The organism is Bradyrhizobium jicamae (assembly GCF_001440395.1).
Classification (GTDB): domain Bacteria; phylum Pseudomonadota; class Alphaproteobacteria; order Rhizobiales; family Xanthobacteraceae; genus Bradyrhizobium; species Bradyrhizobium jicamae.
The window spans coordinates 57672-108265 of record NZ_LLXZ01000022.1 but is presented as its reverse complement, the minus strand read 5'-3'; the positions used below and the strand labels follow the sequence as shown (position 1 = coordinate 108265).

Below are 50594 nucleotides of genomic sequence, written 5' to 3'. Positions count from 1 at the left end.
ACCCTATGGCACTTCGATGCCGCAGAGTGGGCGCCGTCCACAGCATCAAAAGGCGACGTAGCGAGTTCGCAGGGTACTGTCCGCGACACATAGGAAAGCGGACATGCTGTCGCTGCCCCGCAGCCTTCTGCCGGGCATCCGCGTCTTTGCTTCAACAACGCAAGAAAGACGTGGATCGCCGGGACAAGCCCGGCCATGACGAAAAAACGCGGAAGCGTGCCCACCCTACGATTCTACGACGTCCTTCCAGGCGCCCCCCCCACATACGCGCTGGCGGTCGCCCGCGCGCGGATCTCCGCGATCTTGCGCTTGAGCGCGGACTGCCGCGGGTCGGGCACGGCGGCGGCGCGCGCCTCGGTCACCGCGCCGCCGAGATCCGATAGAGCCAGCACGCCGTCGAAGGTCGGCTTGGCGAGACCGTCGATGATTGCGTTCCAGTCCGCCATGCCCTGGCGATAGACGTCGCCATAACCCTCGATCATGGTCGCGGTCTGGATGATCGCCGGCGCCGCCTGCGGCTGCTTGGTCAGGCTGCGGTCGATCATGTGCAGCCAGCGCTCGACCCAGACCCGCTCCTTGGCATAGCGCACCGAGAACAGCCGCCATCGCCGCAAGCCCGCCTCGATCTTGAGGCGTCGAATGCCGTACCGGCTGGCCGTGCTGAAGCGGATGGAGACGCGCTTTTGCGCCCAGCCCAGCCATTCCAGCGCATCGATGAGGTATTCGGCGATGACAGCGGGAAGCGCGCCGATCAACTCCTCGAGCCGGAACTTCCTGACGTCGACGGAGCCGGCAGAACGTCCCTGCAGTTCGGTGAGCTTGAGCTGCGCGATCCGGATCGGGTCCTCATAACTCATACGCACCGCCATCAGCCGCGCGATCTCGCCAAGCATCGCGTCGTCGACGCCCCGTTTGCCGATGAAGCGCCGCAAGCGATCGACATAGAGCGTCGCGTAGCCCGGGCCCTGATAGTCGATGAGGAGATGGATGGCCTCGCTCGCCACCGCCATCACCGGCTCCGGCAGCCCCTCGGGCAGGAACGGCGCGGTGTCGTCATCATCCTCGCCGATGAAGTCGGCGAACAGATAACGCAGCGACGACAGGAACCCGCGGTCTGCCACTCTCCCTGCTCCGGCCTCTACGCAGGTTTCGGCTCGGCGGTGGAAGCCAGATGCTGGGCCAGCCGCTTTTCCGCCGCGTCCAGATTCTGGAACAGACGCGCACTGGCCAGGCGAAGGAAATAAAAGCCGAACGCGGGGTTCTGCACGTAAAGCTCCTCGACCTTTGTGTAGCTGACGCTCAGGATCAGGCCGCTCTCGATACACTCCAGCGTCTGGGTTCGCGTGTTCGAGGGCGACAGCATGCCGAGCTCGCCGACGATGGCGCCGACCGGCAGCACGATGCCCGATTCGACCAGCTTGAACTTGCCGCTGACGATATAGAGCATGTCCTCGGCTTTCTCGTCCTTGTAAAACAGGATCTCGCCGGCCGCGTAATTGCGCTCGGTCATGAACGGCTTCAGCCATTCCATCGACAGGTCGCTGTTGACGGATTTCTTCACGTCGCGCACCAGCTGCAGCATCTGGTGCAGGCGATAGGAATTGACCAGCAGCATGGCGAACTGCACCACCATGACCAGGTAGTTGTGGGCCGGGATCGCGGTTATGATCAGGATGACGTTGGCGAGAATGCCGAAGACGCGCAACGGGATCATGGTCTTCATCGTGGTGGTGGCGACCACGAAAATTGTCGCGAATAGCGCGCCCGCCGTTCCTGCGTGTTGAGCCAGATGAGACGTATCCATTGGATGCCAACCAATTGCTTCAGGGAGTGAATTTTTGTCGCGATTCTGCTGCGGCGCCGCCATCGTAAACGGCGCGGGACCCTTTTGGTATACGAGGAAAAGGCGACGTTTTGTCGGGATTCTCACTATTCCGGGGTAAAATTCGCTTCTCCCAAGCTCCGGGCTGCGGCCTGAACCGGCCGGCCCTGCGCAGCCGTCGTTGACGGCCTCCTCACAGGCGGGCACTTTGCGACCCATCGGTCACGCTGCGGCCTGACCGTTATCCAGCTTTCATGGCACGCATCAGGTCCTCCGCATCCGATGTCCAAGCGGCTCGTTCTCTCGGCACTGGCTCAGTTCACCGCCAAGACGGCCGGCCGCAACATGACCAAGGCGGCCTATATCGCGGTGGCCGCTGGCATCGCGGCGATGGTGGTGCTCACGACAGCCCCCGCCTACGAGGCGGCGCACCATTGGGTCGACGCGGTGCTGTGGGCGTGCCTCGCCTATTTCGTGTTCGAGTGGGTCGTGCGGCTGTGCCACATGGCGCGGCAAGGGCGGCTGTGGCTCTACGTCTCCTCCAGCAGCGGAGTGGTCGACGCGATCGGCGCGCTTGCCGTGCCGATCGCGCTGGTCGCGGGCGTCGAGCACCAGACGGCGTGGCTGCTCAGCATTCTCTGGGTGCTCAAGGTCGTGCCGGGCATTCCGGGGTTGCGGCAATTACGGCGCGTGCTGGTGCTGGAGTCGGGGCCACTGCTCAGCGTGCTCGTGATCTTCCTGATGGTGGTATTCCTGGCGTCGGTCGCCGAATACTTCCTGGAACGCGACGTGCAGCCGGCGACGTTCGGCAGCGTGCCGGCCGCGCTGTGGTGGGCGGTGGTGACGCTGACCACGACCGGCTATGGCGACGTGGTGCCGATCACCCCGCTCGGCCGCCTGGTCGCAGCGCTGGTGATGATCTCGGGTCTCGGCGTGTTCGGGCTCTGGACCGGTATTCTGGCGACCGGGTTTGCCGCCGAGACCCGCCGCGACAATTTCCTGAAGACGTGGGAGACCGTCAGCAAGGTGCCGTTCTTCGCGACGCTTGGCCCATCCGCGATCGCCGACGTCACCCACATGTTGCGGACGATGGACCTGCCGGCGCGCACGCAGATCATCCGCAAGGGACAGAAAGGCGACTGCATGTATTTCATCGCTGCCGGAGAAGCCGAGGTCGAACTGCCCGGCAAAAAGATCGCGCTCGGCGAAGGCACGTTCTTCGGCGAGATGGCGCTGCTCGGCAACAGCGTGCGCGGCGCTGATGTCACGACCACCAAGGTGACGCGGCTATTGGTGCTCGATCTCGTGGACTTTCGCCTGCTGATGGCGCGGCATCCGGATCTCGCCGAGACCATCGACGCCGAGGCCAAGCGGCGCGCGCAAGAGAACCAGTAGTCAAAACCAACAAGAAGAATGGAGAGAATGATGTCCGACGTAGCCGACGCAGCGAGCGCGCCGATCCTCGAAATCAATGGCGCCCGCGCCACCATACGCCTCAACCGGCCGCAACACATGAACCGGCTGCAGAGCGAGGATCTCGGCGATCTCTTAAAGCTGTTCGACCGGATCGAGGCCGATCCTGCGATCCGCGTGATGGTGCTGACCGGCACCGGCCGCGCTTTCAGCTCCGGCTACGATCTGAATTCGGTGGCGGATCGCGCGACCAGCGAGCACGAACAGCCGAGCGCGGGATCGGCGTTCGAGGTCGTCGTCAACCGGCTGGAGGATCTCGGCGTGCCGACGATCTGCCGGCTCAATGGCGGCGTCTATGGCGGCTCGACCGATCTGGCGCTGGCCTGCGATTTTCGCATCGGCGTCGATACCGCCGAGATGTTCATGCCGGCGGCGCGGTTCGGGCTGCATTATTACAAGAGCGGTATCGAACGCTATGTGTCGCGGCTCGGCGTCGACAATGCAAAGATGCTGTTTCTCACCGCGCAGAAAATCACCGCGCCGGAAATGCTGCGGATCGGCTACCTCACCGCCATGGTGCCGGTGGAAAGGCTGGACGAGGAAGTCGACAAGCTTGCCGCCATCCTGGCCGGCAACGCGCCGCTGGCAATGGCCGGCATGAAGCGCGCCATCAACGAATTCGCGCGCGGCAAGCTTGACGAGGACGCCGCCAATCTGCGCCACCGCGAGAGCATGCGCGGCGACGAGATCAGGGAAGGCGTAAGAGCGTTGGCGGAGAAGCGCCCGCCGAAATTCTGAAAGAATTCAAGCCCGCCTGGTCCGCATCGCCCGGACCTGCTTGACCTTGGGATCGCGCGCCAGCGCCTGGTAGCGCTGGCTGTCGACGGCATAGATCGCAACGCGCCCTTCGGCATCGGCATGCACGCCCCAGCCGAAGCGCTTGCCGAGCCCCGAGGCGCGCAGGCACGCCTGCCCCCTGGAGAAGAATTCGTCGCGGGCGAGGCTTTTCTCCTTCTTCGTCGCCTTTGCGCCGAGCTGCCGGCCGGGAGCGGAGGTCGCGAACACCACGTCATCAGAGGTGTATTTGTAGGGCGCTTCCGCAATCATCTGGTATTGCAGGCCGGCCACGGTCGGATTCCCCGCGCGCGCCGGCGGCGCTTCGCCGGACCGCGCGGGACAATCTTCCGCGACCTGGATGAAGGTGTCGAAACAGTTGGTCGTGTGCACGGTCTTTGTCATCCAGGAATCCAGTCTTCGCGATACCGCCTCTTCTTCACCCGCCGCTGGCTGCAGCGTGCTGTGCCGCCATCTCATCATCGGCCGCGCTGATCCGCTTGAATGCGGGGCGCGAGGTGATGCGCTCGGCATAGGCCTTGAATACGTCGTTTTGCGGCACGAGGCCAAACATCATCGTCCAGCTGAACGCCACGCCCCATAGAATATCGGCGGCCGTCATGCGGTCTCCGAGCAGATAGGGCGCCTTGGAAAGCTGCGCCTCCAATACACCGAGCATGGTGTCGTAATCGGAATAGGGCGAGTGCGACACCGGCGCCGGTTCGCGCTTCATGAACTTGTCGATCAAAGCAGGTTCGAAGGACGAACCATAATAGGCGATCCAGCGCAGATACGGGCCGCGTTGCGAATCGTCGAGCGCGGGCGTCAGCCCGGCCTTCGGAAACAGGTCGGCGAGATACGTGTAGATGGCGACCTGTTCGGTCACCAGCGCCCCGCGATGGCGGACCGCCGGAACCTTGCCCAGCGGGTTGATGGCGAGATAGGCCGGCTGGCGCTGCTCGCCCGCCTTCATGTTCAGGACATGGAGATCGTAAGGCGCGCCCAGTTCCTCCAGCAGCACCCGCGTGCCCGTGGCGCGGCTCTGCGGCGAATAATAAAGCGTGATGCGGTTCTCAGCGGTCATTGGCAGTCTCCTTTTGAAGCCGACGGGCAACGGACCTTCTATGCCCGACCATACCTGACATCCTGTGTCAGGTATGGTTTAAGGGGCCATGCGCGCGAGCCGGCTGCTTTCCATCCTCACCACCTTGCAGGCGCGGGGACAGATCACCGCGCCTGAACTTGCCGAGGCGTGCGAAGTTTCGGTGCGCACCATCTATCGCGACATCGATGCGCTCGCCGCGGCCGGTGTCCCTGTCTATGCCGAGCGCGGCGCCGAAGGCGGCTATCGCCTGCTCGACGGCTATCGCGTGCGGCTGAACGGACTGTCGCAACCGGAGGCCGAGGCGCTGTTCATGACGGGACTGCCCGGCCCTGCGGCCGCGCTCGGCCTGGATGCTGCGATGATGGCGGCGCAGACCAAGCTGATGGCGGCGCTGCCCGAAAATATGCGCCCGAGTGCCGGGCGGATGCAGGAGCGGTTTCATCTCGATGCGCCAAGCTGGTTCGGAGAGACCGAGCAGCCGAAACATCTGCGCGCCATCGCCGCTGCGCTGCTGCGCGAGAGCCTGATCGAAATCCGCTACCAGAGCTGGCGGGCGGAGAAGCGCCGCCGCGTCGCGCCGCTCGGTCTCGTGCTGAAAGGTGGAAGCTGGTATCTGGCCGGCCATGTCGACGGCAGCGTGCGCACCTATCGCGTGGCGCGCGTGCTCGATTGCAATGTTCTGGACAAGCACTTCGACCGGCCCGCCGAATTCGATCTCGCCGCCTATTGGCAGGCTGCAACGCTGCGGCTCGAAGCCGAGATGCATCCGAACGAAGCCACCGTGCGGCTGTCGCCGTTCGGCGTCAAACTGCTCAATGCGTTCAGCCAGCCTTACGTGCGGACGCGCACCCGTATCGAAGAGACCGCGGATGCAGACGGCTGGCGCATCGCTGTCGTGCCGATCGGGAAAACCGTGTGGCATGCCGCCGCCGAACTGCTGCGTCTCGGCGCGGAAGCGGAGGTGCTGGCGCCGGTGGAACTGCGCGACAAGATGGCCGAACTGGCGCATGAGATGGCCGCGCGCTACCGCACGGCGTCGGTCGAATGTCCGGATAGGAAAAATTAACGAAGATCGCGTCCCGCGAAATATTCTTGAAACACGATTCTCCGCTTTGCGCATGAACGCAAGTCGCGTCCGGGCCGACTGATGGGCAGGGACGCAACAACGGCCTCGCGCCAAAGAATTGGAGAAATTGAGTTATGTTTCGCAAGATTACCCTCGGACTGATTGCCGCCGCCTCCCTCACCTTTGCCGCTGCCGCGCCTGCGTCCGCCGGTGGCTTTCATCACCATCACTGGGGCCATCATTGGGGCCATGGCTACGGCTGGGGTCCCGCCGTCAGCGTCGGCTTCGGTGGCGTCTATGTCGATACCGGCCTGAACGGCTGCCTGCGGCAGCGTTGGGTCGAGACCCGCCGTGGCATGCGCCTTCGCACCGTGAACGTCTGCGCCTACTGATCGAACAGCGTAATCAAGAAAGATCCCGGCCGCGAGAGCGAGCCGGGATTTTTCCGCGCGTTTGGTGCGTTGACCCCTGCCCGCGGCGGCCATATGGTAGCGCCCGCGGTGCAAGCCGCTCCCGGGCCCGCGGGAAGGGTTGAACCCACTTGCAGCTTTCGAGCAACATCTAGAGCCTTTGTGCAGCCGGTATTGCGGGCCTTCGGCGATGTCACGCACGGAGGTGTCTGATGGACCGGTCTTTCGAGCGACTGAATCTCGATCATCTGAAGAAACAAGCCAAGCAATTGATCCGCCTCTATCGAAGCCGCGATCCGGCGGCGATGGCGCGGCTGCGCAGCGCGCTGCCGGCGGCGTCCGGCCGCAGCGACGAGGATATGGCTTCCCTCGAACTTCGCCTGCACGACGCGCAATCATGCATCGCACGCGAGCATGGCTTTGTGTCCTGGACCGAACTGAAGCAATATGTCGAGGTGCAGATGGCGGTACGCGACAAGCGCGACGCCCGCATCCTGCACTGGGCACAGCTGATCTATTCCGGCGATGTCAGCGGCACGGTCAACCGCGCCAACCCGCGCGTGGCATTGCGTATCCTCGCTGACGATCCCGGATTGATCGCAGGCGATCCCTGGCTCGCCTGCGCGATCGGCGACGAAGGCGCACTGCGGCGGGCGACGGAGGCCGATCCGGCATGGCTCAACCGTGCTGGCGGCCCGCTGCGATTGCCGCCGCTGCTCGCGGTGGCGCATTCGAGCCTGTTACGCGTGGACGAATTTCGCCAGCGCCTGCACGCCAGCGCGCGGTTGCTGATCGCTGATGGTGCCGATGTCAATCAGCACATTTTCAGCCGTTGGCCGCCGGGATCGCTGGCCGAGCCGGACCAGAGTTGCCCGCTCTCGACGCTCTACGGCGCGGCCGGCAGCAACCATGATCCCGCGCTGACGAAATTGCTGCTCGATGCCGGCGCCAATCCCAATGACGGCGAGTCGCTCTATCACTCGCTGGAGCATCCGGCATGCACGCGCCTGCTGCTGGAGCACGGCGCGCGCATTGCCGGGAGCAATGCGATCTACCGGTCGATCGATCTCGAGGACGACACGGCGCTGAAATTGCTGCTGCAGCATGGCGGCGATCCGAACGAGCCGGCGGGGAATCCACCGTTGACCGAGTGGGGCTCGCCTTTGGCTTGGGCGATCTACCGGCGGCGACCGCGTCACGTGATGGCACTGCTGGAAGCCGGCGCCGACCCGTCGCGACCAACCCGTGACGACATCAGCCCCTACCGGCTGGCGCTGCGGTTTGGCCTCTCCGATGCCGCAGCGCTGCTGCGCGGACCGGCCGGCGAGCCTGACATCTCCGACGAGGAACGCTTCGTCGCCGCATGTGCGCGTGGTGATGCAGCCGAGGCGCGCGCGATACGGGCACAGAGGCCTGACCTGCCTGCTTCGCTGTCGTCCGCACAGTTGCGACTATTGCCCGACATGGCCGCGGCCGGTGCCGATGAGATCGTCAGGGTGATGGTCGAACGTGGCTGGCCGATCGCCGTGCGCGGCGGTGACTGGGATGCATCCGCGCTCAATCACGCGGTGTTCCGCGGCAATGCCGCGTTGACGCGCTTCCTGCTCGAACACGGCGCCGAGTGGACCGAGCGGCATGGCTTCGGCGACAATGCTTGCGGTTCGCTGTCATGGGCATCCCTCAACGAGCCGGTCGAAGGCGGCGACTGGGTCGGTTGTGCGCGCGCCCTGCGCGACCATGGCATGCCCGGCGCGACTGAAATTCCCGATGATCCCAAATGGGTGATGGTCGCGGGAATCAGGAAGCGGTTTTCGGACGAGGTGACCGAGGAACTGCTGGGTCGCGAGGCTTGAGCGCTCTTTCCCTCTCCCCTTGTGGGAGAGGGTGGATGCGATGCGCAGCATCGCAGACGGATGAGGGGTTCTCTCCGCGGGTATACGTCCCTCGTCTGAAACGTCTGCGTCCGCCGATAGAACCCCTCATCCGGCGGGCTGCGTCCGCCACCTTCTCCCACAAGGGGAGAAGGATTTACTCGTCCACGAACGTGACGGTATCCGTCACACTCGCGCGCGAGGTGCGGTAGCTGTTCACCTTGTGCGAATGATCGGCGAAGCCGAACGAAATGCCGCAGACGACCTTGCGATCATCGGCCAGCTTGAAGTGTCGCCGGATCAATCCGGAATGCCGCGCCAGCGCGGCCTGCGGTATCGTGCCGAGGCCGAGCGCCTGCGCCGCCAGCATGAAGTTCGAGACATAGGCGCCGCAATCCACCGCGCCGTAGATACCGAGCGGCTCGTCGGTGTGGATGATGGCGACATGCGGCGCGCCGAAGAAATTGTAGTTCTCCAGCGCCTGCTTGGCGTAGCCCATCTTGTCGCCGCGCGGGATGCCGAGCGTGTTGTAGAGCTGAAAGCCGCTCTCGCGGCGGCGCTCGAGATAGACGCCGAGATATTCGCGAGGCGGCGTGAAGTCATGGTCGTCCCTGGCGCCGGAGGCGGCCTCGGCATAGATCGCCTTGCGAAACGCCTCCTTGGCCTCGCCGCTGGCGATCAATACCTGCCAGGGCTGGCTGTTGCACCAGGACGCCGTGCGCTGGGCGACTTTGAGAATTTGCTCGATGGTCTCGCGCGGCACTTCCCGCGGCAGGAACGCGCGCACGGAGTAGCGCTCGTTCAGGAGCTCTTCGAGCACGCCGATGCGGTCCGCCGTCGCGTAGTATGCCTTCGGCGCCTTTGCGTCCATGATTACCGCCCCTTGGTCGGGATCTTGTTGAACGGCACGTCCTTGTCGACGCGGATGTCGCCCGGCAAACCAAGCACGCGCTCGGCGATGATGTTGCGCAGGATTTCATCGGTGCCGCCGGCGATGCGCATCGACGGCGAGGACAGCAGCATCTGCTGGAACTGACCGTGAACCATTTCCTCATCCGTGCTGGTCAGCGTACCCGCCGCGCCCTGCAGATCCATCGCATAAGCCGCGATGTCCTGCAGCATCATGCCCGACACCAGCTTGCCGATGGAATTTTCCGGGCCCGGCCGCTCGCCCTTCGACAGCGAGGAGATCGCGCGGTAGCTGGTGTATTTCAGCCCGTTCGACTTCACCGCCCAGCTCGCGAGCTTGGAGCGCACCGCGGGATCGTCGATCGCGAGCCCATCCTCCAGCATCAGGTTCGAGCAGAATTCGAACATCTCGGGGACGCCGGTGGCGAGTCGCGAACCAATCGACATGCGCTCGTTCATCAGCGTGGTCAGCGACACGTTCCAGCCGTCGCCGACCGCGCCGAGGCGCTGGCTGTCCGGGATCACCACGTCGGTGAAATAGACCTCGTTGAATTCCTGCATGCCGTTGGCCTGCTTGATCGGCCGCACCTCGACGCCCTTGCTCTTCATGTCGAGGAAGAACATCGTCAGGCCCTTGTGCTTGGGCACGTTGGGATCGGTGCGGGTGATCAGAAGGCCGTAGTCGGAATAATGCGCGCCCGAGGTCCAGATCTTCTGGCCGTTGACGATCCAGTTGTCGCCCTGCTTTTCCGCACGCGTGCGCAAGCCCGCCACGTCGGAACCGCCGGCCGGCTCGGAGAACAACTGACACCAGATATGCTCACCGGAAGCGAGCTTCGGCAGATAATGCCGCTTGTGCTCCTCGCTGCCGAACGCCATCACGGTTGGGCCGCACATGCCCTCGCCAATCTGGAACGGCTGCGTCAGCTTGCCATAGACGCCCTCTTCCTGCTGCCAGATCACCTTCTCGATCGGGGTCGCGCCGCGGCCGCCATATTCCTTCGGCCAGTGCAGGCAGGCCCAACCGCCTTTGGCCTTCTTCTTCTGCCAGGCCTTGCCGACATCGACGATCTCTTCCTTCTCCAGCCGGATGCGGCCGAGCGAGGATTTTGACAGTTCCGCCTCGTATTGCTTCGGCGCGTTGGCCTCGATCCATTTGCGGGCGGTAGCGCGGAATTCGGCTTCCTGCGGCGTATCGTCGAAGTTCATGGCGGACCTCTTTTTTGTTTTCTGTGTAGGGTGGGCTGAGCGAAGCGAGCCCACCATCTGAGTGTGACGCGGTGGGCAACGCACGCGCGTTGCCCACCCTACGAATTTGTTACGCCCGACCTTTCGTCGGGATCTGGTTGAACGGCACGTCCTTGTCGACCCTGATGTCGCCGGGCAGACCGAGCACGCGCTCGGCGATGATGTTGCGCATGATCTCGTCGGTGCCGCCCTCGACGCGGGTGCCGGGCGCGCGCAGCAGCATCGCCTGGAATTTGCCGGCAACTTCCGCATCTTCCGGCCCGCTCAACACGCCGGCGGCGCCCTGCAGGTCCAGCGCGTACATCGCGACTTCCTGCACCATCGAACCCGCCACCAGCTTGCCGATGGAGTTTTCCGGACCCGGGCGCTCGCCCTTCGAAAGCGCCGAGATCGCGCGCATGCTGGTGTATCGCAGCCCGCTCGCCTTCACTGCGTAGTTCGCCAGCCTCGAACGGACGCTGCGGTCCTCGATCGCGGGTCCGTCTTCCAGCATCAGGCTGTTGCAGAAGTCGAACAATTCAGGGAAGCCGGTCGCAACGCCGGCGCCGATCGACATACGCTCGTTCATCAGCGTGGTCAGCGAGACGTTCCAGCCGTCATTGACGGCGCCGAGACGCTGCGAGTCCGGAATCTTGACGTCGGTAAAGTAGACCTCGTTGAAGTCGGACTGGCCGCTGGCCTGCTTGATCGGCCGCACTTCGACGCCGGGGCTCTTCATGTCCAGGAAGAACATGGTGAGACCCTTGTGTTTTGCCACAGTCGGATCGGTGCGCGTCAGCAGGATGCCGTAGTCGGAATAATGCGCGCCCGAGGTCCAGATCTTCTGACCGTTGATGATCCAGTCGTCGCCCTTCTTTTCCGCGCGGGTGCGGAGCCCTGCGACGTCCGAACCGCCGGCGGGTTCGGAGAACAGCTGACACCAGACTTTCTCGCCCGACGCCAGCGGCGGCAGATACTTGCGCTTTTGATCCTCGCCGGCGAACGCCATCATGGTCGGCCCACACATGCCGTGGCCGATGATGAACATGCCGGAGAGCCGGCCGAACGGCCCCTCTTCCTGCTGCCAGATCACGCGCTCGATCGGCGACGAGCCGCGGCCGCCATATTCCTTCGGCCAGTGCAGGCAGGCCCAGCCGGCGTCGGCCTTCTTCTTCTGCCAGGCCTTGGCGACCTCGAGCATGTTGGCATTCTTCAGCCCGGTGCGGCCGAGCGAGACCTTGCGCAACTCGTCCTCGTATTGCTTGGGGGCGTTAGCCTGAATCCATGCGCGGGCCTCGGCGCGGAACGCGGCTTCCTGCGGGGTGTCGTCAAAATTCATTCGCGTTGTCCTTTATCGAATGCTTGCCGCATAATCGGCCGGCAGCCCCAGCCGACCGGCAACAGCACGTAATTTTTCGGCGTATTCCGGATTTGCCACCACCGGCTCGTCCGACGGCGGCAGATTGAAACAGAGCGCGGGAACGCACGATCGATCCCTAAGTTGAGCCATCACAGCCTCCGGACGGTAAGCCGCGACGCTCGGCTCGGAGTAAAGCCGGTCTACGTCCTTGTGGGACAGGCCGATGACATAACCATGGACGCACCTTGCCGGATCAGGAACCAGCGTCGCGCGCTGGCCGATCTGAAGCGTCATTCCGGCAACGCAGGCTTGACGCGGCTCGATCGGACGGAATCCGTTGGCACGGAGCGCCTCGGCGTCCATGAACAGACCGTAAAAAAATACATTGATCGAGCGCGCGTCCATGTTTCTCAAACCGACTTACGCCGCGTTCTTCTTGCGCATGCGGTCGATCAGCTGATCTTCCCAATACGACAGGCTGCCGAGCGTCAGCGCAGTGGCGTTGGCGCGGCGGTAGTACATGTGGCAGTCGAACTCCCAAGTGAAGCCCATGCCGCCGTGAACCTGGATGTTGTTCTTGGAGCAGTGCTGGAACGCCTGCGTCGCGCTGATGCGCGCGGCAGCGGCGGCTTCCGGCAATTCCGACGCGTTGGTCGAGAGCGCCCAGGCGCCGTAATAGCAATTCGAGCGCGCCAGCGTCGCCGAGACATACATGTCGGCGAGGATGTGCTTCACCGCCTGGAACGAGCCGATCGGCCGGCCGAAGGCGATACGGTCGAGCGCGTAGTCGCGGCCCATTTCGAGCGCACGGTCGGAGCCGCCGACCTGCTCGAACGCCAGCAGCACCGCAGCGCGATCGAGCACCTGAGTAAGAATGCTCCAGCCTTCACCGGTAGCTCCAAGCGGTTCGGCCTTGGCGTTCTTGAAGGTGAGTTCGGCCTGACCACGGGTCGGGTCGAGGTTGGTCAGCGCCTTCGCCTCGACGCCGCCGGCCTTCAGATCGACGAGAAACAGCGAGATATCGGAATCGCGCCCCGAAGAGCCGGTGCGCGCGGCGACGACGGCGAAATCGGCAATCGCGCCATCCGGCACCGGCTTCTTCACGCCTGACAGCGTGCCGCCGGAGGCCTGCAGCTTGATCGCGTTCGGCGACGGATTTCCCTTGCCCTCGAACAGCGCCAGCGTGCCGATCGCCCCGCCCGAGGCAATCTTCGGCAGCCATTTCTGCTTCTGCGCGTCGGAGCCTGCCAGCAGCAGCGCTTCGGCAGCGAGGTAGACGGTGGAGGAGAACGGCACCGGTGCATTGGCGCGGCCCATTTCCTCCGCGATCACGCAGAGCTCGAGATGGCCGGCGCCCGCACCGCCGAATTCCTCGGGGATCGCGACGCCGAGGAAGCCCATCTCGGCGAGCCCCTTCCACAGCGCCTTGTCATACACCGCCTTGCCGTCGAGCACCTCGCGCACGGCTTTCGGCGGGCACTGTTCGGTGAGGAACTTCCTCGCCGCATCGCGCATCTGTTTCTGGTCGTCGGAGAAATCGAAATTCATGGCGGCTTACCTCAGTTGCTTTCGTGTTGTTTATTCGCCGTCATTCCGGGGCGATGCGCAGCATCGAACCCGGAATCTCGAGATTCCGGGTTCACGCTTCGCGCGCCCCGGAATGACGGGTGGTGAGAGCATTGTTTCATTGCAGCACAATCACATCTTCGCCGGGCTTGCCGGCGTAGAGCTTCTCCACCAGCGCGGCGCGGCGTTCGAGGCCGGCGCGCTGGTTGATGTAGCCCTTGTCGGTGAGTTCGTTGCCGTCGATCGAGGGCGGCTCGGACATCAGCATCGCGCGGGCGATCCGCATGCTGCTGCCGGTGGTGGAGGCGTTATGCGCTTCCAGCCCGCGCTTGAGGCAGGCGATCACTTCGGGATGCCGGATAACATCGTCGAACGTCGCGTCCGGATTACCGACGATTTGCCGGCAGGCATGCAGATTGGGCCAGGCGAGCAGCCCGATGAATTCGCGGTCCTGACCGGCAACCAGCGCGTCGTGCACGACGGGCGTGGCGGCGGCGATCGCATCCGTCCTCAGCGAGCCGACGTGCACAAAAGTGCCGGTCGTGAGCTTGAAATCCTCGACCACGCGGCCGGCGAAGATGATCCCCTGCAGCGGATCGTTCTCGTCGACGAACACGCCGGCATCGCCGATGCAGTAAAAGCCTTCCTCGTCGAACATCTTCCTGGTCAGATCAGGCTGGCCGAAATAGCCGGGCGTAACGTTGACGCCGCGCAGGCGCAGCTCGTATTTCGAGCCGCACGGTACCAGCTTCAGTTCGACGCCGGGGAACGGCAGGCCGATCAGGCCGACGCGCTCGGTGTCCCAATAGGTGCCGGTCGAGGTGGGCGCGGTCTCGGTCGAGCCCCAGCCCGTATAGAACACGATGCGCTCGCCGGTGGCCTTCACCGCCAGCGCCTGCATGCGGTCGTAGAGATCATCCGGCAGCCGCGCGCCGCCATAGGCCATGATGGAGAGGTTCTTGAAGAAGCTGCGGCACAGCGCGTCGTCCTTCTCCATCGCCGCAGCGAGTGCCGCGTAGCCCGCGGGCACGTTGGCGTAATAGGTCGGCGAAACCTCGCGCAGGTTACGGATGGTCTCTTCGAGTTGGCCGGGCATCGGCCGGCCGTCATCGATATAGAGCGTGCCGCCATCGACCAGGATCGGATGGAACGCGGCGTTGCCGCCCATGGTGTGATTCCACGGCATCCAGTCGAGCACGGTGGCGATTGGCCCGCTGGGATCGCGCGGGCGCACCTGCATCATCATCGCCGCATTGGCGCACATCATCTCCTGCGTGTTGATGACGGCCTTCGGCATCCCGGTCGATCCCGAGGTGAACAGCAACTTGCCGATCGTCTGCGGCGTGATCTTCGCAATCGATTCCTCGACAGCGTTCGTTACCGGCGTGGCCGCAAGGTCGGCAAAGGACACGCTCTTGATCCCGTCGCAGGGCCGCAGGACGTGCACGACGGTGACGCCGGTGAGATCGAGTGCCTTCAAGGCCTTCTCGAAGGTCGGCCCGTCCTGCACCATCACCACCGCAGGCTTGATCAGATTGAAGAGGTATTTGAGCTTGAGATGATCCTGGCTCATCAACGAATAGGCCGGCGACACCGGTGCCGCGGGAGCGCGTGCCTGCATGGCCGCCTGCGTCATCAGCGCATGCTCGATGGAGTTGCCGGAGAGGATCGCGACCGGGCGGCCTTCGCCGAGGCCGAGATTGAGCAGGCCCTGCGTCAGACCGTCGACGACGAGTTTGGCTTCGCCGTAAGAAACCTTTCGCCATTGCCGGTCCGCGCCGCCGCGTTGCGCCAGCCAGATGCGTTCCGGTGCCTCTCTCGCCCATTTCGAAAGCGACGCCGGAATATGCTTCTCGTACGGCTGCAGCGGAATGCGCGACTTCAGGATGACGACGCCATCGGCACGACGCTCGACCGCGATGTCGCGCGGCAGCCACTCGATCTTGCGGAAGGCCGGCTTTGTCAGCACCTTCGCTGCACTCCCACCCATATTGCGTCTCCCGGAATTCGGTCCTTTGCGGATCTTGTCGTCATCGCCTGATATAGACAGGCTTTCGCTTTTCGAGAAAGGCCCTGATGCCTTCGCTGAATTCTTCGGAACGGCTGCACAACACCTGATTACGGTCTTCGATCGCGATCACGGCTTCGATCGAACCCGCATCGACGCTCATGTTGAGGCATTCTTTCGACAGTCTCAAACCGACCGGCGACGCCGTCATCATCGCATCGACATAGGGTTCGGCCGCCGCATCAAGCCTGCCGTCCTCAACGACCTCGGAAACAAGGCCCACCGCAAGCGCACGCTCGGCGCCGATGAAGCGGCCGGTCAGGATCAGTTCAGAAGCCACCGACACGCCGACGAGGCGCGGCAGGAAATAGGAGGTGCCGATGTCGCAGCCGCCGAGGCCGAGCTTGATGAAGGCGCAGTTCATCCGCGCCGATTTCGTCGCAATGCGAATGTCGGCGGCGAGCGCGAGCGCAAAGCCGCCGCCGGCGGCCGCGCCCTGGATCAGCGCAATGATCGGTTGCGGGCAGCGCCGCATCAGCATCACGATATCGGCAATGCGGCGCTGCGAGTCCAAGGACTCGGTCACGCCGGGCGGTTCCTGCTGCCCGGCGCGGCGCTTCATGGCGTGTTTCAGATCGAGCCCGGCGCAGAACGACGCCCCGGCGCCTTTCAGCACCACGACGCGGGTCGAGCGATTGCGCTGCAGACCTTCGAAATAGGTGTTCAACGCGTCGATCAGCGAGGGATCGAGCGCGTTGAGGCTGTCCGGGCGATTGAGCGTGACCCAATCGACTCCGTCATGATGTGCGATCAGCAGCGGTTGAGTCACGAAGCGCTCCCTGCATCCGCGGATTGCGGCGCTCATTGCTGCGCCCTCTCCCCTTGTGGGAGAAGCTACGCCGGCATTAGCCGTGCATTCGATTGGGTGAGGGGTTGGCTCCGCGATAGATCTTTCTTCGTGGATAGAACCCCTCATCCGGCAGCTTCGCTGCCACCTTCTCCCACAAGGGGAGAAGGAAGAAGCGCAACGCTTACCGCGGCGCCATCCGGATGGCGCCGTCGAGGCGGATGGTCTCGCCGTTGAGCATCGGGTTCTCGACGATGTGAACCGCGAGGTTGCCGTATTCCGAGGCATCGCCGAGGCGGGCCGGATGCGGCACCTGGGCGCCGAGGCTCTTGCGGGCCTCTTCGTTCAGGCCCATCAGCAGCGGCGTCAGGAACAGGCCGGGCGCGATGGTGTTGACGCGGATCTTGAGGCTGGCGAGATCGCGCGCGGCCGGCAGCGTGAGGCCGACAACGCCGCCCTTCGACGCCGAATAGGCGATCTGGCCGATCTGGCCTTCATAGGCCGCGACCGAAGCGGTGTTGATGGCGACGCCGCGCTCCTCGCCGATCGGCGGCGCCGTGGCGAGACGCTCGGCAAACAGGCGCAGCACGTTGAAGGTGCCGATCAGGTTGACGTTGATGATGCGGACGAACTTTGCCAGCGGATAGACGCCGTCTTTGCCGACGGTACGCTGCGAACCGCCGATGCCGGCGCAGTTCATCAACACGCGCGCGATGCCGTGCGCGGCTTCGGCCTTGGCAATCGCCGCCTTGATCGCTTCCTCATCGGTGACGTCGGCATGGAGGGCTATGCCCTTCACTTCCGCAGCAACCTTCTCGGCGTTTTCCTTGTTCTGGTCGATGACGCCGATTTTCGCGCCCTTGGCGGCCATGGCGCGGGCGGTCGCGGCGCCGAGGCCGGAGCCACCGCCGGTGATGAGAACGGCTACGTCTTGCAACTGCATTGTAACTACCTTTCCTTGGGAGTTTCTTCTCTGGATTTGCAGGCTACTGAAGTGTCGCTTTCGTCATCCGGCGGCGGCACCCTTTTCCTTCCCGTTCAACATGCCGCCGAAGATCAGCGCTTCCATGTGCTTGATGTAGTCGCGGCAGACGTCGTCGGTGACCGGGCCGACACCGGTCGCCCGCGACATCGCGTGGCGGCCGAAGAACAGGTGATCGCAGGCGCCGACCAGGCTGGTGTAGAACATCACGGGATCAATGTTGCGGAACTCGCCGGCCTTGATGCCCTCGGCGAGCAGCCGCCGCTGGAACTCCAGCAAGGGCGCCACGAAGAACTTCGACACCTCGTCGGCCGCCTCGGTGCTGCTTTCATGCAGCAAATAGTGGATCAGCCGGTTCATGTACGGGAACTGATAATAGGCGCGGATGATGCCGCCGATATGCAGCTTGAGTTTCGCGGTCGGCGAGATCGGCTGGCTGATGAGATATTCGAGTTGCGACATCTCGGTCGCCGCGTCGCGCGCCAGAAGCGCCAGCAACAGGCCGTCCTTGTTGCCGAAATGGTATTTCACCAGTGCAGCGTTGACGCCAGATTTCTGCGCGATGTCAGACAACGACACTTCGATCGAGGCGCGCTCGATCATCAGTTCGCTCGCCGCGACAAGCAGCTTCTCGGCGGTGGCATTTCTGCCGGCCGGAAGTCTTGTCGGTACGCTGGTGTTCAAGGGTGTTCCCATTCCCTACCTGCCGGAAATCCGGGCCGCACATAAGCGCATGCCGCGGCTGCACTCAAGAGTTAATTGATTGATTGACTAAATCCCACGAGGCCCCTTAAATCCGGCCCAACTTCCAACGCCCATCCAAAACAATCAGGGAGAACAGGAATGGCCGAGGCCTATATCGTCGCCGCTGCGCGCACCGCGGGCGGCCGCAAGGGGGGACGTCTCGCGGGCTGGCACCCGGCCGATCTCGCCGCTTCCGTGCTGAATTCGCTGGTCGATCGTTCCGGCGTCGATCCGGCCCAGATCGAAGACGTCATCATGGGCTGCGTGATGCAGGCCGGCGAACAGTCCAACAACATCGCCCGCAACGCGGTGATGGCCTCGAAACTTCCCGAGAGCGTGCCCGCCACCTCGGTCGACCGCCAGTGCGGTTCCTCGCAGCAGGCGCTGCACTTTGCGGCGCAGGCGGTGATGGCAGGCAGCATGGACATCGTGATCGCCGCCGGCGTGGAATCGATGACGCGCGTACCGATGGGCCTCGCCTCGTCGCTGCCCGCCAAGAACGGCTTTGGCCATTACAAGAGCCCGGGCCTCGAGCAGAAATATCCGAACATCGTATTCAGCCAGTTCACCGGCGCGGAGATGATGGCGGAGAAGTACGGGCTCTCCAAGGACCAGCTCGACGAATACTCCTACAACAGCCACCAGCGCGCGATTGCAGCGACGCAGGCCGGCAAGTTCAAGGACGAGATCGTTTCGCTGCAGATCACTCGCGCCGACAATTCGACCGACACCCACCATATCGACGAAGGCATCCGCTTCGACGCCAGCCTCGACGGCATCAAGGGCGTCAAGCTGATCGCCGAGAACGGCAAGCACACCGCCGCCAGCGCCAGCCAGATCTGCGACGGCGCTTCCGGCGTGATGGTCGTCAACGAGAAGGGATTGAAGTCGCTTGGCGTCAAGCCGCTGGCGCGCATCCATCACATGACCATGATGGGCGGCGACCCCGTGATCATGCTGGATGCGCCCCTGCACGCCACCAAGCGCGCGCTGGAAAAGGCCGGCATGTCGATCAACGATATCGACCTGTTCGAAGTCAATGAAGCCTTTGCCGCCGTGCCGGTGGCGTGGCTGAAGACCACTGGCGCCGATCCTTCGAGGCTCAACGTCAACGGCGGCGCGATCGCGCTTGGCCATCCGCTCGGCGGCTCCGGCACCAAGCTGATGACCACGCTGGTGAATGCGCTGAAGCAGAACAACAAGCGCTACGGCCTGCAGACCATGTGCGAAGGCGGCGGCATGGCCAACGTTACGATCGTCGAGCGACTCTAAGAACAACAATGGCGATCGGCGACTGGCGGGCAGGGAGTGCGCTTCCTGCTCGCCATTTTCTTATTGAGGAAACATCCATGACCCATCCGTCTGTCTACGCCCGCACCCAGCCGAACAAGATCGCCTATCAGATGGCGACTACCGGCAAGGCGATTACCTATCGCGAACTCGACGAGCTCTCGAACCAGGGCGCGCATCTGTTCCGTTCACTCGGGCTGAAGGCCGGCGACCACATCGCCTTCCTGATGGAAAACCGGCTGGCGTTCATGGAAATCTGCTGGGCCGCGCAGCGCGCCGGGCTCTATTACACCGCGATCAGCCGCTACCTCACCGAGGAAGAGATCGCCTATATCGTCAGGGATTGCGGCGCAAAAGTCTTCATCACCACGCCGCAATGCGCCGACAAGGTCAAGGGCCTGGTCAAGGGCGAGCCCGGCGAGCCGTTGTTCTTCATGGTGGACGAGCCCGCGCCCGGCCTCCGCTCCTTCGACAAGGAAGCGATTGCAATGCCGGTGACGCCGATCGCGGACGAGGTCGCGGGCTACGACATGCTCTATTCGTCGGGCACCACCGGGCGCCCCAAGGGCATCAAGAAGGAGTTCGAGGGCAAGGCGATCGACGTGCCGAACCCGCTCTTGAAAATTCTCTGCGCCGACATGTGCGGGATGAACTCCGACAGCATCTATCTGTCGCCGGCGCCGCTCTATCATGCAGCTCCCTTGCGCTTCAACATGATGGCGATCACGCTCGGCGGCACCTCCATCATCATGGAGTACTTTGACGCCGAGGAATTTCTGAAGCTGGTCGGGAAGTACAAGGTTACGCAGTCGCAGCTGGTGCCGACCATGTTCGTGCGAATGCTGAAGCTGCCCGATGAAGTGCGCGCGGCATACGACGTCTCGACCTTGAAGGGCGCGATCCACGCAGCCGCGCCCTGCCCGGTCGACGTGAAAGCCAGGATGATCGAGTGGTGGGGACCGATCCTGATCGAATATTACGCGGGCTCCGAAGGCAACGGCGTTACCGTTTCGAATTCGCAGCAATGGCTGACCCATCGCGGCACCGTCGGCCGCGCGGTGGTCGGCAAGGTGAAGATCCTGGACGAGAATGACGACGAGCGCCCGACCGGCGAAATCGGCACGGTCTACTTCGCCGACGCACCGGCCTTCGCCTATCACAACGATCCCGAGAAGACGAAGAAGGCCTACAACGAAAAAGGGTGGTCGACGCTCGGCGACGTCGGCTATCTCGACGAGGAGGGCTATCTCTATCTCACCGACCGCAAGAGCTACATGATCATTTCCGGCGGCGTGAACATCTACCCGCAGGAGACCGAGGACGTCCTGATCACCCATCCCGCCATCTCCGATGTCGCGGTGTTCGGCGTGCCGAACGAGGAAATGGGCGAGGAGGTCAAGGCCGTAGTGCAGCCGCACGACATAGCCAGGGCCGGCAAGGAGCTCGAGGCCGAGTTGATCGCGTTCTGCCGCAAGCATCTGTCGCCGATCAAATGCCCCAGGAGTATCGACTTCGAGGCGGAATTGCCGCGCACGCCGACCGGCAAGCTGGTGAAGCGCCATCTGCGCGACCGCTATTGGCCGAAGCCGGCGAAGGCGTAGAATCGTAGGGTGGGCAAAGGCGCATTTGCGCCGTGCCCACCATTTGATCCGCACAAGAAATGGTGGGCACGCTTCGCTTTGCCCACCCTACGGAATGCCGCGATTATTTTCGTCCTTCCTTCCCTTCTCCCCTTGTGGGAGAAGGTGCCTTCGCGGAACGCGAAGGCGGATGAGGGGTCTCTATCCGCGGAGACAGACCCCTCACCCGTCTGCGATGCTGCGCATCGCGTCCACCCTATCCCACAAGGGGAGAGGGCGAAGAAAGGCGCAAACAATGCCCACCCTCCCCGATATCCCGCTCCCCTCCAGCATCCGCTCCCGCTACGTCGATGGCATCAATGGCCTGCGGATGCATGTGCTGGAAGCCGGCTTCGAAACCCGCGGCCGGCCCTGTGTGTTGCTGCTGCATGGCTTCCCCGAGCTCGCTTTCTCCTGGCGCAAGGTGATGCCCATTCTGGCCGAAGCCGGTTATCACGTGATCGCGCCCGACCAGCGCGGCTATGGCCGCACCACCGGATGGGACGCGGATTATGACGGCGACCTCGCCTCCTTCCGCCTCCCCAATCTGGTGCGCGATGCGCTCGGGCTGGTGGCGGCGTTCGGCTACAGAAGCGTCGACGCCGTCATCGGGCATGATTTCGGCTCGTCGGTCGCTGCCTGGTGCGCACTGATCCGGCCCGACGTATTCCGTTCGGTCGTCATGATGAGCGCGCCGTTCGCCGGCCCGCCGTCGCTACCGTTCAACACGGTGAACGAGCCTGGCAAGCGCATCGACGATCCCATTCATCGCGATCTGGGCGCACTGCCGCGACCGCGAAAGCACTACCAGTGGTACTATTCGACGCGCGAGGCCAACGATGACATGCACCACGCGCCGCAGGGGGTGCATGATTTCCTGCGTGCCTATTACCATCACAAGAGCGCGGACTGGAAAGACAACAAGCCCTATCCGCTCAAATCGTGGACCGCGGACGAAATTGCAAAGCTGCCGACCTACTATGTGATGGACCACGCCAAGGACATGGCCGCGACGGTTGCGGAGGAAATGCCCTCGCCGGAAGAAATCGCAGGGAATAAATGGCTGCCGGACAACGAACTGGCGTTCTACAGCGCCGAGTATGAACGCACCGGATTCCAGGGCGGCCTGCAATGGTATCGCTGCGGCACCTCGGGCGCGTTCACTCCGGAATTGCAGACATGGTCGGGCCGCACCATCGATGTGCGCTCCGCCTTCATCTCGGGCAAGCAGGACTGGGGCACCTATCAACGCCCCGGCGTCTATGAGGCGATGCAGTCGAAGGCCTGCACAAACATGATCGGCTGCCATCTCGTCGACGGCGCCGGCCACTGGGTGCAGCAGGAGCAGGCCAACAAGGTGAGTTGGCTGCTGGTGCAATTCCTGCGAGGGACCAAGGCGAGCCAGGGCACGGCCGACAATTGACCGCGGTAAACGCCAACATGAGAGAATTCCAAAACAAGAAGAGGCAGGCGTCCTGTGAAGAATTTCGCCGATCTGACTGAGCGCGAAGTGCTGGCTGTTGCGATCGCGTCCGAGGAAGAGGACAGCCGCATCTACATGGCCTTCGCCGAAGATCTCGCGGAGCGCTATCCTGATACGGCAAAGGTGTTCGAGGAGATGGCGGAAGAGGAACGCGGCCATCGCCATCGCCTGCTCGAACTCTACGAGACGCGGTTTGGCCCACACCTGCCGCCGATCCGCCGCGAGGACGTCAAGGGCTTTCTGAAGCGCCGTCCGATCTGGCTGACCAAGAACCTGCCGCTCGACACCATCCGGAAGGAAGTCGAGACGATGGAGCTCGAGGCCGAGCGCTTCTACGCCAAGGCCAGCGAAAAGGCGGAAGACGTCGGCGTGCGGCGCTTGCTCGGCGACCTCGCCGAGGAGGAAAGAGGCCACGAGCGATTGGCAGTCAAGCTGACCGGCGAGATCCTCAAGCCCGACGTGCGCGCAGAGGAAGACAAGACGCGGCGCCGCATGTTCGTGCTGCAATATGTGCAGCCGGGCCTCGCCGGACTGATGGACGGTTCGGTCTCGACGCTGGCGCCGCTGTTTGCCGCAGCCTTCGCCACGCATCAGAACTGGCAGACGTTTCTGGTCGGGCTTGCCGCCTCGATCGGCGCCGGCATCAGCATGGGTTTTGCCGAGGCGCTGTCGGATGACGGCTCGCTGACCGGGCGCGGCTCGCCCTGGCTGCGCGGCATTACCTGCGGGCTGATGACGACGCTCGGCGGCATCGGCCATACGCTGCCCTACCTCGTTCCTGACTCCTGGCCTAACGCGTTCTGGATCGCGACCGCGATCGCCGGCATCGTCGTATTCTTCGAATTGTGGGCGATCGCCTTCATCCGCGCGCGCTACATGGACACGCCGTTCCTGCAGGCCGTGTTCCAGATCGTGCTCGGCGGCGCCATCGTGCTGGCAGTGGGGATATTGATCGGCGCGGCTTAAGGGCTCCCGCGTCAGCTCCCGTTCAGATCGCTGATCTCGGGGAAGAACATCTCCTTCCACGAGGCCGGCTCGTTCTTGGTGGTGCCGACGCGGCGCATGAACTTTGCGAATTTCATCGTCGCGGCCGGCGTCATCGTCCATTCGACATTGGAAGCGGTTACTACCTTGGTCACCATCTCCAGCGGCAGCTTGGAATTGCTGTCGTTGATCCAGCTCTGCGCGGTCCCCTTCGGGTCGGCCGCGATGATCGCGGTCGCCTCCTTCACGGCGTCGAGGAAGGCGGCGTAGAGTTCGGGATTCTCTTTCCGGAACCGCGCCGAGGTCCATGCCACCGTGAACGTGTGCGGCCCCAGCACATCGAACGACGACAGCACGGTGCGGATGTTGTTCTGCTCCAGTTGCTGAAACTGGAATGGTGGCACGCTGAAGGCCGCGCTGATGCCGCCCGCGCCGCTCAACAGCGCAATCGTCGCGTCCGGCGGCGACATCGATACCGTAAGGGGATCGAGTTTGGCGTAGTTGTCATCGCCGAAGGCGGCCGCGGACGCCATCTGCAGCAGCACCGCCTGCACCGACACTTTTATGGAGGGCACCGCGATACGGTCGCGTTCGGTGAAATCCTTGATGGATTTAACGTTTGGATTGGCGGTGTTGAGCAGGAACGGCTGCGAACTCAGCGCGCAGATGCCCTTGACCTCGAACGAGGTGCCCCGCGTCTTGTCCCACAGCGTGATCAGGCCGGGCACGCCACCGCTGACGATATCGGTGGAATTGGACAGCAGCGCCTCGTTCATCGCCACCGGGCCGTTGAAGCGCTGCCAGGAAACCTTGAAATCCCTGAGGCCGCGTTGGCTGGCGTATTTCTCGATCAGCCTGTCGCGCTTCATGACGTTGAATTGCAGGTAGCCCATCGAGAACTGTTCGGCCAGCCTGATCTCGGCGGCGCGAGCCGCCATCGTCGCGTTGCCGATCGTGACGGCCGCCACGACGCCTGCGATCCACGCCGATCTCATCAGAGCCTCCCGCGCTGTTTTCATTTTTTGTTGATCGGGAGACTAGCGCGCGAACGGCAGCTTCGCCAAGGCGGCTGGCAGCATGGCTGATAAGCCACTGTACAGCCATTGCTCTTGCCGCGCGTGCCCAAACTGAGCATCATCCGCGGCCTGCATCGAACGAAAGAGCGGGAGCACAGCTTGGCCAAATCGCAATGGAGTTTCAAGACCGCCGTCGAATTATCGGCCGCACTTGCCGCGAAAAAGGTCTCGGCGGTCGAGCTTGCCGAGGACGCAATCGGCCGCATCGAGCGGCACGATGCGAAGATCAACGCGATTTGCGTTCGCGATTTCGAGCGCGGCCTTGCTGCCGCCCGCGCCGCCGACGCTGAACTCGCGCGTGGCGTCAGGAAGCCGCTGCTCGGCATCCCGCTGACCGTGAAGGAATCCTACAATATCGCGGGCCTGCCGACGACCTGGGGCATTCCGGCACAAAAGGATTTCCGGCCTGTGGAGGATGCACTGTCGATCACACGCGTCAAGGACGCCGGCGGCGTCATCATCGGCAAGACCAACGTTCCGTTCGGGCTCGGCGACTGGCAGAGCTATAACGAGATCTACGGCACTACCAACAATCCGTTCGATCTCGGCCGCACGCCGGGCGGCTCCTCCGGCGGCTCGTCAGCAGCGCTCGCCGCCGGCTATGGCCCGCTGTCGCTCGGCTCCGACATCGGCGGCTCCTTGCGCGTGCCTGCGTTTCACTGCGGCGTCTATGCGCACAAGCCGACCTTTGCGCTGGTGCCCGGGCGCGGCCACACGCCGCCGCCGTTTCAGCCGCTGCCGATCGATCGCGACCTTGCCGTAATCGGCCCGATGGCCCGCAGCGCCGCCGACCTCTCGCTGCTGCTCGACACCATCGCCGGCCCCGATCCGCTGGAGGCCGGGAAGGGTTACAGGCTCGCACTGCCGGCTCCACGTCACACCACGCTGAACGATTTTCGCGTGCTGGTGGTCGATACCGATCCTGTCATGCCGACCGACGAGGTGGTGCGCGGCACGATCCACAAGCTCGCCGCCAATCTCGAAAAGGCCGGCGTCAAGATCGACCGCGAGAGCCCATTGTTGCCGAACTTTGCCGATACCTCCCGGCTCTACATGCGGATGCTGATGTCGTTTCTCGGCGCTTCCTTTACGCCTGATGTCTATGAGGGCGCGCAGGCCGCGGTCGCTGTGCTGCCGGCGAGCGAGACAAGCCTTGCCGCGGAACGGCTGCGCGGCATAGCGCAGAGCCACCGCAACTGGCTGATGGACGACGGCGCGCGCGGGCGGTTGCGGGCGCAATGGCGCGAATTATTCAAGACATATGATGCCGTGATCTGCCCGATCATGCCGACGCCGGCCTATCCGCACGATCACTCCGACGACCAGGAACAGCGCCGCATCAGGATCGACGGCAAGGACCACGTCTATCCCGACATGCTCTCCTGGCCCGGCATCGCTACGTTGCCGGGCCTGCCCTCCACTGCGATCCCGACCGGATTCTCGCCGAACGGACTGCCGATCGGCGTGCAGATCGTCGGCCCCTGGCTGGAGGATCGCACACCGCTGAAACTCGCCGAGCTGATCGAGCGCGAATTCGGCGGGTTCAAACCGCCGTCGATGTTTGACGATTGAGGGACGAAACTTACCTGCGGCGTCATTGCGAGAAGCGCAGCGACGAAGCAATCTAATCTTTCCCTGTGCGGGACGATGGATTGCTTCGCTTCGCTCGCAATGACCGGGAGAGATCGGGAGAACACCATGAGCAACGACATCGAAGAACTCACCGCGCTCAACCGCGATTACGTGAATTCAGTCCAGAACTCCGACGTCAAACGCTTCGACGAAATTCTTGCCGCCGATTTCTATTGCTCGAATCCCGACAAGTCGCTGGTCGATCGCGCGGCGTTCCTGAAGCAAACCGCCGTGCCGGTGACGATCAGGAATCTCACCGCGCATGACGTCAAGATCCGCGTGCTCGGCGACTTCGCCATCATCCACGCCGCCACCAGCTATACGACCGCCGACGACCAGCCGGCGCATGGGCGCTATACCGATTGCTGGGCGAGGCAGAACGGCAGGTGGCTGGCGGTGTCGGCGCATGTGTCGCGGTGAAATATGGGCGTCATTCCGGGGCAGCCCGACAGGGCTGAACCCGGAATCTTGTGCCGGACATAATTTCGAGATTCCGGGTTCGATGCTCCGCATCGCCCCGGAATGACGACGTCGTCATCAGCTATCAAACATGATCACGCTGCGCAGCGTCTTGCCGGCTTTCATGTTGGCAAAGCCCTCATTGATTTCTGAGAGTTTCAGCTTGGCCGAAATCCAGTCTTCCAGATGCAGCTTGCCGCGCATGTAGAATTCGACGAGGCGGGGCATGTCGACACGGAAATGGTTGGAGCCCATCGACGAGCCCTGGATGCGGCGCTCCCTGAGGAAGTCGAAGCCGTGCAGCTCGATCTTCTGGCCGAACGGGATCATGCCGACGATGGTCGCGGTGCCGCCCGCCGCCAGCATCGCAAAGGACTGCTCGGCGGTTTCCTTGCGGCCCAGCACCTCGAAGGAGTGATGCACGCCGCCGCCGGTGAGTTCGCGCACCTGCTGCACCACATCACCCCGGGCGGGATCGACGATGTCGGTGGCGCCGAGCTTTGTTGCCAATTGCAGCTTGGCCGGATTGGTGTCGATTGCGATGATGCGGCCGGCGCCGGCGATCGCGGCGCCATTGATCGCGGCCATGCCGACGCCGCCGCAACCGATCACCGCCACGGTCTCGCCGGCCTGCACCTTGGCCGTGTTCACCACCGCACCATAGCCGGTGATGACGCCGCAGCCGATCAGCGCCGCCAGCTCCAGCGGCATGTCCTTGCGGATTTTGACGATGGCGTTTTCGTGCACCAGCATCTGCTCGGCAAAAGACGAGAGATTGAGGAACTGGTTGAGTTTCTCCGACCGTGCCCAGGACAGGCGATTGGACGCGCCGGGCAGCATCTTCACGGTGGTGTCGGTGCAGAGCACGGTGCGGCCGGTGGTGCAGTTGTCGCAGGTGCCGCAGAACACGGACAGGCACGTCACGACGTGATCGCCGGGTTTGACATAGGTGACGTCGGAGCCGACCTTTTCGACCACGCCCGCGGATTCATGTCCGAGCACCGCGGGCAGCGGATGCGGGTAGAGCCCTTCCATGAAATGCAGGTCGGAGTGACAGAGGCCGGCGACGCGGGTGCGGATCAGGACTTCGCGCGGGCCGGGGTTCGGCACGCTGACATCCTCGATCACCAGCGGCTGGTTGACTTCATGCAGAACGGCGGCCTTCATCGGGTGCTCCCTCTATATTTCTGTTATTTTTGAACCAGTACTGAAATCAGCCTACGCTGCGACAAGCAATTCGCCAACCTCGGCCATAGCGACATCGCGTTCGCCGAGCAGACGATCAGTGATCGCGCGCTGGGTGGCATTTTCCGTTAAACGGAACGGATCGCCCGTCGAGATGCGATGGTCGATCACCATCCGCGACAGCAATAGCCGTTTGGCGTCGCCGCGCATCTCGTGGATGCGTCCGCCCTCCCAGGCCAGCGCGACGGCGCTGGCGACCTGATAGAGCAGGCTGGTGGCGCGCCGCGCATCGCCCTCATTGTCGCTGCGGCTGGCGACTTCGCGCGCGAAACCGACCGCACGATCGGTCAATTGGTGCAAACGGTCGCGCCACGCCTGCGGCACGTTGGCGCTGTCGTCGAGGCGGGCGTGCAGATCGGCGGCGAGTGCGGCATCGGCGCCGTGACGGCCGACTGCGCGCGTCAGCGTGTCGATCGCGACGATGTTGCCGGTGCCTTCCCAGATCGAGCCGAGATGGGCGTCGCGCAACAGCCGGGCGGTGGCAAACTCCTCAATATAGCCGATGCCGCCGCGCATCTCGAGCGCGTCGCCGCAGACTTTCCGCGCATCGCGCGTCGCGCGGAATTTCAGCGTGGGGGTGAGAATACGCAGCAGCGCCGCTGCATCCTGACTGCCGGCTTCCGCGCGATCGAGCGCGTCTGCGGTAAGAAAACTCATCGACAGCGCTTGCTCGGTCGGCAGCATGATTTTCATCAATTGCCGCCGCGCCAGCGGCAGGTCGATGATGCGCTGGCCGAAGACGACGCGGCTCTTCGCCACCGTCATCGCGTCATGATGCGCCCGCCGCATCAGCGCGGTGGATTTGACGCCGTTGGAGAGCCGCGACGAATTCACCATCTCGGCCATCTGAACGAAGCCGCGGTCGAGCTTGCCGACGGCGTACGCGATCGCGCCCTCGAACTTGATCTCACCCGAGGCCATCGAGCGGGTGCCGAGCTTGTCCTTCAGGCGCACGATCCGATAATGATTTTGCGAGCCGTCGTCGAGGAAGCGCGGCATCAGGAACAGGCCGACGCCGCGCGTGCCGGGGCCCGCCCCCTCGGGGCGCGCCAGCAGCATCACCACCTTGGCGTCGGCATTGGAGCAGAACCATTTTTCGCCATAGAGCCGCCAGTGGTCGCCTTCCTGCACGGCCCTGGTCGTCAGCGTGCCGACGTCGGAGCCGCCTTCCTTCTCGGTCATGAACTGGCCGCCCTGGGTCAGCTTGCTCATGTCGGTCTGGGTCAGTCCGTCGAGATATTTTGCCTTCAGCGCGTCACTGCCGAAATTGTTGAGCAGTTTGGCGCAGCCGTCGGTGACGTTGATCGGGCAGCCCATGCCGAACTCGGTCTGATTGAACAGGAAGGTGAAGGCGTGCTTGGCGACGACGGGGTATTTGTCCGGCCAGCCCATGATGCCCTTGCGGATCGACAGCGCGTGAATGCCGAACTCACCGAACGCGGCCTTTTCGAGCTCGCGATAGGCCGGGTGGTATTCGATATACTGGGTATCGCGGCCGAACTTGTCGCGCTGGTGCAGCACCGGTGTGTGACGATCCGCAAGCCGCGCGCATTCGTCGAGATAGCCGCCGGCCAATTCGCCCAGGCGATCGAGATGCGGCTCGATATGACGGAACAGCGCATCGGGTAGATGCAGCCGCAGCAGATCCGTCAACGCCGGATCGGCGCGGTAGAAATTCATCCCCGTCGTGTCAGGCGCGAGCAATCCCGGCTGGCTGGCTGACGCCGTTGCGCGATCTTGCATGAGTGGATGCATTTTTAGCCCTTGTTCGTTCCGCCCGATCTTGATCATCTACCGATAACGCAGGCGTTCAAGCCGTCAACACGCATAATTGGAGGGCCGCCCCATGGCGGACGATTGCCAGGCGGAATCGGGTTCCTAAATACCGAGTCCCACCACCCGAGGACCGCCCCATGGAAATTCCAAAATACAAGATTGCCCTGATCGTCGGCGTCGGCGAGGGGTTGAGCGCATCGCTGGCGCGGCTGTTTGCGCGCGAAGGCATCAAGGTCGCGCTCGCCGCGCGCAAGATCGAGAAACTCGGCGCGCTCTGCACCGAAACCGGCGCCCGCGCCTTTGCCTGCGACGCTATCCAGGCCGAGGAAGTCGAGCGTCTGTTTGGCATGGTCGAGCGCGAGGTCGGCACGCCCGACCTCGTCGTCTATAATGCCAGTGGACGGGCACGCGGCGCCTTTACCGATCTGGTTCCGGCCGAGGTTGCAAACGCGATTGCGGTTTCCGCCTTCGGCGGCTTCCTGGTGGCACAGCAGGCGGCGCAGCGCATGCTGCCGAACAGGCACGGCGCGATCCTGTTCACCGGCGCTTCCGCCAGCGTGAAGGGCTATCCGCAGTCGGCACCGTTCGCGATGGGTAAGTTCGCGCTGCGCGGACTTGCCCAGAGCATGGCGCGCGAATTGTCGCCGCAGGGTATCCACGTCGCGCACTTCGTCATCGACGGCGGCATCCGCAGCGCTGTCCGCACCGAGCCCGCCGATAAACCGGACTCGATGCTCGATCCCGACGCGATTGCGTTGAGCTACTGGAACGTGCTGCAGCAGCCGCGCAGCGCCTGGACCTGGGAGGTCGAATTGCGGCCGTGGGTGGAGAAGTTTTGAGACGGCCACCGCGCAGGACGCGTAGGGTGGGCAAAGGCGCGAAGCGCCGTGCCCACCATCTCTCGTCGAATGCGTTTCCTGATGGTGGGCACGCTTCGCTTTGCCCACCCTACGAAACCATCGCTCTTCGCAACGGACAACAACAGGGGGAAACATGACCGCCGAAACCAAAATCGACACCGGCACCGAGGAACTGCTCTGCGTGATCCGCGACCGCGTCGCCATCATCACGCTGAACCGTCCCGAAGCGCGCAACGCGTTCTCGGATACGCTGACGCCGGCGTTGCGCAGCATGATCAAGGCCTGCGGTGAGAACCCCGAGGTCGGCGCGCTGTTGCTCACCGGCGCGGGCACAGCGTTCTGCGCCGGCGGCAACGTCAAGGGCATGGGCGCGCATCGCGACAAGAAGAAGATGGAGATGTCCTACGAGGACAAGGTCGCCGACCTGCAGGAGCGGCAGCGCCTGTTGACCGGCGCGCTGGTCTCGGTGCGCAAGCCGACCATCGCGGCGCTACCCGGCCCCGCGGTCGGCGCCGGACTTGCGCTCGCGCTCGCCTGCGACATCCGGATCGCGGCGCAATCGGCATTCGTCGCCACCGGCTATGTCCGCGTCGGGCTCTCCGGCGACTACGGTATTGCCTGGCTGTTGACGCGGCTGGTCGGCACCTCGCGGGCCCGCGAACTGATGTTCACCGGCGACAAGGTCGATGCCACGCGATGCGAGACGCTCGGCCTCGTCAACCGCGTGGTGCCCGACGACAAGCTGCAGGCCGAAGCCTTCGCGCTCGCCAAATCCATGGCCGAAGGCCCGACGCTGGCGCTGCGCTACATCAAGGACAACCTCGACGAGGCGCTCCAGTTCGACTTCGCCACCGCCCGCGACCACGAGGCCGAGCGCCTGACGCGCCTGACTACCACCGCCGATCACAAGGAAGCGGTGCAGGCGTTCATAGAAAAGCGCAAACCGGTATTTTCGGGAGAGTGAATATCTTGCAGCCCGGATGAGCGGAGCGACATCCGGATGAGTCCGGCCGTAGCGAGAGTTTCCCCGGATGTCGCTTCGCTCATCCGGGCTACGAAGCTACGAGAACCCGAAACTAGATCGGGTTCTCGGCAAACAGCCGCGCCACCATCACCGAATCGAGATAGGCCCGCACGCGCACGATGGTATCGTTTCTGAAATAGCAGACCCAGCAATAGTGATTGTCGAAGCGGAAACCGTTTTTCGCGATTGCTTCGGAATGCAATTCAACAATCGCCACATCATCCTGCACGATCAGGCTGTCGACGTGTAATTGCGCCCCGTTCGGCAGCACCTTGCCGAGCTTGGCAAACGTGCCGGCGATAAAATCGGCCTTCGACAAATAGTGACCGGCGAGCGGATGCGTGCCCATCACGGTCCAGTCTACGTCATCGGCGACGTGGGCAAAGAAGCCGGCGCCATCGCCATGCTCGAGACCGGCAAAGATCTTTCGCACAAATCCTGGATCGACGCCCATGATCGGCCCTCCCCTGCGAAGTCGCGGAAAGAAGGCTAGACCGCGGCGAAGGCATTATCAATCGACCGCCGCCCCGCCCCGGCGCGCAAAATCGACGAATGCGCGCAGCGCGGCGGGCAGTTGTCGCCGGCTCGGATAGTACAGGAAGAAGCCGGGATAGGCCGGACACCAGTCAGCCAGCACGCGCACCAGCTTGCGCCTGGCGATCAGCTCCTCGACCTGCGCTTCGAACACGAAGGCGAGGCCGGCGCCATCCAGCGCCGCATCGACCATCAGGTCCTGGTCGTTCAGTGTCAGCGGCCCCTCGACGTCGATATCGACCTCGATGCCGCCGCGCTCGAACTCCCAGCGATACATCACGCCGCTGGTGAAGCGGTAGCGGATGCACGGCATGCCCTTGAGATCATGCGGCGTGATCGGCGGCTTATGAACTTTGAAATATCGGGGTGAGCCCACGACCGCAAAGCGATGCCGCGGGCCGATCGGGACCGCGATCATGTCGGCGGCGATGGTCTCGCCGAACCGGACGCCGGCATCGAAGCCCGCCGCGACCGTATCGATCAGCGCGTCGTTGATGACGATCTCGACATTGACGTCGGGGAAGTCTTTCAGGAAGCGCGTCACGATCGGCAGCAGCACCAGTTGCGTCGATTGCCGCGCGGCGTTGAACCGCAGCGTGCCGGTCGGCTTGCCGCGGAAATTGTTGAGATCTTCCAGCGCGTCGTCGATGTCGCGGAACGCCGGGCTGATCCGCGAGAACAGCCGCTCGCCGGCTTCGGTCAGCGCGACGCTGCGCGTGGTGCGGTTTATCAGCCGCAGGTCCAGCCGCTCCTCGATGTTGCGCAGCGCGTGGCTCAGCGCCGAGGCCGAAACGCCGAGTTCGGTAGCGGCCGCGCGAAAGCTGCGATGCCTGGCGATGGCGAGGAAGGTCGCGAGGTCGGAAGGGTCGATCCGCATTGATGAGTTTTTCTCAGTAACTCATGGAATATTTAGCGGATTATCTCAGGTATGGCGAGCCGCTATTCCTTGCCCATCAGGTTCGGCGATCCCGCCGGGCCCAACCGAAAGGGCAGGAAAATGCGTGTCTGGTTCATCACAGGAGCTTCCCGGGGTTTTGGCGCGCTGATCGCGGAGGCCGCTCTGAAAGCGGGCAATGCGGTGGTTGCCACCGCGCGCGATCCCAACACCGTCACCGCCCGCCTCGGTCAGCATGAACGGCTGCTGGCCACGCGGCTCGACGTCACCAGCGACGCTGAGGCCCATGAGGCTGCGGGCCAGGCGGTGAAAAAGTTCGGCCGCATCGATATCCTCGTCAACAACGCCGGCTATGGCCTGTTGGGCGCAATCGAGGAAGCCAGCGCCGCGGAAACGGCCAAGCTGTTCAACACCAACGTGTTCGGTCTGCTCGGCGTCACACGCGCGGTGCTGCCGCATATGCGCCGGCAGCGCTCAGGCCATGTCATCAACATCTCCTCGGTCGGCGGCTACACCGGCTATCCCGGCTGGGGCGTCTATGGCGCGACCAAGTTCGCGGTCGAAGGCATCAGCGAGGCGCTGTCAGCCGAAGTCGCGCCGCTCGGCATCAAGGTCACCGTGGTCGAGCCCGGCTTCTTCCGCACCGATTTCCTCGACGAGACATCTCTGGCGCGCACGGCGCAGCATATCGACGACTACCGCGAAAGCGTCGGCAACACCCGGGCGCACGCCGCCGACGCCAACCATGGCCAGCGCGGCGACCCGCGCAAGCTTGCGAGCGCCTTCATCGCGCTGGTGAACGCCAAGAATCCGCCGCTGCGGCTGCCACTCGGCAGCGACACGGTGGAGCGGATCGAAGCGAAAAACGCCTTCGTTGCAAGGGAATTGACCGAATGGCGAACGCTGGCGACCTCCACGGACTTCACTGACGAAGCCGCGTAACGACAGAAAAAAGCCCGGTTCTGGTGCGGCCAGAACCGGGCTCAGTGTATCAAACCGCAAGCGAGGACATTGCGCTGGGAGAGACGGCGGCAAGCCGCCAACTGGCGCATGGGATTTCCTGCGGCTCGATATGGATCTGTTTCTGGAAGCGCGTCAGCCTCCAGTCGCCAGGCGTATTGGTGAAGGCGTAGCCGGCCTTGCGGGCAAGCGCGATCATCACGTCGTTGGAGCGGAGCGTGTCGCCGAAGATGCGTTCAGCGCCGAACGAGGCTGCGCGGCATTCGAGATTCTTCAACAGCGCCTTGCCGATGCCGTGGCCCTGCCAGCGATCGTCGATCGACAGGCCGAACTCGATCGAAGCAGCCTCGCTGTCGAAGGCATAGCGCGCTTCGCCCACAATGGTCTCGCGGCCGTCGACCAGCATGGTCGCGATCACGCTGAACCGATCGGCCTCGCCGACATGGATGAAGCGCTCGAGTTCAGATGCCGGCAGTTCGCTGGCGGCGCCGAGAAAGCGACTGTAACGCGAACGTGTCGAGAGCGAGCGGAAATAATTCTGCAGCGCCTCGGCATCGCGCGGCTCGACGAAGCGTACGGTCACGGCCTGGCCGTGCCGCGAACGCAGCACGTCCGAATACTGCCCGAGATCGTCGAAACGCAGCGTGGTCATGGCGCGCTCCCGCCGGTCCTCAATGAAAATGGCCGGCGCCCCTCTGAAGAGGCGGCGCCAGCCGGCTGCTGCTCAAGCCCGCCAGAACGGTTTATCGGCCTCGTAGGCGACGTCGCTCCAGGAGATACCGATGTCGTGCAGTTCCCGGTCCGACCACCTCGCCAGTTCGCGGCGCGACTGGTAGCGCTGCCGCCAGACATGGAAGGTCTCGGCCAACTGGCTCAAAAACCCCGGTCCATGATGATTTATCATCGATTCATGCGTGTAAGTGGACATTTTCGGCTCCTGTAGTAATCTGTTGTTGCTAATATCTGCCTTGTTCGAGCCTTCCACAAACGACACTTTGTACCGTTTCGGATGATATAAACTCATGTATCTGGGGATCGCGGAATGACCGCCAGGCTGCCATCGCTTAATGGTCTGCGGGCTTTCGAGGCCGCCGCCCGGCATTTGAGCTTTACGCAGGCGGCATCCGAGCTGAACGTCACGCAGACCGCGATCAGCCATCAGATCAAGCGGCTGGAGGAAGAGCTCGGCGTTCGCCTGTTCATCCGCCAGAATCGCTCGCTGGCGCTGACGGCGGAAGCGCAGGACTACCTTCCGGGCATCCGCGCCGCCTTCAACGATCTGCGGCTTGCGACCGACCGCCTGCTGCGCAAGGACGACGACCGCGTGCTGACGGTATCGACGCTGGCCTCGCTGGCGGCCAAATGGCTGCTGCCGCGGCTGACCGCGTTCCAGGAAGCCCATCCCGGCATCGACGTGCGCATCACGACCTCGACCAACCTGGTCGATTTCCAGCGCGACAATGTCGACGCCGCCATCCGCTACGGCCGCGGCCAGTGGCCCGGCGTTCGCGCCGACTGGCTGATGGCGGACGAGCTTTTTCCGGTGTGCAGCCCGGCGCTGCTGAAGGGCAACAAGCCGCTGAGATGTCCCGAAGACCTCAGGGACCACGTGCTGCTCCATACCAGCAGTATGAACAGCGACGATTGGCGACTGTGGCTGACGGCGGCCGGGCTGCCGGCCGATCTGTCGAAGCAACCGGGCGTGACCTTCGACATGATCTTCATGACGGTGCAGGCCGCGATCGACGGCTTCGGCGTCGCGCTGGGACGTACCGCCTATGTGGAGGAAGACATCGCGCGGGGCCGGCTCGTAGTTCCCTTCAAGATCACGCTGCCGGTTGATGCGGGATTCTATCTGGTCTCCCCGATGGGAAGGGCCGATCCGCCGAAGCTGGCGGCGTTCCGGCAATGGCTGCTCGCCTCCGTGCAAAACAAGCCCTGAGCTTGGCAGATATTCCGCATCGCGCCTTGCATGCGACATCGTCGCATGGCCCTGCGCAGCGCACGAGAGACGTGACGCGGCCGTTGCGGCAGGCTAGAAAATCGCCGGGGTGGATGGAGTTGTCTGGCCGAGCGCCGGTTTGATTTTCCAGGCCAACAACGACAACAAGAGCGCATGGCCGACTTGAATCGGAAATTCGATGTACTGGTGATCGGCGGCGGCAACGCCGCGCTCTGCGCGGCCATCAGCGCCCGGCGCGCCGGCGCTTCCGTGCTGGTGCTGGAAGGCGCGCCGAAATTCTATCGCGGCGGCAATACCCGCCATACCCGCAACATGCGCTGCGCGCACGATGCCGCGACCGAGATTCTCACTGGCCCCTACACCGAGGAAGAGTTCTGGGACGATCTGTTGCGCCTGACTGGCGGGCAGACGGATGAAGAACTCGCCAAGTTCATGATCAAGGAGTCGAAAGACATCCTGAACTGGATCGTCGAACAGGGCGTGCGCTGGCAGCCCTCGCTCGGCGGCACGCTGAGCCTTGGCCGCACCAATTCGTTCTTCCTTGGCGGCGGACGCGCGATGCTGAACGCGCTCTATCTCACCGCGGAAAAACTCGGCGTCGAGATCGCCTATGATGCTGAGGTCATCGACCTCGAGATCGAGGACGGCATGTTCCTGTCCGCAAAACTTAAGCAGCCGATCGATGGCGCGAGCGAAATCCGCGCTTCCGCGCTGGTCGCGGCCGCCGGCGGCTTTGAAGCCAACATTGAATGGCTGAAGGAGTATTGGGGCGAGGCCGCCGACAATTTCCTGATCCGCGGCACGCCCTATAATCGGGGCTCGATCCTGAAGATGCTGCTCGCCAAGGGCGTGCAGGACATCGGCGATCCCACCCAGTGCCATGCGGTCGCGATCGACGCCCGCGCGCCGAAATTCGACGGCGGCATTATCACGCGGCACGACTCGGTGGTGTTCGGCATCGTCGTCAACAAGCACGCGGAGCGGTTCTACGACGAGGGCGAGGACATCTGGCCGAAGCGCTACGCGATCTGGGGACGGCTGGTGGCGGCGCAGCCGGACCAGATCGCCTACATCATCTTCGATTCCACCGTGGTCACCAGCTTCATGCCGACGCTGTTTCCGCCGATCGCGGGCGCCAGCATCGCCGAGCTCGCCGGCAAGCTCGAACTCGATCCCGCAGCGCTGGAAAAAACGATCACCGAATTCAACGCCGCCGTGCAGCCCGGCACCTTCGACCACACCATCCTGGACGATTGCCGCACCGCGGGCATCTCCCCGCCGAAGACGCATTGGGCGCGCAAGATCGAGACGCCGCCCTATCTCGCCTATCCGGTGCGGCCCGGCATCACCTTCACTTATCTCGGCACCCGCGTGAACAAGCAGTCGCGCATGGTGATGAAGGACGGCAAGCCATCGGCCAACATGTTTGCGGCCGGCGAGATCATGGCCGGCAACGTGCTAGGCAAGGGCTATGCGGCCGGCATCGGCATGACCATCGGCAGCGTGTTCGGGCGGGTGGCCGGGCGTGAGGCGGCGAAGAATGCGAGGAATTAGAAGTCACCGCGCCCCGCTCTTTGCGGGGAGAGGGAGACAACAACGGGAGGATTTGTGATGCGGCTTGCGATTGCTTCTGCTGCGGCAGTTCTGGTGGGCGCGACGTTGGCGAACGCCGCCGAGCCGATCGCGCTGCGCGATATGGGTTCGTTCCATGTCGGCGGTCGGTTGGTCGAGATTTCCGGCAAGCCGGTGAAGGAGGTGACCTTCACGCCCGGCGGCGTGCCGGCAAAGGTCGATCCGAACGGCACCTATCAGGTCGAGCAGATGTATGTTCAGTATTTTCTGCCCGCCAACGAGAAGGGCGCCTATCCGCTGCTGATGTGGCATGGCGGCGGGCTGACCGGCGTCACCTATGAGACGACGCCGGACGGACGCGAAGGCTGGCTGAACTATTTCCTGCGCAAGGGCTGGGCCGTCTACAATTCCGACGCGGTCGAGCGCGGCCGCGCCGGCTGGGCACAATATCCAGATATCTTCAAGAGCGAGCCGGTGTTCCTCACCACGGCGAACCCGTTCGAGCGCTTCCGCATCGGCGACGGCGCGGGCTCCTACGATCCGGATCCCGCCAAACGCAAGCTGATGCCGGGCAGCCAGTTTCCGAACGAGGGCTATGAGAACTTCGTCAAGCAGAACGTGCCGCGCTGGACCACGACTGACGACGCCATCATCGCCGCCTATCTCGCCGAGATCGACCGCGTCGGTCCGTCCATCATCCTGTTCCACAGCCAGGCCGGCAGCTTCGGTTTCAAGGTGGCGCAGGCACGGCCCGACAAGGTCAAGGCGCTGATCGCGGTCGAGCCTGCCGGCCTCGGCGATCCCGCCAAGGCCGATCTGCTGAAAAACATTCCGACGCTGATCATCTATGGCGACTACATCGAGAAGGATTCGCGCTGGCCGAAGATCCGCGCCAACGGCCTTGCCTTTGCGGACGCCGTCAGGGCGGCGGGCGGCAGCGTCGATGTCGTCGACCTGCCGCAGGCCGGCATCAAGGGCAACTCGCACATGGTAATGATGGACAAGAACAATGCCGAGGTCGCCGCGCTGATCCAGAAGTGGCTCGAAGGCAAGGGCCTGACGAAGTAACCGGGAAGGCCGGCGGGCAGGAAGCAACGGATGCACGGAACGAGAATCCTTGAGGAAGCCGACCGCCTGATGACGGTCTGCAATTCCTGCCGCTATTGCGAGGGGCTGTGCGCGGTCTTTCCGGCGATGGAAATGCGCCGCGCCTTCTCCGACGGCGACCTCAACTATCTCGCCAATCTCTGCCACGCCTGCGGTGCCTGCTACACCGACTGCCAGTTCTCGCCGCCGCATGAGTTCAACGTCAATGTGCCGAAGACGCTGGCGGTGGCGCGCGCCGAATCCTACGCGGCGTATGCATGGCCACGCGTCTTCGCAGGCGCGTTTGCGCGCAACGGGCTCGTCATCAGCCTTGTTGCGGCATTCAGCGTTGCCGCGTTCATTTTCGGCTTTGCTGCCTGGCACGACTGGAAGGTCTTGTTCGGCGTGCATACCGGGCCGGGCGCGTTCTATAAATTGATGCCGCACAACGCGATGGCAGCCCTGTTCGGCGCGGCGTTCCTCTACGCGATCGTCGCACTGGTGATGGGCGTGCGCGCGTTCTGGCGCGATATCGGCGAGCCGGTCGGCATGAAGACCGATGCCGCCGCGCTGTTGCAGGCGATCCGCGACGCCGGCGAGTTGCGCTATCTCGACGGCGGCGGCGTCGGCTGCTTCAACGAGGACGATCGCCCGACCGACCGCCGCCGGCTCTATCACCATTTCACCTTCTACGGCTTCGCGCTGTGCTTCGCCTCGACCTCGGTCGCCACGCTCTATCACTATCTCTGGGCGCGGCAGGCGCCCTACCCGTGGTGGGATCTGCCGGTCGTCCTCGGCACGCTCGGTGGCATCGGCCTGTTGATCGGGCCGATCGGTTTGCTGGCCGAGCGATGGAAGCGCGATTCCGTGCTCGTCGACGAGGCGCGCTACGGCATGGATGTCGCATTCATCGTGATGCTGTTCCTGACCAGCCTCACCGGCATGGCGCTTTTGATCCTGCGCGAGACCGCGGCGATGGGCCCGCTGCTGGCGCTGCATCTCGGCGTGGTGTTTTCGCTATTCGTCACCATGCCCTATGGAAAGTTCGTGCACGGCATCTACCGATTCACCGCGCTGGTGCGTTATGCGATGGAGCGCAAGGCGATGGCGCATGGGGCGGGGGAATAGAGACCTCGCTCTCTCCACGTCATTGCGAGCGCGGCGAAGCAATCCATAGCGCCACAAGCCGAGACATGGATTGCTTCCGCCTTCGCTCTTCGAGCTTCGGCGGACAAGTCGTCGTTTTGCTCCTCGCAATGCAAAATGACCGGCCTCACATTCAGGTTACCCACGTGACCCACATCACATGGTCTTCCGAACCTCATTCCTTCTCGCGCCGTCGAACGTCTGTGCGAGCCATTCCGGCTTCGCCAACCTGGGAATGGAGAGTACAGATGTCGATGAAGTTGATCCTGTCTGCGGCAGCTTTGGTCGTAGCCAGTGCGACAAGCAGCATGGCCGCTCCCGCGTTCGTGCCGTCGCCCTACTGCGATCAGGCAGTATCGCGGCAGGCTTGCGGAGATCACATGAGCTATGTGCAGTCGCTTCGCACCCGCCGCGACACTTCGCTGAGCTACATGAAGAATCTCGACCCGCGCGAAAACCAGTCGCTGCGTGACGGAGGCGGTGGTGGTGGAGGCGGCGGCGGAGGCGGAGGTGGCGGCGGCGGTCGTTAACCACCATAGTGCCGTAGGGCGGGCAAAGCGACAGCGTGCCCATCATCCAGGAAACGCGTTCGGTGATGGATGGTGGGCACGGCGCAAGTGCGCCTTTGCCCACCCTACGGCCTACAATCGTTAATCCCTTCGCAATGTGTCAATGCAGCCATGCGCGCTACCTGGTCTGGCATTGGCGCTCACCGATACCCATCTCCGATTCAGGTAGGAAATTCGCTCCAAGGACAACTCCGATAAAGGAGCCATCCAATGGCGAACGCATTAACCACTGGGGCCTGGCTTTCTGCCCCGATCAAAAAGCCTTCATTTTTCGAACGATTGTTGCGCGTCTTCGTCGAATCCCGTCAGCGGCAGGCTGACCGTGTTGTTGACGAGTACATTGCCAGCCACGGCCTGCAAAAGCTGTCGGACGACGCAGAACGACAGATCAGCCGCTTGCTGATCAAGGCAGGTCAATAGCCATGATCACACTCATCATCATACAGCTCGCAAGCAAGCTCGCGCGATTTGGGAAAGAGGTTCTTGAGACCTGGCGCGAAGCTCAGCAACTTCGCCGCACGCTTGGCGGTCCGATGGAGGAGTAGCACCGCAGGGTGCAGCAAAGCGGCTTGTACGCCGTAGCTCAACGAGCGAACGCGGCAGCGTGCCCCCAAACACGCTGGATATGCCGAAGCAATGGTGGGCACGGCGCAAGTGCGCCTTTGCCCACCCTGCTCGTTTCAGTATCGCTGCACGATCTGATCGAGCTTCCTGCTAAGCAACCAGGACAGGCCGAGGAACGCGACCAGCATCACGATGCCCAGGCCCGAAGAGGCGTTGTTGATGGACGTCTCCGAGAATTGACCAAAGGCATAACCGGCCGAGACAACGACGCCGGACCAAAGTCCCGCCGCGACGAAGTTGAGCGCAAGAAAAGTGGACCAGGGCAGCCGCGATATGCCGTAGGCAAACCCCGCGAGCCCGCGGATGCCATGCGGGAAACGATGGAAAAGGATCATCCAGACATAGTGACGTTCCGTCAGGCGAATGACCGTCTGCACGGTGCGCTCGAACCGCGGAAAACGATCGAGCAAGCGGGCGCCATAGCGTCGCCCGATCCAGAAGCGAATGACGTCGCCGGTGAAACTGCCGAACCAGCAGACCACGATGAGCGTGCCAAAACCCAGCGCCCCCGAATGCGCCGCGTAGCCCGCGAACAGCGCAAGCAGCAGGCTATGCGAGGCCGCATAGGCAAACATGAAGCTGTAGGCCACATCGCCATGCTGGCGTATGAGGTCGAGGAATGAGGTCAGATCCGTCGGAAACAGCAATGTAGGCCCACTCGCTTATGGAAGGTTCCCCCAGACGAGTGGGTTCAGCCTGAACGCTAGCACTCCGCGGAAGGCCACGGAAGCCAATAGAAAGGCTTATGGCTGCTACAAATCGACCACCACGTAGTCGCTCTCGACCGAGACTGCGATCGTCTCTGCGACATAAGGTCCCTTCACTACCGCTGTTCCCGGCTCGACATTGACGGGATAGGCGCGGACGCGGAAGCGTTTGGGGTCGCAATAGGACTGCCCGGTGCGGATGTCGAACTCCCAACCGTGCCAGGGACAGCGGATGATTTCGCCAAGCTTGGTGTATTCGATCTCGCCGGGATCAGACGATTGCGCCAGTCCGATCAGCGGGCCCTCGCACAGCGCCGCCCCCTGATGCGGGCAGCGGTTCAACAGGCCGAAGAACTCGCCCTTGATGTTGAAGATCGCGATCGGCCGCCCGTCGATGTCGAGGAATTTTCGCGTCCCAGGCGGCAGCTCATCCACCGGGGCAATCACATGCCGAACCATCTTAATCTCTGCGCATAATCTGTTCGGAAAACCGGCGCCCACTTTTCCGGATCATGCGACACCGTACAGCTTCTTTGCGTTGCCGAGATAGAACGCTTCACGGTTGGCTTCGCTGACGCCGGGCGGCAGCACGCGTGACGGCTCGTCGAAATCCCAATGCGGGTAGTCGGTGGCGAACAACAACTTGTCCCAGCCGATCCATTCGATGGTCTGGAACAGATGGTCGCGGCGCTCCGGATCCTCCATCGGCTGCGTGGTCCACCAGATATGGTCGCGGATATATTCCGACGGCTTGCGCTTCAGATACGGCACCTCGCTGTGCAGCCGCTCAAAGCTCTTGTCGAGCCGCCAGCCGAGCGACGGCGCCCAGCCGAAGCCGGCCTCGATCATCACCATCTTCAGCTTCGGGAAGCGTTCGAACACGCCTTCGAGCACGAGGCTTGCCAGCACGGTCTGCTGGCACTGGGCATGGCCGACCATCTCCTCGATGTAGAAGCTCGGCCATCCCGAGGGGGTGAGCGGATTGCCGCCGAAGCCGAAGGCATGGATGCCGACCGGCAGGCCGATTTCCTGCGCCGCCTCGTAGACCGGCCAATAGCGGCGCTGGCCGAGCGGCTCGACGTTGCGCGAGAGCAGCAGCACCTGCACGAAGTTCGGATCGCCCGCGCGCTTGCGGATTTCAGCGGCGGCGGTCACGCCATCTTCATTGGCGACGACGATAGAACCTTTCAGACGCTTGTCCTTGCTGGTCCATTTCTCGATCTGCCAGTCGTTGATCGCCGCACAGAGCGCGGCGGCGAAATCCTGGTTGCGCAGGCCCTGCCCGGTGGCGAGCGGATTGAGCACGCCGAGCGCAACGTTGTAGGGATCGAGCAATTGCTTCTGCATGAAGGAGAGCGAGGAGCCCTGCGGCCCGCCTTCCGGCGGCCAGGCATCGCGACGTGAGGCGTTCGGCTGCGCCTTCGGATAGGGCGGGCCCTCCATCATGCCGTGATAGGCCTGGATGCCGTAGGTTTCGAGATGCGAATGCCAGCGCTTTTCCAGGAGCGGATAAAGCTCGTCCTTGGTGGCGCGCGCCGGGTGGATATCGCAATCCGCGATCGCGGTCTTGATGCTGGTGGATACCGACGGCTCTGGGCGAAACTGGACGTTCATGGCGTCGTCTCCTTCGCTAATTCCAATCGGCCGTAAGTCGCGAGCGGATTATCGATCATGATCTTGCGGACCAGATCGCCCGACAGGCCCGGCGGCAACACCTCGTCACCGTCGAATTGCCAGTGCGGATAGTCGGTCGAGAATAGGAGCAATTCGTCCGACTGCATATGGTCAAACAGGCGGTTCAGGGTTGCGGTATCAGGCGGCGCATCGACCGGCTGCAGCGAGAATCGGATGTTGCTGCGCACAATCTCCAGCGGCGCGCGATCGACCCACGGCGTTTCCATCCGGATGCCGCGCCAGAACTTGTGCAGCCGCCACAGATAGGCCGGCAACCAGGTGAAGCCCGATTCCAGCATGACCATTTTCAGCTTCGGATGGCGGGCGAACACGCCTTCGACGATCAGGCTGGTGAGCTGGGTCTGGAACGCGGTCGCCTGCGCGACATAGTCCTCGATGTGATAGGAACCCCAGCCGACCGAAGTCGGCGGGTTGTGATAGGCGCTGCCGGCATGGACGCCGACGGCGAGGCCCAGCCGTTCGGCAGCGGCATAGATCGGCCAGTAGGCGCGTTTTCCCAGCGGCATGTCGCCCATGACCAGCATCAGCACCTGGACGAAGCGCCTGTCCTTGGCGCAGCGCTCGATCTCCGCGACCGATTTCTCCACACTCTGCGTCGGGATCACGATCGAGCCGCGGAGCCGCGCGTCCTTGTCGAGCCATTCTTTGGCCAGCCAATCGTTCAGCGCGCGGCAGAACGCATCCTGCATGTCCTCGGAAAACACCATCTGCACGCCATAGAGCGGATTGCAGATGCCGTAACGCACGCCGAACCGATCGAGCGCCTGCTTCTGCATGTCGGCGAGATCGGCACCCGGCTTGCCCTGCGCGGGCCGCCAGTCCGGCCGCGACGAGATCGGCGAATTGGTCGGATAGGATTGCGAGACCAGGTCGGTCATGCCACGCGTCGTCACCTGGTCGCGCCAGTAGTCGTTCATGTAGGGCAGCAGGCTGGTCAGATGCGGAACGGCGGGATGCAGATCGCAATCCACGCCACCCGGGATCGGCGACGTCATGGTGTTTCCTCGTATGCCCGCACGACGCAGTTGTTTGAGCTATTCAATCAGGGCCGCCCGCGCCCCGCAACTCGGCAAGCGTGAACCTCCTGTGCTAGGAAGACATGACTGGCGGGATTTTTGGGAGGTGAGATGAACGAACTCGTTACCATTGCGGAAAAGATCGCCACCCAACTGATCGCGCGCAAACAGACGATTGCGGTGGCGGAATCTTCAACCGGCGGGCTGATCTCGGCGGCGCTGTTGTCGGTGCCGGGCGCATCGGCCTATTTCCTCGGCGGCGCCGTGGTCTACACGCGCAATGCCCGGCGGCTGTTGATGGATATTCCCGACGAGGCGATGAAGGGTATCCGCTCGGCGTCGCAGCCTTATGCCCAGCTGCTGGCCAGCCAGGTCTGCCAGCGCTTTGCGACCGACTGGGGCCTATCGGAGACCGGGGCGACGGGACCGACCGGCAACCGCTATGGCGACGCCGCCGGACATTGCTGTATCGCGGTCGCTAGTCGGGGTGGGGCGGACCAGGTGATCACGATGGAGACCGGCAGCAGCGATCGTCAGGCGAACATGCAAGCGTTCGCGAAGATGGCGCTGGAGTTGTTGCTGCTACGTCTAACTGACTAGCGAGCGCAGTCTTGTAGGGTGGGCAAAGCGAAGCGTGCCCACCATCTGGATCAAACAAGAAGAACGGTGGGCACGCTGCGCTTTGCCCACCCTACACACGTAGGGGAGTCATCATGCAACAATTCGACCGCGCCGCAGAGGATCTCGGCAACTCGATCCATTTCGAGCACGTCAACGTCACCATCCCCGATCAGCGGCTGGCGACGCTGTTCTATGTCGCGGGCCTCGGACTGACCCGCGATCCCTATCTGATGGTCTCCGACACCAACATGTGGATCAATGTCGGCAGGAGCCAGTTTCATCTGCCGCACGGGAGCGCGCAGGTGTTGCGCGGCCATACCGGCATCGTCATCACGGGCCGCGCGGCGCTGCTGGAGCGGCTGGCGTCGGTCGCGAAGAAGCTCGAGGGCACGGCGTTTGCGTATCGCGAGCACAACGACCATGTCGAAGCGGTCTGTCCGTGGGGCAATCGCGTGCGCTGCTACGAGCCGGATGCGGCGCGCTTCGGGCGCATCACGCTCGGCATTCCCTATGTCGAGTTCGACGTGCCGGTCGGGACGGCAAAGGCAATCTCTGCTTTCTATCCCGCGATCATGGGGATGCAGGCCGAGCTTGCAAACGGCGACGGCACCATGGCGCGCGTCAAGGTCGGAAGGAACCAGTATCTGCAGTTCCGCGAGAGCGACCGCGTACAGCCGGATTACGACGGGCATCACGTGCAGATCTACATCACGGACTTTTCCGGTCCCTATCGCCGCCTCGGCGAGCGCGGCCTGATCTCGCAGGAAGACAACCAGTATCAGTATCGCTTCCGCGACATCGTCGATCTCGACAGCGGCAGGCACCTGTTCACCGTCGAGCACGAGGTGCGCAGCGCCACCCACCCGATGTTCATGCGGCCGCTGGTCAACCGCAACCCGGCCGAGACCAACCGCACCTACGCGCCCGGCCACGAGCAGTGGGCTTGGGCGATGGGGCCGGATGAATACGACAGGAGGTAGATCCGTTCCGCTCCAGGGTTCGCGGTGAGGCGTGTTTGGCAGCGGGCCCACATCCGCCGAGACGCCGCTTTGCGGCTCATCAGCGATGAGGGAGACAGGATTTAAGGTTTTCCGACCGCAGCGCGTGCGATAATCTATCGGCACAGTCTAGGGCAGATCGAGGCCAATATGGCTGATGTCGAGCGCAGGCTTGTGGCGATTTTCGCGGCCGACGTCGAAGGCTATAGCCGCCTGATGGGCTGCGATGAGGTTGGTACGCTACGCAATCTGACCGACCGACGGAAAATCCTGGATGCGCTGATTTCGGCGCACCGTGGCCGGATCGCCAACACGGCTGGTGACAGCGTGCTGGCGGAATTCGCAAGTGCGGTGGATGCCGTGCAGTGCGCCGTCGAGGCACAAACCGCCTGGGTGAACGCAAACGATCAGTTGCCGCCGGACCGTCGCATCAACTTTCGGATCGGCGTGCACATCGGCGACGTGATGGTCAGGGCTGGCGATCTCTTTGGCGATGGCGTCAATATCGCAGCACGCCTGCAGTCGAGCGCCACGACGGATGGTATCTGCATTTCCAGCGCGGCCCATGAACAGGTCAAAAAACTCCTGCCGCTGACCTTCGTCGATCTGGGTATGCAGTACCTGAAGAACATTGAGCCGATCCGCGCCTACGCGGTGAGCGTCGCGGCCGCGCCATCGCAGGCGGCGCGGCTTGCGGACGCGCAGAAGCCGTTGGCGCTGCCCGACAAACCCTCCATCGCGGTACTTCCGTTCCAGAACTTGAGCGGCGATCCGGAACAGGAATACTTTGCCGATGGCATGGTCGAGGAGATCATCACGGCGCTCAGTCGATTTCATTGGCTGTTCGTGATCGCCCGCACCTCAACCTTGGCTTACAGGAGCCGGACGGTGGACGTGAGGCAGGTCAGCCGCGAGCTCGGTGTGCGCTATGTCCTGGAAGGTTCGGTGCGCAAGGCCGGGAACCGCGTGCGCATCACGGGGCAGCTGATCGACGCGACTACGGGCGCGCACCTGTGGGCCGACCGCTTCGAAGGCTCGCTGGAAAACGTCTTCGAGCTTCAGGATCAGGTAGCCAGTGGTGTTGTCGGAGCGATTGATCCGAAATTGCGGGAAGCGGAGACGGCGCGTTCCAAACGGAAACCGCCGGCAAATCTTGACGCCTATGATTGCGTCCTGCGCGCATATGCCCTGCTCCATCAGTGGACAAACGAAAGCAGTGAAGAGGCGCTCCGCTTGCTCTACAAGGCCATCGAGTTGGACCCCGACTATGCACAAGCCTACTCCTTGGCGACCTGGTGTTACTGCAACCGCAAGCTAAACGGACTAGCCACTGAACCGGACAATGAACGTCGCGAAACCGCCAGGCTCGCGCGAGAGGCAGTGAGGCTCGGCAAGGACGACGCTTTTTCGCTATGTTGGGCCGGGCACTCCCTCGTGATGGTCGTTGGCGAGTTGGAAGAGGGCGCGGCGCTGATTGACCGGGCGCTCGCCTCTAATCCAAACCACGCTATGTCATGGGGTTTGAGCGGCTGGACCAGAATCTGGCTCAACCAACCGGAGATCGCAATCGAGCATTTTGCGCGAGCGATGCGGCTAAGCCCGCTCGAATCTTCGTTCCATCAGTTTGAAGCCGGAATTGCGTTCGCGCATATCCGCGCCCATCGCTACGGCGAAGCGTTGCTTTGGGCTGAAAAGGCGCTACGCGACCAGCCGAACGCCCCTGACGCAGCGATGGCGGTCGCGGTAGGTAGCGCATTGGTTGGCGACCTCGAAAAAGCGAAACGCGCGATGAAGCGTGTGCTTGAGATCACACCAGGCCGACGCGTCTCCACCGTCGTGGGTCCGGGACGTCATGGTCGATTTACGGATGCATTGCGAAAAGCGGGGATGCCCGAATGAACTCCCGGCCGCCTCGCGGCGATCTTCGCCGCTGACGTCGGGGCTCTCGATGGAACACGACGAAGAAGCGACGTTCGCCGGATGTCGTGCCATCGGCGATTTCTTCCATTCGATTGGTAGATCCAGGATATCCTCACTACCGAAAATCAATCTTCGCCCCTCAGCCGCAGTCCATGAGTCCGTTCCTGGCACGTTTGAGACATGCCGACGAACGCTGAGAATGTCTGTTTATCGGGGTAGCCCGGAAGTGATCGGCACACCCTCAGAATGACGCGAATGACCCAAGGCCGACATGGCAGACTTACGCTGCCATTGTCACAAAGGCGCGCTCATTCTTGCCCCCGCCAATTTAGTGGGCCATGATCCGAACCTATACTGAATGCAAATTTGAGGGGCGGCCAATGGCAAAGGAGCTCGCGTACCACGACGAGGCCGCAGTTGGGTATGATCGCGCGTTTGCACATGTATCACGCCACTTTTTGCCGTTCCTCCTGAGTGCCGCGCGTGTTGCGTCTGGCATGAATGTACTCGACATCGCAACGGGCACGGGACTGGCAGCGGCAGAATCCTTGCTCGTAGTCGGCCCAACAGGGCACGTCGTCGCGGCCGACGTATCGGAAGCCATGGTTGGACAGGCGCGGCAGCGCCTGAGCGCAGCGGCAAATGTCACCTTCGCGGTGGAGGACGGCCAATCTCTCTCGTTTGCCGATTGCAGCTTCGATGCTTTGACTTGCAGTCTCGGGCTAATGTTCTTCCCTGATCCCTCGCGCGGATTGTCGGAGTTCTTGCGTGTCCTTCGGCCGGGCGGACGCGCAGCAGCTTCCGTTGCCACGGTGCCGGAACGAACCTACAACGGCAGGATCAACACCGCTATGGCCAAGCACTTGCCAGCGATCAGCGAGGCAACGGCAAGGACGTTTTCATTGGGTGACTCGGCTCGTCTGCGACAATTGCTCGAGCAGGCCGGATTCCAAAATATCGAAATAACGAGCCAGGCGCACCAATTCAAAATGCCTTCTTTCGATGCCTACTTTGGTCCGTTTGAACGTGGCGGCGGCTCGACTGGACAAGCCTATCTGACACTCCCTCAATCGGTGCGCGATATTGTTCGCGAGGAAGTGCAACGCAATCTCGGAGATACAGGCGGGCCCGTAGAAATCGAAGTTGAATATCAGTTTGCAAGCGGCCAACGCTGCTAATGAAGGTGGTCTGCCGCTACTGCCGCACCTGACTCCGCGTGATGTCTGCTCTTGGCCTTTTCGGACCTCACGCGATGTCCGACTTGAGTCCGGAATGCGCGCCAAAGCGGACGTCCGCCATTTATGGGTTCACACCCTGACCCGCGGGGACGCAACACTCCTCATGGTGAGGAGCCGCCAACGGGTCGCGCGAATGTGCGCCGATGACAGGCTCCGCGGCGTCTCGAAGGATGGTCGCGGTCACGCGTGCCCACCACCTCACCGCTCCCTGAACGAGCGCATCAGCTGGTCGCTGAATGGCTTCATCAGATACGAGAACATGGTGCGGTCGCCGGTTTGCACGAAGGCTTCGACCGGCATGCCCGGGATGATCTTGACGTTGTCGCCGAGGCGGGCGACCTCGGTCGGCGGCATCGAGACTCGGATGGTGTAGTAGCTCTGGCCGGTGCGCTGGTCGGTGGTGACGTCGGCGGAGACGCGGGTGACGACGCCGTTCAGTTCCGGCGTGGTGCGCTGGTTGAAGGCCGATAACCTCAGCAGCGTCTTCTGGCCGATCTGCAGCTTGTCGATGTCCTGCGGGTTGACCTTGGCTTCCACGGAGAGATCGTCGGCCTTCGGCACGATCATCATGATGGCATCGCCCGCGGTGATGACGCCGCCGATCGTGTGCACGGTCGACTGCAGCACGACGCCGTCCTGCGGCGCGCGGATGTCGATGCGGCGCAATTGATCTTCCGCAGTGACCTTGCGCTCGACGAACTCGCCGATCTTGTCGTTGGTCTCGCGCAGATCCTTGGAGACCTCGCTGACGACATCCTTGTCGATCTGGATGATCTGCAGTTCGGTTTCGGTGATCTTGCCTTTGGCCTGGGCCCGCGCGGCGATGTATTGGGCGCGTTCACCCGACAGGCGGGCGAGATCGCGCTCCAGCACCGTCAGGCGGGAGATCTGGATCAGGCGCTGCTCATAGAGCTGGCGGACGCCGACCAGCTCCTTCTCGACCAGCGCGATTTCCTTATCCTTGGCCTGCTCCTGTGCGGTGAGGCCGGCGATTTCCTCGTTGAGCTGGGCCACGCGCTCGCGCAACTGCGATTTCTGCCCGGCGCGCCCGAACACGCGGACCTCGAACAGCTTGGTCTCGCTCGCGATGACGTCGTGGACGTCAGGATCGTCGGCGCGATCGGCGAGTTGCGGCGGAAACTTGATCTTGTCGAGGCCGCGCTGCTCCGCCTCCAGCCGCGCGGCGCGCGCCCAAAGGCCGTTCAGCGTCTTGACCACGATGGCAAGGCTCGCCTTCACCACGGTCTCGTCGAGCCGCACCACGACGTCACCGGCCTTGACGATATCGCCATCGCGCACCCGGACCTCGCCGACCACGCCGCCGGTCGGATGCTGCACCTTCTTGACGTTGGAATCGACCACCACCGAACCCGGCGCGATCAGCGCGCCGGAAATCTGCACCGTCGAGGCCCAGCCGCCGAACCCGCCGACGATCACC

General features: G+C 63.3%; 50 protein-coding genes (1 of these 50 only partly in view). 25 read left to right on the top strand and 25 right to left on the bottom strand.

Annotated features, from left to right (window positions below; genetic code table 11):
• Positions 1-233 precede the first annotated feature (233 nt).
• Both CQ12_RS04375 and CQ12_RS04370 read right to left on the bottom strand, forming a co-directional pair.
• Complete coding sequence (locus CQ12_RS04375) at positions 234-1121, bottom strand: DUF6537 domain-containing protein (protein ID WP_057834131.1); 888 nt, start codon at positions 1119-1121, stop codon at positions 234-236.
• A 17-nt stretch (positions 1122-1138) separates the two neighbouring features.
• Positions 1139-1804, bottom strand: coding sequence for a Crp/Fnr family transcriptional regulator (locus CQ12_RS04370; protein WP_057834130.1), 666 nt, complete (start codon positions 1802-1804; stop codon positions 1139-1141).
• A gap of 300 nt (positions 1805-2104) precedes the next feature.
• Between CQ12_RS04370 and CQ12_RS04365 the strand changes: the two genes are divergently transcribed.
• Together CQ12_RS04365 and CQ12_RS04360 are read left to right on the top strand one after the other, a co-directional pair.
• Entirely contained in the window at positions 2105-3217 is a 1113-nt protein-coding gene (locus CQ12_RS04365) for a cyclic nucleotide-gated ion channel (RefSeq protein ID WP_057834129.1), read from the top strand.
• A 30-nt stretch (positions 3218-3247) separates the two neighbouring features.
• The gene (locus CQ12_RS04360; RefSeq protein WP_057834142.1) at positions 3248-4033 is read left to right on the top strand and encodes an enoyl-CoA hydratase/isomerase family protein; all 786 of its coding nucleotides are present in this window, start codon (positions 3248-3250) and stop codon (positions 4031-4033) included.
• A gap of 6 nt (positions 4034-4039) precedes the next feature.
• Here the strand turns inward: CQ12_RS04360 and CQ12_RS04355 are convergent, their stop codons facing one another.
• On the bottom strand, positions 4040-4474 hold the full coding sequence (locus CQ12_RS04355) for a DUF6157 family protein (protein WP_057834128.1): 435 nt from the start codon (positions 4472-4474) through the stop codon (positions 4040-4042).
• A 34-nt stretch (positions 4475-4508) separates the two neighbouring features.
• Positions 4509-5153, bottom strand: a complete 645-nt coding sequence (locus CQ12_RS04350) for a glutathione S-transferase family protein (protein WP_057834127.1) — start codon at positions 5151-5153, stop codon at positions 4509-4511.
• An 88-nt stretch (positions 5154-5241) separates the two neighbouring features.
• Between CQ12_RS04350 and CQ12_RS04345 the strand changes: the two genes are divergently transcribed.
• The 3 genes from CQ12_RS04345 (at position 5242) to CQ12_RS04335 (ending at position 8503) form a co-directional block, all read left to right on the top strand.
• On the top strand, positions 5242-6240 hold the full coding sequence (locus CQ12_RS04345; protein ID WP_057834126.1) for a helix-turn-helix transcriptional regulator: 999 nt from the start codon (positions 5242-5244) through the stop codon (positions 6238-6240).
• A 134-nt stretch (positions 6241-6374) separates the two neighbouring features.
• On the top strand, positions 6375-6632 hold the full coding sequence (locus CQ12_RS04340; protein ID WP_057834125.1) for a hypothetical protein: 258 nt from the start codon (positions 6375-6377) through the stop codon (positions 6630-6632).
• A 230-nt stretch (positions 6633-6862) separates the two neighbouring features.
• Entirely contained in the window at positions 6863-8503 is a 1641-nt protein-coding gene (locus CQ12_RS04335; protein ID WP_057834124.1) for an ankyrin repeat domain-containing protein, read from the top strand.
• A 175-nt stretch (positions 8504-8678) separates the two neighbouring features.
• Here the strand turns inward: CQ12_RS04335 and CQ12_RS04330 are convergent, their stop codons facing one another.
• The 9 genes from CQ12_RS04330 to CQ12_RS04290 form a co-directional block, all read right to left on the bottom strand.
• Positions 8679-9392 (bottom strand): nitroreductase, encoded by a 714-nt coding sequence (locus tag CQ12_RS04330; RefSeq protein WP_057834123.1) that lies wholly within the window; start codon positions 9390-9392, stop codon positions 8679-8681.
• A 2-nt stretch (positions 9393-9394) separates the two neighbouring features.
• On the bottom strand, positions 9395-10639 hold the full coding sequence (locus tag CQ12_RS04325) for an acyl-CoA dehydrogenase (protein ID WP_057834122.1): 1245 nt from the start codon (positions 10637-10639) through the stop codon (positions 9395-9397).
• Positions 10640-10748: 109 nt separating this feature from the next.
• The gene (locus CQ12_RS04320; protein ID WP_057834121.1) at positions 10749-11996 is read right to left on the bottom strand and encodes an acyl-CoA dehydrogenase; all 1248 of its coding nucleotides are present in this window, start codon (positions 11994-11996) and stop codon (positions 10749-10751) included.
• A gap of 12 nt (positions 11997-12008) precedes the next feature.
• The gene (locus tag CQ12_RS04315; protein ID WP_057834120.1) at positions 12009-12422 is read right to left on the bottom strand and encodes a gamma-glutamylcyclotransferase family protein; all 414 of its coding nucleotides are present in this window, start codon (positions 12420-12422) and stop codon (positions 12009-12011) included.
• A gap of 15 nt (positions 12423-12437) precedes the next feature.
• Positions 12438-13565, bottom strand: coding sequence for an acyl-CoA dehydrogenase family protein (locus tag CQ12_RS04310; RefSeq protein WP_057834119.1), 1128 nt, complete (start codon positions 13563-13565; stop codon positions 12438-12440).
• Positions 13566-13701: 136 nt separating this feature from the next.
• Positions 13702-15573: an AMP-binding protein gene (locus CQ12_RS04305; protein WP_057834118.1), complete on the bottom strand. Its 1872-nt coding sequence runs from the start codon at positions 15571-15573 to the stop codon at positions 13702-13704.
• A gap of 40 nt (positions 15574-15613) precedes the next feature.
• Entirely contained in the window at positions 15614-16420 is an 807-nt protein-coding gene (locus tag CQ12_RS04300; protein ID WP_057834141.1) for an enoyl-CoA hydratase/isomerase family protein, read from the bottom strand.
• Positions 16421-16622: 202 nt separating this feature from the next.
• Positions 16623-17381, bottom strand: coding sequence for an SDR family NAD(P)-dependent oxidoreductase (locus CQ12_RS04295; protein WP_057834117.1), 759 nt, complete (start codon positions 17379-17381; stop codon positions 16623-16625).
• A 63-nt stretch (positions 17382-17444) separates the two neighbouring features.
• A complete protein-coding gene (locus tag CQ12_RS04290) occupies positions 17445-18116 on the bottom strand; it encodes a TetR family transcriptional regulator (RefSeq protein ID WP_057834116.1) in 672 nt (223 codons plus the stop codon).
• Positions 18117-18263: 147 nt separating this feature from the next.
• Here CQ12_RS04290 and CQ12_RS04285 point away from each other — a divergent pair, with 147 nt between their 5' ends.
• From CQ12_RS04285 to mbfA, 4 genes are all read left to right on the top strand, one after another.
• Positions 18264-19436, top strand: a complete 1173-nt coding sequence (locus CQ12_RS04285) for an acetyl-CoA C-acetyltransferase (RefSeq protein ID WP_057834115.1) — start codon at positions 18264-18266, stop codon at positions 19434-19436.
• A gap of 77 nt (positions 19437-19513) precedes the next feature.
• Entirely contained in the window at positions 19514-21055 is a 1542-nt protein-coding gene (locus tag CQ12_RS04280) for an acyl-CoA synthetase (protein ID WP_057834114.1), read from the top strand.
• 274 nt (positions 21056-21329) lie between these two features.
• Entirely contained in the window at positions 21330-22496 is a 1167-nt protein-coding gene (locus tag CQ12_RS04275; protein WP_057834113.1) for an alpha/beta hydrolase, read from the top strand.
• 54 nt (positions 22497-22550) lie between these two features.
• Positions 22551-23522, top strand: a complete 972-nt coding sequence (gene mbfA / locus CQ12_RS04270) for an iron exporter MbfA (protein ID WP_057834112.1) — start codon at positions 22551-22553, stop codon at positions 23520-23522.
• Between the two features lie 11 nt (positions 23523-23533).
• Here the strand turns inward: mbfA and CQ12_RS04265 are convergent, their stop codons facing one another.
• Positions 23534-24535 carry an ABC transporter substrate-binding protein gene (locus CQ12_RS04265; RefSeq protein ID WP_057834111.1) on the bottom strand — a complete coding sequence of 334 codons (1002 nt, stop codon included), beginning with the start codon at positions 24533-24535 and terminating at the stop codon, positions 23534-23536.
• Positions 24536-24715: 180 nt separating this feature from the next.
• On the opposite strand from CQ12_RS04265, the gene CQ12_RS04260 reads away from it, so the two are divergent.
• Positions 24716-26188, top strand: coding sequence for an amidase (locus CQ12_RS04260; RefSeq protein WP_057834140.1), 1473 nt, complete (start codon positions 24716-24718; stop codon positions 26186-26188).
• A 126-nt stretch (positions 26189-26314) separates the two neighbouring features.
• The gene (locus CQ12_RS04255; RefSeq protein ID WP_057834110.1) at positions 26315-26668 is read left to right on the top strand and encodes a nuclear transport factor 2 family protein; all 354 of its coding nucleotides are present in this window, start codon (positions 26315-26317) and stop codon (positions 26666-26668) included.
• A gap of 117 nt (positions 26669-26785) precedes the next feature.
• Here the strand turns inward: CQ12_RS04255 and CQ12_RS04250 are convergent, their stop codons facing one another.
• Both CQ12_RS04250 and CQ12_RS04245 read right to left on the bottom strand, forming a co-directional pair.
• On the bottom strand, positions 26786-27874 hold the full coding sequence (locus tag CQ12_RS04250) for a Zn-dependent alcohol dehydrogenase (protein ID WP_057834109.1): 1089 nt from the start codon (positions 27872-27874) through the stop codon (positions 26786-26788).
• A gap of 51 nt (positions 27875-27925) precedes the next feature.
• The gene (locus CQ12_RS04245) at positions 27926-29695 is read right to left on the bottom strand and encodes an acyl-CoA dehydrogenase family protein (RefSeq protein ID WP_430642181.1); all 1770 of its coding nucleotides are present in this window, start codon (positions 29693-29695) and stop codon (positions 27926-27928) included.
• Between the two features lie 170 nt (positions 29696-29865).
• Between CQ12_RS04245 and CQ12_RS04240 the strand changes: the two genes are divergently transcribed.
• Entirely contained in the window at positions 29866-30567 is a 702-nt protein-coding gene (locus CQ12_RS04240; RefSeq protein WP_057834108.1) for an SDR family NAD(P)-dependent oxidoreductase, read from the top strand.
• Between the two features lie 154 nt (positions 30568-30721).
• A complete protein-coding gene (locus CQ12_RS04235) occupies positions 30722-31552 on the top strand; it encodes an enoyl-CoA hydratase (RefSeq protein ID WP_057834107.1) in 831 nt (276 codons plus the stop codon).
• 112 nt (positions 31553-31664) lie between these two features.
• Here CQ12_RS04235 and CQ12_RS04230 read toward each other — a convergent pair whose 3' ends face one another.
• A complete protein-coding gene (locus tag CQ12_RS04230; RefSeq protein ID WP_057834106.1) occupies positions 31665-32066 on the bottom strand; it encodes a nuclear transport factor 2 family protein in 402 nt (133 codons plus the stop codon).
• Between the two features lie 57 nt (positions 32067-32123).
• The gene (locus CQ12_RS04225; protein ID WP_057834105.1) at positions 32124-33023 is read right to left on the bottom strand and encodes a LysR family transcriptional regulator; all 900 of its coding nucleotides are present in this window, start codon (positions 33021-33023) and stop codon (positions 32124-32126) included.
• 120 nt (positions 33024-33143) lie between these two features.
• Between CQ12_RS04225 and CQ12_RS04220 the strand changes: the two genes are divergently transcribed.
• Positions 33144-33983: an oxidoreductase gene (locus CQ12_RS04220; protein WP_057834138.1), complete on the top strand. Its 840-nt coding sequence runs from the start codon at positions 33144-33146 to the stop codon at positions 33981-33983.
• A gap of 49 nt (positions 33984-34032) precedes the next feature.
• Here the strand turns inward: CQ12_RS04220 and CQ12_RS04215 are convergent, their stop codons facing one another.
• Positions 34033-34653 carry a GNAT family N-acetyltransferase gene (locus CQ12_RS04215; RefSeq protein WP_057834104.1) on the bottom strand — a complete coding sequence of 207 codons (621 nt, stop codon included), beginning with the start codon at positions 34651-34653 and terminating at the stop codon, positions 34033-34035.
• A gap of 72 nt (positions 34654-34725) precedes the next feature.
• Positions 34726-34929, bottom strand: a complete 204-nt coding sequence (locus CQ12_RS04210) for a DUF1127 domain-containing protein (protein WP_057834137.1) — start codon at positions 34927-34929, stop codon at positions 34726-34728.
• A gap of 114 nt (positions 34930-35043) precedes the next feature.
• On the opposite strand from CQ12_RS04210, the gene CQ12_RS04205 reads away from it, so the two are divergent.
• The 7 genes from CQ12_RS04205 (at position 35044) to CQ12_RS47195 (ending at position 40882) form a co-directional block, all read left to right on the top strand.
• The gene (locus tag CQ12_RS04205) at positions 35044-35943 is read left to right on the top strand and encodes a transcriptional regulator GcvA (protein WP_057834103.1); all 900 of its coding nucleotides are present in this window, start codon (positions 35044-35046) and stop codon (positions 35941-35943) included.
• A gap of 183 nt (positions 35944-36126) precedes the next feature.
• The gene (gene tcuA, locus CQ12_RS04200; protein WP_057834136.1) at positions 36127-37518 is read left to right on the top strand and encodes an FAD-dependent tricarballylate dehydrogenase TcuA; all 1392 of its coding nucleotides are present in this window, start codon (positions 36127-36129) and stop codon (positions 37516-37518) included.
• Between the two features lie 54 nt (positions 37519-37572).
• Positions 37573-38604: an alpha/beta hydrolase gene (locus CQ12_RS04195; RefSeq protein WP_057834102.1), complete on the top strand. Its 1032-nt coding sequence runs from the start codon at positions 37573-37575 to the stop codon at positions 38602-38604.
• 30 nt (positions 38605-38634) lie between these two features.
• Positions 38635-39750, top strand: a complete 1116-nt coding sequence (gene tcuB / locus CQ12_RS04190; protein ID WP_057834101.1) for a tricarballylate utilization 4Fe-4S protein TcuB — start codon at positions 38635-38637, stop codon at positions 39748-39750.
• 266 nt (positions 39751-40016) lie between these two features.
• Positions 40017-40298 (top strand): hypothetical protein, encoded by a 282-nt coding sequence (locus tag CQ12_RS04185; protein ID WP_057834100.1) that lies wholly within the window; start codon positions 40017-40019, stop codon positions 40296-40298.
• A gap of 249 nt (positions 40299-40547) precedes the next feature.
• Positions 40548-40757, top strand: a complete 210-nt coding sequence (locus tag CQ12_RS43360; RefSeq protein ID WP_065751386.1) for a hypothetical protein — start codon at positions 40548-40550, stop codon at positions 40755-40757.
• Positions 40758-40759: 2 nt separating this feature from the next.
• On the top strand, positions 40760-40882 hold the full coding sequence (locus tag CQ12_RS47195; RefSeq protein ID WP_283807349.1) for a hypothetical protein: 123 nt from the start codon (positions 40760-40762) through the stop codon (positions 40880-40882).
• A 135-nt stretch (positions 40883-41017) separates the two neighbouring features.
• Here CQ12_RS47195 and CQ12_RS04180 read toward each other — a convergent pair whose 3' ends face one another.
• The 4 genes from CQ12_RS04180 to CQ12_RS04165 all read right to left on the bottom strand — a co-directional run bounded on the left by CQ12_RS04180 (position 41018) and on the right by CQ12_RS04165 (position 44358).
• The gene (locus tag CQ12_RS04180) at positions 41018-41608 is read right to left on the bottom strand and encodes a DedA family protein (protein ID WP_057834099.1); all 591 of its coding nucleotides are present in this window, start codon (positions 41606-41608) and stop codon (positions 41018-41020) included.
• A 105-nt stretch (positions 41609-41713) separates the two neighbouring features.
• Complete coding sequence (locus CQ12_RS04175; protein WP_057834098.1) at positions 41714-42127, bottom strand: Rieske (2Fe-2S) protein; 414 nt, start codon at positions 42125-42127, stop codon at positions 41714-41716.
• Between the two features lie 51 nt (positions 42128-42178).
• Complete coding sequence (locus CQ12_RS04170; RefSeq protein WP_057834097.1) at positions 42179-43282, bottom strand: amidohydrolase family protein; 1104 nt, start codon at positions 43280-43282, stop codon at positions 42179-42181.
• A complete protein-coding gene (locus CQ12_RS04165) occupies positions 43279-44358 on the bottom strand; it encodes an amidohydrolase family protein (protein WP_057834096.1) in 1080 nt (359 codons plus the stop codon). Before CQ12_RS04165 ends, CQ12_RS04170 begins: the two co-directional genes overlap by 4 nt.
• A gap of 132 nt (positions 44359-44490) precedes the next feature.
• On the opposite strand from CQ12_RS04165, the gene CQ12_RS04160 reads away from it, so the two are divergent.
• From CQ12_RS04160 to CQ12_RS04145, 4 genes are all read left to right on the top strand, one after another.
• Positions 44491-44979, top strand: a complete 489-nt coding sequence (locus tag CQ12_RS04160) for a CinA family protein (RefSeq protein WP_057834095.1) — start codon at positions 44491-44493, stop codon at positions 44977-44979.
• Positions 44980-45089: 110 nt separating this feature from the next.
• On the top strand, positions 45090-45980 hold the full coding sequence (locus tag CQ12_RS04155; protein WP_057834094.1) for a hypothetical protein: 891 nt from the start codon (positions 45090-45092) through the stop codon (positions 45978-45980).
• Between the two features lie 168 nt (positions 45981-46148).
• On the top strand, positions 46149-47897 hold the full coding sequence (locus CQ12_RS04150; RefSeq protein ID WP_057834093.1) for an adenylate/guanylate cyclase domain-containing protein: 1749 nt from the start codon (positions 46149-46151) through the stop codon (positions 47895-47897).
• A 401-nt stretch (positions 47898-48298) separates the two neighbouring features.
• On the top strand, positions 48299-49096 hold the full coding sequence (locus CQ12_RS04145; protein ID WP_057834092.1) for a class I SAM-dependent methyltransferase: 798 nt from the start codon (positions 48299-48301) through the stop codon (positions 49094-49096).
• A 258-nt stretch (positions 49097-49354) separates the two neighbouring features.
• On the opposite strand, the gene CQ12_RS04140 is transcribed toward CQ12_RS04145, so the two are convergent.
• Positions 49355-50594, bottom strand: partial view of an HlyD family type I secretion periplasmic adaptor subunit gene (locus CQ12_RS04140; RefSeq protein WP_057834091.1) — the 3' portion only. The gene runs 71 nt beyond the window's last position; 1240 of the gene's 1311 nt are visible here — the last part of the coding sequence; its start codon lies beyond the right edge, outside the window; its stop codon occupies positions 49355-49357.

Coding starts and splice junctions, on each gene's coding strand:
- CQ12_RS04250 (WP_057834109.1), bottom strand. CDS start 27,874: ATGAAGGCCGCCGTTCTGCATGAAGTCAACCAGCCGCTGGTGATCGAG.
- CQ12_RS04225 (WP_057834105.1), bottom strand. CDS start 33,023: ATGCGGATCGACCCTTCCGACCTCGCGACCTTCCTCGCCATCGCCAGG.
- CQ12_RS04325 (WP_057834122.1), bottom strand. CDS start 10,639: ATGAACTTCGACGATACGCCGCAGGAAGCCGAATTCCGCGCTACCGCC.
- CQ12_RS04350 (WP_057834127.1), bottom strand. CDS start 5,153: ATGACCGCTGAGAACCGCATCACGCTTTATTATTCGCCGCAGAGCCGC.
- CQ12_RS04265 (WP_057834111.1), bottom strand. CDS start 24,535: ATGAGATCGGCGTGGATCGCAGGCGTCGTGGCGGCCGTCACGATCGGC.
- CQ12_RS04170 (WP_057834097.1), bottom strand. CDS start 43,282: ATGAACGTCCAGTTTCGCCCAGAGCCGTCGGTATCCACCAGCATCAAG.
- CQ12_RS04290 (WP_057834116.1), bottom strand. CDS start 18,116: ATGGGAACACCCTTGAACACCAGCGTACCGACAAGACTTCCGGCCGGC.
- CQ12_RS47195 (WP_283807349.1), top strand. CDS start 40,760: ATGATCACACTCATCATCATACAGCTCGCAAGCAAGCTCGCGCGATTT.
- CQ12_RS04320 (WP_057834121.1), bottom strand. CDS start 11,996: ATGAATTTTGACGACACCCCGCAGGAAGCCGCGTTCCGCGCCGAGGCC.
- CQ12_RS04230 (WP_057834106.1), bottom strand. CDS start 32,066: ATGGGCGTCGATCCAGGATTTGTGCGAAAGATCTTTGCCGGTCTCGAG.
- CQ12_RS04235 (WP_057834107.1), top strand. CDS start 30,722: ATGACCGCCGAAACCAAAATCGACACCGGCACCGAGGAACTGCTCTGC.
- CQ12_RS04370 (WP_057834130.1), bottom strand. CDS start 1,804: ATGGATACGTCTCATCTGGCTCAACACGCAGGAACGGCGGGCGCGCTA.
- CQ12_RS04185 (WP_057834100.1), top strand. CDS start 40,017: ATGTCGATGAAGTTGATCCTGTCTGCGGCAGCTTTGGTCGTAGCCAGT.
- CQ12_RS04315 (WP_057834120.1), bottom strand. CDS start 12,422: ATGGACGCGCGCTCGATCAATGTATTTTTTTACGGTCTGTTCATGGAC.
- CQ12_RS04310 (WP_057834119.1), bottom strand. CDS start 13,565: ATGAATTTCGATTTCTCCGACGACCAGAAACAGATGCGCGATGCGGCG.
- CQ12_RS04160 (WP_057834095.1), top strand. CDS start 44,491: ATGAACGAACTCGTTACCATTGCGGAAAAGATCGCCACCCAACTGATC.
- CQ12_RS04255 (WP_057834110.1), top strand. CDS start 26,315: ATGAGCAACGACATCGAAGAACTCACCGCGCTCAACCGCGATTACGTG.
- tcuB (WP_057834101.1), top strand. CDS start 38,635: ATGCACGGAACGAGAATCCTTGAGGAAGCCGACCGCCTGATGACGGTC.
- CQ12_RS04145 (WP_057834092.1), top strand. CDS start 48,299: ATGGCAAAGGAGCTCGCGTACCACGACGAGGCCGCAGTTGGGTATGAT.
- CQ12_RS04355 (WP_057834128.1), bottom strand. CDS start 4,474: ATGACAAAGACCGTGCACACGACCAACTGTTTCGACACCTTCATCCAG.
- CQ12_RS04295 (WP_057834117.1), bottom strand. CDS start 17,381: ATGCAGTTGCAAGACGTAGCCGTTCTCATCACCGGCGGTGGCTCCGGC.
- CQ12_RS04220 (WP_057834138.1), top strand. CDS start 33,144: ATGCGTGTCTGGTTCATCACAGGAGCTTCCCGGGGTTTTGGCGCGCTG.
- CQ12_RS04165 (WP_057834096.1), bottom strand. CDS start 44,358: ATGACGTCGCCGATCCCGGGTGGCGTGGATTGCGATCTGCATCCCGCC.
- CQ12_RS04210 (WP_057834137.1), bottom strand. CDS start 34,929: ATGTCCACTTACACGCATGAATCGATGATAAATCATCATGGACCGGGG.
- CQ12_RS04340 (WP_057834125.1), top strand. CDS start 6,375: ATGTTTCGCAAGATTACCCTCGGACTGATTGCCGCCGCCTCCCTCACC.
- CQ12_RS04330 (WP_057834123.1), bottom strand. CDS start 9,392: ATGGACGCAAAGGCGCCGAAGGCATACTACGCGACGGCGGACCGCATC.
- CQ12_RS04280 (WP_057834114.1), top strand. CDS start 19,514: ATGACCCATCCGTCTGTCTACGCCCGCACCCAGCCGAACAAGATCGCC.
- CQ12_RS04335 (WP_057834124.1), top strand. CDS start 6,863: ATGGACCGGTCTTTCGAGCGACTGAATCTCGATCATCTGAAGAAACAA.
- CQ12_RS04345 (WP_057834126.1), top strand. CDS start 5,242: ATGCGCGCGAGCCGGCTGCTTTCCATCCTCACCACCTTGCAGGCGCGG.
- CQ12_RS04275 (WP_057834113.1), top strand. CDS start 21,330: ATGCCCACCCTCCCCGATATCCCGCTCCCCTCCAGCATCCGCTCCCGC.
- CQ12_RS04205 (WP_057834103.1), top strand. CDS start 35,044: ATGACCGCCAGGCTGCCATCGCTTAATGGTCTGCGGGCTTTCGAGGCC.
- CQ12_RS04245 (WP_430642181.1), bottom strand. CDS start 29,695: ATGCAAGATCGCGCAACGGCGTCAGCCAGCCAGCCGGGATTGCTCGCG.
- CQ12_RS04305 (WP_057834118.1), bottom strand. CDS start 15,573: ATGGGTGGGAGTGCAGCGAAGGTGCTGACAAAGCCGGCCTTCCGCAAG.
- CQ12_RS04360 (WP_057834142.1), top strand. CDS start 3,248: ATGTCCGACGTAGCCGACGCAGCGAGCGCGCCGATCCTCGAAATCAAT.
- CQ12_RS04175 (WP_057834098.1), bottom strand. CDS start 42,127: ATGGTTCGGCATGTGATTGCCCCGGTGGATGAGCTGCCGCCTGGGACG.
- CQ12_RS04285 (WP_057834115.1), top strand. CDS start 18,264: ATGGCCGAGGCCTATATCGTCGCCGCTGCGCGCACCGCGGGCGGCCGC.
- CQ12_RS04365 (WP_057834129.1), top strand. CDS start 2,105: ATGTCCAAGCGGCTCGTTCTCTCGGCACTGGCTCAGTTCACCGCCAAG.
- CQ12_RS04240 (WP_057834108.1), top strand. CDS start 29,866: ATGGAAATTCCAAAATACAAGATTGCCCTGATCGTCGGCGTCGGCGAG.
- CQ12_RS04215 (WP_057834104.1), bottom strand. CDS start 34,653: ATGACCACGCTGCGTTTCGACGATCTCGGGCAGTATTCGGACGTGCTG.
- CQ12_RS43360 (WP_065751386.1), top strand. CDS start 40,548: ATGGCGAACGCATTAACCACTGGGGCCTGGCTTTCTGCCCCGATCAAA.
- CQ12_RS04150 (WP_057834093.1), top strand. CDS start 46,149: ATGGCTGATGTCGAGCGCAGGCTTGTGGCGATTTTCGCGGCCGACGTC.